This window comes from Eikenella corrodens (genome assembly GCF_900187105.1).
Lineage (GTDB): Bacteria > Pseudomonadota > Gammaproteobacteria > Burkholderiales > Neisseriaceae > Eikenella > Eikenella corrodens.
The window spans coordinates 1,294,943-1,349,744 of sequence record NZ_LT906482.1 but is presented as its reverse complement, the minus strand read 5'-3'; the positions used below and the strand labels follow the sequence as shown (position 1 = coordinate 1,349,744).

Here is a 54,802-nt window from a genome sequence, read left to right as displayed (position 1 = left end):
GGGATGTTCGCGGCGGATGCGCCGCAGGGCGTGCTGAAAGGCGGCAGCACTCACTAAACCGGTGGGCGCGGCCAAGCGCACGCTGCCGGCAATGTCGGTTTTGAGGCCGTCGAGCGCGGTGCGGGTGTCTTGCACGGTGGCAAGCAGACGGCGGCAATGCGCGGCTAGGGCTTGGCCGGCATCGGTGGGGGCCAGGCGGCGGGTGCTGCGGTGCAACAATTTCACGCCGTGTAGCTTTTCCAGCCGGCTGATGTGCTGGCTCACCGCAGACGGGGTCATACCCAAGGCTTGGGCGGCGGCGTTCATGCTGCCGTGTTCGAGCACGGCGGCGAAAGCGAGCAGGGGTTTGAGATCATCCATAACAGTTTATTTAAACAAATTTTTTGTCTTCACCGTATAAGCGCTGCCTTCAAACACGCGTATTTCAAACTCAAGCCGTGTGCAGATGCTTTCCAAGGGGCGGCGTTTTTTGGCGGTGAGCGTGAGGCTGTCTTGCTCTGCGGCGAGCTCGACATTTTTGATGTTTTCCTCCCGCATGATGCGGCGGATGATTTTGGCCAGCTCGTGGCCGCTTGGGGCGCGTTGCGAGGAAAAGCAGCGTTCGTGGCTGCCTAAACCGGCAAACGACAGGCTGAAGCGGTTGCCGGCCTGAACAATTTGATTGTGCATGGTTTATGCGCCCAGCAGTTGGTCAAGCAGCTCATCGCTCAGCAGGCGGTTTGGCTCACGCAGCCAGTCACCGTCGGCCTCGGGGAAAGCATTGCGGCAATAGCCGGCGTGGGCGGTAAAGTCGAACACGGCGTGGATGTAGCCGTTGATATCAAGCGCGGCCAGGCCGAGGTCTTCGCTCCATAGAATACTGATTCCGGATGGGATATGGCGGTCGGCCACGTCTTCCACGTTATAAATATGCAGCGCATCGAGGATACCTTCCTCTTGATGCATGGCATAGAAATAACCGGTGCCGCAATCGTCTTCAAACACCACGCCGTAGGGGCTTTGTTCGAAAAAAGATTCCAACACCAACTCTTGGCCGGGGGTGAATTGCTCGGGTTCGCGGCCCAAATACAGGGTTTTTTGTGTCATGACGGTCTCCATTATTTAGCTGAGCTTCACAGCGTAAACAGTTTACAGCGGATTATCAAGCGGGATTAATGCCCTTAGAATGCGCTCCATCATGATTAATCAACAAAACTTAAGGAGCTAAATATGAAATTCGCTGTAATTGGTGCCACCGGATATGTGGGCAACGCTGTGGTGCGCGAGCTGGCAGAACGCGGGCATGAAGTAAGCGCCTTTGCGCGCAACACGGATAAGGTGTTGGCTGCGCCAAATGTGAAAGCCGTGCAGGCCGATGTACATGCAGCCGATTTTGCCGCGCAACTGGCCGGCTTCGATGCGGTGGTGAGCGCATTCAACTCGGGCTGGACCAATCCGAACATCGGCCGTGATTTCACCGCCGGCTACGCAGCCATCCTAGCGGCAGCCAAAGCGGCGAAAGTGCCCTATCTTTTGGCCGTGGGCGGCGCGGGCAGCCTGTTTGTGGCGCCCGGCGTGCAGCTGATTGATACGCCCGAATTCCCGAAAGAAATTTTCGATGGCGCCAACGCCGCACGCAATCTGCTGCGCGACTTGCAAACCCAACATGCCGATGTGAACTGGGCGATGATTTCCCCGCCCGCCTGCCTCGGTGCCGATGGCGGTTTCAACGAAGAACGCACCGGCCAATACCGCCTGGGCAGCGACGAACTCCTGATGGTGGGCGATGCGCCGGCCGGCATCAGCGTGGCAGATTTGGCCATTGCGATTGCCGATGATGTGGAGAAGAAAGCCCATCTGCACCAACGCTTCACCGCAGCAGCCGTGTAAATAAGGCATACCAAAAGGCTACCTGAAAACCATATAGTTTTTCAGGTAGCCTTTATTTCATTCCACAAAGCGGGCACTCGCTGCCCGCACAAATGCTTTTCAGGTAGCCTTTGTCATAGCCGCCAGCCTCAACGTAGCCACTGCCAAGTGCTGTCCGGCGGCACGTGCGCCTGGTGCAGCATGGTTTTGAAGTCCAGGCCGTATTGCTCGCCCAGCTTGGCGGCTTTTTTCTGCAGTGCCGCCAGCGGCTGGGGCGCTTGGTTTTGGAAGGCGAGCACGGCCACGTTACCGTGGGTTTCGGCGGGCACGCACAACACGCGCTGTTCAAACACCTGCGCGAGCCGTTGCAGGAAAAGCGGATAGCGTTTGTCGCCGCTCCACCAATTGGTGACGAAAATGCCGTTGTCGCTCAGGGCGGTGCGGCAGTCGGCAAAAAACGGCTCGGCCACCAGGGCATCGATAATCTGCACGCCATCGAAGCCGTCCACCAGCAAAATATCCGTGCCGCCGCGCAGGGTTTTGATGTATTCCGCGCCGTCGGCCTCGATGATTTCAAATTTCTCGCCTTCAAACGGCAATTCAAACAGGCCGCGCGCCACGCTGATTACCTGCGGGTTGATTTCCACCGCCGTTTGCGCCACCTCGGGCAGGTGGGCATCGATCCAGCGTACAAACGAGCCGCCGCCCAGCCCGATTTGCGTGATGTGGCGCACGTTTTCGGCAAACAAGAGCCAGGCCATCATGGCGCGGCTGTAGGAAAGCACTAGCTCGGCGGGATAATCCACATTCATCGAGCTTTGCACCGTTTCGCTGCCCAAATGCAGCGAGCGGATGTTGCCATGTTCGGAAATGCCCACTTCAGGCAGGGCGAAACGCGCCGAACGCAGGCGGCGGTAGGGATGACGTGCCATATCAACAAGCCTTTGGCCAAAATGCGGAAGGCGCGCATTCTAGCACGGTTTTCAGGTAGCCTTATACCGCCGCCCGCCGCTATTGGGCAGAATACTGCGCTCCGCCACAGGCTACCTGAAAATATAGTGGATTAGAAATAAGAATGGGACAAGGCGGCAAACCGCAGACAGTACAGGCAATACGGCAAGGCGGGCCAACGCGGTAGCGAAAGTTAAGTTGGCTTGCTATAGCCTTGCTGCCATTTTAAAGCTGCCGGCGAGCTGCCGGTGTTATACTATTGCTTTTAGCCAAAGCCGTTATTCCTTCCTGCAAAGCGAGCCAACGCCATAGGAAGAGAAGCACCCCGGCTATATCGAGCAATCCAGCACAACGGAGGCAATCATGAGCATTTTGGTCACCGGCGCATCAGCCGGTTTCGGGCGGGCCATCTGCCGCACCCTCGCCGCAGCGGGCTACCGCGTGATCGGCGCAGCGCGGCGTGCCGACAAACTGGACGAACTGTGCGCGGAATTGGGCGACAACTTCCTGCCGCTGCAAATGGACGTGGGCGATACCGCCTCGGTGGACGCCGCGCTCAAAGGGCTACCTGAAAACTTTGCCCAGATCGACTGCCTGGTCAACAACGCCGGCCTGGCCTTGGGTTTGGACCCGGCCCATCAAGCCGATTTCGCCGACTGGCAAACCATGATTCAAACCAACATCATCGGCCTCACCTACCTCACCCGCCAAGTGCTGCCCGGCATGGTGGCGCGCGGCAGCGGCTATATCATCAACCTCGGCTCGGTGGCCGGTACCTACCCCTACCCCGGCGGCAATGTGTATGGCGCCACCAAGGCCTATGTGCGCCAATTCAGCCTGAATCTGCGCGCCGATTTGGCCGGCACGGGCGTGCGCGTGAGCAATATCGAGCCCGGCCTGTGCGGCGACACCGAATTTTCCAACGTGCGCTTCAAAGGCGACGACCAACGCGCCGCCGATTTATATAAAAACGTGGACTACATCCGCCCCGAAGACATCGCCGACACCGTGCTGTGGCTCTACCGGCGCCCCGCGCACATGAACGTGAACAGCATCGAAATCATGCCGGTGGCGCAGAGCTTCAACCCGCTCGCCGTTGTGCGCCACCCCAGCCAATAATAATAGGAAGCAGCCATGACCAAGCACTCTGCACCCGACTACAAAACCGCCATCATCGCCCGCGCCCGCGAGCAAGGTCTGCAGATTACCGCCCTGCGCGAGCAGGTGTTGGATATCGTTTTGCGGCAGGAAGGCGTGATTAAGGCCTACACCGTGCTGGCGCAAATGCAGCAGCAGAGCAACGGTGTGGTGGCGCCGCCCACCGCCTACCGCGCGCTCGATTTCTGGGCCGAACACGGCGTGCTGCACAAAGTGGCCGCAGTAAACGGCTATGTTTTATGCAGCCATGCCCGCCACCATTGCGACGACCACTGCCACAGCAGCGACGAGCAGCAACACCACCACAGCGCCTTCATTTTGGTGTGTACCGAGTGCGGCAACACCGATGAGCAAACCCTCTCCCGCGAATGGCAGGCGCTGTGCGCCGGCGTGGCCGCAGGCGGGTTTAAATTAAAAGAAGAACATGTTGTTTTAACAGGAATATGCAAACAATGTCAGAAATAAAGAAAGCAAAAGTACATCTGTTTTCCGGCTTTTTGGGAACAGGCAAAACCACCGCCCTGTGCCACCTGATGGAGCAGAAGAGCCCCGATGAAAAATGGGTGATCGTGGTAAACGAATTCGGCGAAATCGGCATCGACGGCGCCGTGCTGAGCGACAACGGCATCCCCGTGGCCGAAATCGCCGGCGGCTGCCTGTGCTGCGTGGCCGGTGCGCAGATGGGCACCACCATCAACCGCATGGTGAGCGGCAACAAGCCCGACCGCATCATCATCGAAGCCAGCGGCCTGGCACACGCCGCCAGCGTAATCGACGAGTTGCGCGCCAAACCCTTCGACCAAATGCTGGATATCGGCGCCGTATTTACCCTGGTCGACCCGCGCCAATTCACCAACCCCGACTACGCCAACCAGCCGCTCTACCGCGACCAAGTGAGCGTGGCCGACGTGCTGATCGCCAACAAAACCGACATGTGTAGCCCCGAAGAAATGGCCGCCTTCCGCAGCAAAGCCGCCCAGCTCTTCCCACCCAAAGCCGCCGTGCTGGAAACCACCGATGCTTATTTAGACATCGCCCTGCTGGAAACCTCGGTGGTGGAAAAAAGCCGCTACCGCATCAAAGAGCTGCCCGACAACAGCATGGGCCTGCAATCGCAAGGCTACACCTTCCCCGCCGGCAGCAGCTTCGACGGCGAAAAGCTCACCAAATTCTTCAACGACCTGCCCAAACTGTGCGAAGGCCTCATCCGCGCCAAAGGCGTGTTCCAAGTGCTCGGCAGCTGGGTGTGGCTCAACTGGAGCGAAGGCCAATGGGGCGCCAACCAAGTGGCCTGGCGGCGCGACAGCCGCTTTGAAGTGATCGCCAAATCCTTCGACAGCGACGCGCTGGAACAAAGATTGCAAGCCGCACTGGAAAAATAAAACGGAAGGCTACCTGAAAAAGGTTTCGGGTAGCCTTTTATTGTATGCCTAATATAGTGAATTAAATTTAAACCAGTACAGCGTTGGCTCGCCTCGCCGTAACGTGTGTACTGTCTGCGGCTCGCCGCCTTGTCCTGATTGAAATTTAATCCACTATAAAACACAGATGCCCCGTTCCTATTTGCCGGTCAAAAACCGATTTCAGGCAGCCCCAACATTCATTGAGGCTACCTGAAACCCCATTTTTCAGGTAGCCTTTCCACCTTTCTTGCCAGCCGCCAATCCATCATGCTCACCCCGCAAAGCTGCGACCTGTTCCAACGCCCGTTTTTCCAGTTCGCCCAAATCCGCCAATACCAGCCCGAAACCGAAGCACAAACCAAGGCCGACTACAAAGCCGCGTGGCAAGTGTGGCGCACGTTGGTTTTTCAGGTAGCCTCCGAATTGGGCGCAGGCTTTGCCCCGCCGCATATCGAACGCTGGTGCAACGGCTGGCAGGTGCGCGCCCACTTTTTCGCCTATTTCAAATATCAAACCCATGCCGATACGGCGGTGATTCTCTCGCTGCTGCTCAACCGCCGCAGGCTCACCGCCAGCCTCGAATGGCACGAATACCGCGCCGCCCGCTCCACCCTGCCACTGGCCTGCTACCAACAGGCTTTGGCCGATTTCCCGCACGCCGAATTTGCCGACTTCCAAATCTGGCACGGTAGCGACAGCGAATACGCCGACTACCCCGCCATCGCCACCGCCCCGCCAGAAGCCTTCGCCCTGCGCAGCCCGCAGGACTTCCTCTGCCTCGGCCGCCACTTGGAGCGTGACCAACTGGAGCAGGCCGACAGCGCGACTTGGCTAGTCGAAACCCTGCACCGCCTACTGCCGGTGTACGAAGCCTGCCACAACGTGCGGCTGTGAGCGGAAGCAAGTGTTCCCCCCGGCTGCCGTTAAGGCTACCTGAAATCTAAAAGAGACACACAAAACCAAACGGCAGCGTTGCAACGTCGCCCTGCCCCATCATCAACGGAGAAACCCATGGAACTTCCCTTTATCCTGCTGCTCATCACCGGCTTTTTGGCCGGGCTGATGGATGCGGCCGTTGGCGGCGGCGGGCTGTTGCAGCTGCCCGCGCTGTTCGGCGTACTGCCGCCAGCCACGCCCGTGCCCACTGTACTGGGCACCAACAAGGCAGCTTCGTTCGCCGGCACCTTCACCGCCGCCGGCCAATTTGCCCGCCGCCTGCAGCTGCCGTGGAAAATGCTGCTGCCCGCCGGCGTGCTGGCCTTTGCCGCTTCGTTCGCCGGTGCGAAGCTGGTGGCCTATGTGCCGGTGCAATACATGAAACCGGCCATGCTGGTGATTATGGTGGCGATGTTTGTGTACACCTTCTTCCGCAAAGATTTGGGGCAAACCGAGCGCACCCACGCGCTCACGCGGGGCGAAATGCTGCTGGGCACGGCATTTGGCGCGGCCATCGGCTTTTATGACGGCCTATTCGGCCCGGGCACGGGCAGCCTGCTGGCCTTCGTGTTCGTGCGCTTTTTTGCCTACGATTTCCTCACCGCCACCGCCTGCGCCAAGGTAATCAACCTGATGACCAATCTGGCCGCACTGAGCTTTTTCATCCCCAGCCAACATGTGCTGTGGCATTGGGCGCTGCCGCTGGCAGCGGCCAACCTAAGCGGCGGCTTCTGCGGCGCAAAGCTGGCGGTGCTCGGCGGCAGCCGCTGGCTGCGCTACGGCTTTATGGCTTTGCTGTGCCTATTGATTGGCAATTTTGCCCGCCAGCTTTGGTTATCTTAGGCAGCGGGTTTCCGGCGGCAGGCAAAAAGAGTATGCTTAAGGCCGTTTATCGCATTGTTTATTTGCTATCGTGTTTCCAACCGCACGAAAATTGCTTTTCAGGTAGCCTGATCAGGCAGAATTGAGGCTACCTGAAAACCCCATCCTCCCTATTCATTCACTTGGAAAAGACACCATGACCCAACCGCTTCATCCGCAAACCCTCGCCATCCGCGGCGCCAAAGAGCAAACCGACTACAACGAACACAACCAAGCCCTGTTCCTCACCAGCAGCTTCATGTTTGATTCCGCCGCCGACGGCGCCGATTTGTTTGCCCACAGAAAACCCGGCTTCACCTACTCGCGCACCGCCAACCCCACCGTTTCCGCCTTTGCCCGCCGCATCGCCCTGCTCGAAGGCGGCGAAGCCGGTATCGCCACCGGCACCGGCATGGCCGCCATCCAAGCCTCCCTGCTCACTTTCCTCTCCGCCGGCGACCACCTCGTCACCAGCCGCAGCCTGTTCGGCACCACCCTGGGCTTTATCCAAAACCACATCACCCGTTTCGGCATCGAAGTTACCCTCGTGCCGCAAACCGACCCCGCCGCCTGGCGCGCCGCCGTGAAGCCCAACACCAAAATGCTGTTTGTGGAAACCCCGTCCAACCCGCTCAACGAAGTTGCCGACATCGCCGCGCTGGCCGAAATCGCCCACAGCAACGGCGCCCTGCTCACTGTAGACAATTGCTTCTGCTCCCCCGCCCTGCAGCAGCCGCTCAAATTCGGCGCCGACTTGTCCGTGCAATCCGCCACCAAAGCCATCGACGGCCACGGCCGCGTGATGGGCGGCGTGGTGTGCGGCCGCGCAGAGCTGATGGAAAAAGTGGCGATGTACACCAACTCCGCCGGCCTTTTGCTCTCCCCGTTCAACGCCTGGGTGCTGCTCTCCGGCTGCGAAACCCTGCCGCTGCGGGTCGAAAAACAAAGCGCCCAGGCGCAGGCTGTGGCCGAATGGCTGGAAAAACGCAGCGAAGTGGCCAAAGTGTATTACAGCGGCCTGCCCAACCATCCTCAAGCCGCGCTTTCCGCCAAGCAGCAATCCGGCGGCGGCATCGTGGTGGCCTTCGAGCTCAAAGGCGGGCAGAGCGCCGCCTGGCAAGTGATCGACCGCGTTAAAGTCTTCTCCAAAACTGCCAACCTCGGCGACGTACGCTCCACCATCACCCACCCTTGGACTACCACCCACTGCCGCCTCGAGCCCCAAGCCAAACTCGAAGCCGGCATCCGCGAAGGCCTCATCCGCCTATCTATCGGCCTAGAAGACACCGCCGATCTGATTGCCGACTTGCAACAGGCATTGGAAAGCATCCGCTAAGCCCAACGCAGTGCAGCATACAAAAGGCTACCTGAAAACGAATAAAGATTTTCAGGTAGCCTTCAATCTGGCGGCTATCTATAGCCTGAATAATGATTTCTTCATCCCAAGCAGCGCACCGCAGCCAGCACGGCAAGTTAAGCCAACGCGATATGAAAACGAGGCATTTCAGCCATAGCCCGTCCGCTTCCCCGCCCGATCACACCTGTTCATCCCCCGCCATATCAGGCACAATAGCGCAGTTTTTCATCCATCCCGCCTCCTATAGCGGAAACACTTATTTCCATGCCGGGCAACAACCAACGGCGTAGGAAGTAAGCAGCATTTTCGATATAAAGGCTACCTGAAACCCTCCAAACACACATCATGACCACATTCACCCCGCCCCCCTTCGCCGGCCACAGCCCCCTGAGCTGGTATCAGGCCGCGTCCAAGCAGCTCGGCTTCATCCGCGATGCCGCCCAAGAAACCGCCATCCGCCGCCTCGACCAGCTCTGGCACGAGCTCAAGGCCCACCACCAACAGCGCGGCCGCCTGCTGGGCAAACTCTTCGGCAAAAAAGCCCAGCCGCCTAAAGGCCTCTATTTCTACGGCGGCGTCGGGCGCGGCAAAAGCTTCCTGATGGACGCCTTCCACGGCTGCCTGCCGCCCGGCACCGCCCGCCGCGTGCACTTCCACGCCTTCATGGCCGAAGCCCACCGCCGCATGCGCGAACACAAAAACCAAGCCAACCCCCTGCAAGCCGTGGCCCGCGACATCGCCCGCGATGCCCAAATCCTCTGCTTCGACGAATTCCACGTGAGCGACATCGCCGACGCCATGATTCTCGGCCGCCTGCTCGAAGGCCTGCTGGCCGAAGGCGTAGTGCTCGTCGCTACCTCCAACTACGAGCCGGCCGGGCTCTACCCGCAAGGCCAAAACCGCAGCAGCTTCCTGCCCACCATCGCCCTGCTCGAAAAAAGCCTCGACATCCTCAACGTGGACGGCGGCCAAGACTACCGCCAACGCAGCCTCAGCCCCGCCGACATCTTCTTCATCCCCGACGATGCCGCAAGCGAAGCCCAGCTCGCCGCCCTGTTCGAGCGCCACACCGGCCAAGCCCCCCTGCCCGGCAGCCTGCCCCTGCTCGGCCGCGAAATCCCCACCCAAGGCCAGGCCGACGGCGTATTGTGGTTCCATTTCGACGCCCTGTGCCGCGGCCCCCGCTCCCAAGCAGACTACCTCGCCCTGGCCGAAACCAGCCGCATGATTTTCGTCTCACACATCCCGCAGCTCAACGAAACCGAACGCGCCGAAGCCCGCCGCCTCACCTGGCTCATCGACGTACTCTACGACTACCGCGTCAAACTCAGCGCCAGCCTCGCCTTGCCGCCCGAACAAATCTATACCCACGGCGACTTCGCCAACGAATTCGTGCGCAGCGCCAGCCGCCTCACCGAAATGCAGTCCGAAGCCTACCTCGCCCTGCCGCACCTCACACTAGACAAAGAGGCTACCTGAAAGCGCAGCTTCAGCCACGCCAAAACAGCCCACTCTTTTTCAGGTAGCCTGAACCAACAAGGAAAACCCATGCCCATCAAACTCATCGTCGGCCTCGGCAACCCCGGCCCCGAATACGAAGACACCCGCCACAACGCCGGCTTCTGGCTGCTCGACCAACTCGCCCAGCAATGGCACAGCCATTGGCAAGACGACAGGAAATTCTTCGGCCACCTCATCCGCAGCACCCGCCCCAGCGGCGAAATCCGCCTGCTCAAGCCGCAAACCTATATGAACCTCTCCGGCCAATCCGTGCAGGCCGTTGCCTCGTTTTATAAAATCCAGCCGCAAGAAATCCTCGTCATCCACGACGAACTCGACCTCGAACCCGGCCGCATCAAATTCAAACTCGGCGGCGGCAACGGCGGCCACAACGGCCTCAAAGACATCCAAGCCCGCCTCGGCAGCCCCGACTTCTACCGCCTGCGCCTGGGCATCGGCCACCCCGGCGACCGTAACGAAGTCGTGAACTACGTGCTGAAAAAACCCCGCCGCGAAGAAAAGGAACTGATCGAAGACGCCATCGACAAATCCATCGCCACCCTGCCTGACATCCTCGCCGGCAAAATCGAAGCCGCCCAGCGGGTGTTGCACGGGAAATAGGCTATAAAGGCTACCTGAAACGCCATCCACATTTTCAGGTAGCCTTAAATTAGAAAGTAACCCAATGAAATACAAAGACCTACGCGACTTCATCGCCATGCTCGAGCAGCAGGGCAAACTCAAGCGCGTCGTGCATCCCGTTTCCCCGCATTTGGAAATGACCGAAATCGCCGACCGCGTGCTGCGTGCCGAAGGGCCGGCGTTGCTGTTTGAAAATCCGATTAAGCCCGACGGTACGCGCTACGATTATCCCGTGTTGGCGAACCTGTTCGGCACGCCCGAACGTGTGGCGATGGGCATGGGTGCGGACAGCGTGTCCAAGCTGCGCGAAATCGGGCAGACGCTGGCGTATTTGAAAGAACCCGAACCGCCCAAAGGCATTAAAGACGCGTTTTCCAAGCTGCCGCTGCTGAAAGACATTTGGAGCATGGCGCCGAACGTGGTGAAAAACGCGCCGTGTCAGGAAATCGTGTGGGAAGGTGAAAACGTTGATTTATATAAACTTCCTATTCAGCATTGCTGGCCGGAAGACGTTGCTCCGCTGGTAACATGGGGCTTGACCGTCACGCGCGGGCCGCACAAAAAACGCCAGAACCTCGGCATTTACCGCCAGCAACTCATCGGCAGAAACAAGCTGATTATGCGCTGGCTGTCGCATCGTGGCGGCGCGTTGGATTATCAGGAGTTCCGCAAACTCAATCCCGATACGCCGTATCCCGTCGCCGTCGTGCTCGGTTGCGACCCCGCCACCATTTTGGGCACGGTAACGCCCGTTCCCGATACTTTGAGCGAATACCAGTTTGCCGGATTACTGCGCGGTTCACGGACGGAACTGGTGAAATGTATCGGCAACGATTTGCAAGTGCCTGCACGCGCTGAAATCGTGCTGGAAGGTGTCATCCATCCGAACGAAACCGCGTTGGAAGGCCCGTACGGCGACCACACGGGCTATTACAACGAGCAGGACCATTTCCCCATGTTCACGGTCGAACGCATCACCATGCGCGAAAACCCGATTTACCACTCCACCTACACGGGCAAACCGCCCGATGAACCTGCCGTTTTGGGCGTGGCGTTGAATGAAGTGTTCGTACCGCTCTTGCAAAAGCAGTTCCCCGAAATCACCGATTTCTACCTGCCGCCCGAAGGCTGTTCCTACCGCATGGCGGTGGTCAGCATGAAAAAACAGTACACCGGACACGCCAAGCGCGTGATGATGGGCTGCTGGTCGTTCCTGCGACAGTTTATGTACACCAAATTCATCATCGTGGTCGATGATGATGTGAACGTGCGCGACTGGAAAGAAGTCATCTGGGCTGTAACCACGCGCATGGACCCCGTGCGCGACACTGTGTTGGTGGAAAACACGCCCATCGACTATCTCGACTTCGCCAGCCCCGTCAGCGGACTCGGCGGCAAAATGGGCTTGGACGCAACCAACAAATGGCCGGGCGAAACCGACCGAGAATGGGGACGGGTAATCAAAAAAGACCCTGCGGTTACGGCTAAGATTGATGAGATTTGGAGGGAATTGGGGTTGTAAGGGACTGAATCTTGCCGGGCATTTGGGGACTTTTTAGGTAGACTTTGCCATGCTGAAGGATCGGCTTGGGAAATAAAATGAACAATAACGAATTGATTGAACAAATCAAAAATCCACAAACCCCGCTGCGGGACAAAATCCCAATGATTTTAGACCTTGCCGAACAACGCAATCGGGAAATCTACCCTTTGATTTTGGCCGCACTAAACAGCGCGGAATATGCCAAAGTTCGCGGTACGCTGATTTATGCATTGGCAAACTATCCGGCGAAGCCTTTGTTTGAAAAAGCCATCGGCTGGCTGATTGATGGCAATTTCGAAATGGCGCATGAAGCAGCGGGCATTCTCGATAAAATTGAAAAAATAGAAGGTGTACGCGCAGAAAAAGCATATGCCGCCCTCACTGCCGCGCTGAACAATCCCGCCAACGAAACATGGCGCGTCGAACTGTTGGGAGAGGTGCTGGGGATGTTTGAATAGCAAAGAGAAACGCGTAGATAAAGCCTATATCGCCTAATAAAGGCTACCTGAAAACCAGAAAGCAGCCTGCACTTCAAATTCGCAAAGTGCAGGCTGCTTTTCCCACCTCCGCCTTCTCGCCGCCATTCCTTGCCACATCCCAAAAACCCCTATACCATTCAATTCACTAACCATCAACACGGTCAAACCCCATGCCCACATCCCTCCCCTTCTCCCCCGCAGAACTCTGGCAAATGCTGCTCACACATTTATGGCTCTCCGGACTAGCTTTGCTCGCGGCAGTGGCCATTGCCGTGCCTGCCGCCGTGTTGTTTGCGCGCAGACAGCGGGCAGCGGAAGCGGTATTGCAGTTCACCAATATATTGCAAACCATCCCGTCTTTGGCGCTGCTGGGCTTGCTGATTCCATTTGTCGGCATCGGTTCGCCGCCCGTCTTGATTGCGCTCACGCTATACGCGCTGTTGCCGATTTTTCAAAATACCTATTTGGGGCTGACCCAAATCGACCAATCGATTCAAGATGCGTACACCGCATTCGGGCTGTCGCGTTGGCAGTCGCTGTGGCGGATTGAGCTGCCGATGGCTTTGCCTGCCATGATTTCGGGCATTCGCACGGCGGCGGTGCTGATTGTCGGCACAGCAACTCTTGCTGCGTTAATCGGCGCAGGCGGCTTGGGTAACCTGATTCTGCTCGGCATCGACCGAAACAACATGACGATGACGTTTACCGGCGCATTGCTCTCCGCGCTGCTGGCGGTCGGCGTGAGCGGCATCATTGGCCTGTTGCAGAAATCGCGGCGCAAGTTGCCGATGATTCTTGCATTGGCTGTGGGCTTTGGCGCACTCGGCCTGTCGCAGATTTCATTTACACCTGCCACAAAAAACGTAGTGATTGCCGGCAAAATGGGCAGCGAGCCTGATATTCTGATTAATATGTATAAATTATTGATTGAACGTGAAAATCCGAATATCAAGGTTACAGTCAAACCTAATTTCGGCAAAACCACGTTCCTGTTTAACGCACTGAATAGTGGTGAAATCGACATTTACCCTGAATTTACCGGCACGGTGCTGGAAACCTTGGTGCAAGTGCCGCCCGAGCAGAAAAACCGCCATCTGTCGCCAGATGAAACCTATCAACGGGGCAAACAATTATTGGCGGAACAATATCAGTTAGAGTTTCTACCACCAATGTCTTATCAGAACACTTATGCGTTGGCGGTCAAAGAAAGTTACGGCGCGGCGCACCAATTGAATGCCATCAGCGACTTAAAGCAGGCTGCACCCGATATCCGAGCAGGTTTTTCACTGGAGTTTACCGACCGGGCGGACGGCTACAAAGGCATGCAGGCAGCCGGTATCACGCTAAAACATATTGTCAGCTTGGAACCAGCCTTACGTTATATGGCATTGTTGAATGACAAAATCGACTTGGTGGAAGCCTTCTCCACCGACGCCGAATTGAAGCAATACCAGCTGCGCCTGCTGAAAGACGATATCGCCCTGTTCCCCGCCTATCAGGGCGCACCGCTGATGAAAGCGGAATTTGCCACGAAGAATCCGCAAATCGTGGCCGCGCTGAACCGCTTGGCCGGCAAAATCAGCGAAGCGGAAATGAGCGAAATGAACTACCGCGTGAAAGTGCAAGGCGAAAGCGCGGAAAACGTGGCGCGGGATTATTTGGAGAAAAATGGGTTGTTAGGAAAGTGAAACCGGCAGGGAGTGTTTTCAGGTAGCCTGAAAGCCCAAAAGCAGCCTGCACACCCTCTCTCCCGAGTTTTCAGATGGCCTTCGGGCTACCTGAAAACGACGCGGGGCAAGTTTCTGCGAAGCTAACACATCTCTCAGCAATCGCCCTGTAAAAATAATGGGGCTGTACTAGATTAGCCCTAAATTCCACACCAATCCCGCAGGATTTTAAGCTGCCGGGACGGTGTGCCGAAGTTAAATCGAAATTCGCATTCTTTCAAGAACAGCGGGAAAGATTTGCGATCGATTCCGTTGTATTTGCGCAAGACACGTTTCGCCTGATTCCAAAAATTCTCAATGCCGTTGATGTGGTTCTGACGGTCGGCAAATTCCTTGGAATGGTTGATGCGGTAATGGATAAAACCGCTCACGTCCAACTTGTCGTAACTGCTCAGACTATCGGTATAAACAATACTGTCCGGCATGATTTCCTGTTTGATCACAGGCATCAAAGTATCGGACTTGGCATTATCCACCACAACGGTATAGACCCGTCCGTTGCGTTTCAGAATGCCAAAGACAACCACTTTTCCTGCAGCACCGCGACCACGTCTGCCTTTACGCCGTCCGCCGAAATAGCTTTCGTCCAATTCGACAGAGCCATCGAAAACCTCATCGGCAGCCAAGGCCAAATGATGGCTGATGACCATACGGATTTTGCGGTAGAACAGGGCTGCCGAATTGGGATGGATACCCAAAATATCGGCGGCAGAACGGGCGGTAACTTCGAGTACAAAAAAGCGGAGCAGTTCTTTCTGTACTTTCTTCCTTAATTTGCAGTGTGTTATCTTCATATTTCGAGGATAACATATCTGCTAATCTAGTACAGCCCCAAATAATTTCTTAGGAAACTTCATGAAAGTCGTAAAAATCTACCAAGCCGGTGGCCCGGAGCAACTGATTTATCAAGACGTGCCGACGCCCAATGTCAAAGAGGGGTGGTCACTGGTAAGAATCAAAGGCTTCGGCATCAACCATTCCGAGATTTTCACGCGTGAAGGCAAATCGCCGTCTGTCCAATTTCCACGCATTTTGGGCATTGAATGTGTAGGCGAAGTGGCGCAAAGTTCCACACCCGCGCTGGCGGTTGGACAAAAGGTCGTCTCTATTATGGGCGAAATGGGGCGCGCCTTTGACGGCAGCTACGCCGAATATGTGTTGCTGCCCAACGAGCAAATTTACCCCGTTCATACCGACTTGGATTGGACAACCCTTGCCGCAATTCCCGAAACCTACTACACCGCATTCGGCTCATTGCAGCAGCTTCGCATTGCGCCGCAAGATCGCGTGCTGGTGCGTGGTGCAGGCAGCGGCGTGGGCGTAGCCTTTGCACAGCTGCTCAAAGCGCAGTTTCCGCATATCGTACTGCACGGTTCAACGCGTAATCCTGCCAAAGCTACCCGTTTGCAAGCGGTTGGATTTGACGAAGTGATTACTGAAGCGGGCGGCAAACTGCAAACCGACCAACGCTACGACAAAATTCTGGAATTGGTAGGGCCGGCCACTTTGCGTGATTCTTTCTCCCACATCAACGAACACGGCATCGTCTGCAATACAGGGCAGCTTGGTAACATATGGTGCGTGAGCGATTTTGATCCGATTATCGAACTCAAAAACAACAGCTATCTTACCGCCTTTTATTCGGGCAATGTCTCGCAAGCCAAGCTGGATGCGATGTTTGACTATATCCGGCAATTTAATGTGAAAATCTTAATTGAACGCGTGTTTACATTGGAGCAAGTTCCCGAAGCCCACCGCTTTTTGCAAAGCGCGGACGGATTTGGGAAAGTGGTGGTCATGAACGAATAAGGCTACCTGAAACCCCACAGGCAGCCTGCACATGATTTGGTATCAATTTGGAAGCCATAGTTAAGGCACAATATGCAAAATAATCTTGTCCCCTTTATCGAATTTCGCGGCACAGGCAAGCAGTATGATGGCAAATATGCTGTGCGCGATTTGGATTTGACCATTTATCAAGGCGAGTTTTTCGTGTTGGTGGGCGGCTCGGGCAGCGGAAAATCCACCACCCTGCGCATGATTAACGCGCTGATTGAACCGACCGACGGCAACGTTTATCTGCACGGCAAACGGATTAAAGACTACGACATCCGCCAGCTCCGCCATCAAATCGGTTATGTGCTACAACAAATCGCCCTGTTTCCCACCATGACTGTGGCGGAAAACATCGCGCTCATGCCCGACATTTTGGGCTGGCCCAAAGCCGAACGCAAAACGCGCGTGAACGAATTATTGGAACTGGTGGAACTCGACCCCGCACGCTACCGCGACCGCTATCCGCACGAACTTTCCGGCGGCGAACAGCAGCGCATCGGCATTTTGCGCGCCATCGCCGCCAAACCCCAAGTGCTGCTGATGGACGAACCCTTTTCCGCGCTCGACCCGCTGGTGCGCACCGTGCTGCAAGACCAAATCGCCATGATTCACCAGAAATTCGGCACCACCATCGTGTTTGTGACCCACGATATGCAGGAAGCTGCCAAACTCGCCTGCCGCATCGGCGTGATGCACAACGGCCAGCTGGTACAAATCGGCACGCCCGAAGCCATCAAAAAGCAGCCTGCAACCGATTACGTGCAATCGCTGTTTTCCGCCGCCGACGCACCCGATGCCCAACGCATCATCCACCAATTCCTGCGGCTGGACCAACGGGGACAGGAGGCGGTGAGACGGGCGTTGCTTTGATGCGTGTTTGAGGCTACCTGAAAACCTAAAAAGCAGCCTGCACTTTAATGTGCAGGCTGCTTTTTCATGTTCAGACCGTCTAAAACGCTCAAATATCCACAATCTGCCGTTCCATCCCCTTCACGGGCGGCAGCCACGGCGAGTTGGTCAGGCAGCGTTGCCACAGCGCATCGGGCAGGCGGTAGTGGTCGGCGTGGTCGGGGTCGAATTCGGTTTGGATGTCGGCATCACGGCCTTCGCGCACCAAGTCGGCCAAATCAGGGTTAATCATCACGGTTTTACCCAGCGCGATAAACTCCGCCCAACCCGTTTCAAACGCTTGGGCAATGTCGCTGCCGGTGTAAAGGTTGCCCACGCCGATTAAGGGCAGGCGGCCGGCGATGCGTTCGTGCAGCAGTTCCATGCGGGCGCGGTGGGTGTCTGCGCCGCGTCGGGCTTTTTTGTAGAAATCGTGCAGGGAAACATGCAGATATTGCAGCGGTTTTTGCACCAGCGCGTCCGCAAGGGCGAAAGTTTCCGCCATAGTGATACCGTGTTCGCCCGGCTCTTCGGGCGAGAAGCGGTAGCCCAAGATGAAGTCGGGTTTGGCGTGTGCTTTGACGGCGGCGGCGACGGCATCAACCACGGCCAGCGGGAAGCGCAGGCGGTTTTGCAGGCTGCCGCCCCATTCGTCGGTGCGGCGGTTGGTTTGGGCGGACACGAATTGTTGCAGCAAATAGCCGTTTGCACCGTGGATTTCCACGCCATCAAACCCGGCCTGCACCGCGAGGGTGGCGGCATTGGCATAGGCGGCGATGAGCTGCTCGATTTCGGCGGCGGTCAGCTCGCGCGCGCCCGTGGCTTCATCGGCGGACGGGGCGACGATGTCGGCGGAAAGTTCGGCTTTCAGGCCGCCGTGGTGGATTTGCAGGATGGCTTTCGCGCCCTGTGCTTGGGCGATTCGTGCGACTTCGCGCAGGCTGGGCAGGTCGTCCTCGTTGATGGCATACGGTTGGCCGTGGAAAGTTTTGCCATCGGCCTGCACCAGCGTGGCGGCGGCGATAAACAGACCGAAGCCGCGGAATCGGTTTTGCAAAAACGTGCGCTCTTGGTCGGTAATGTGTCCGTTTTCATCGGAAGCGAAGTGGGTCATAGGGGCGACGGCGAGGCGGTTGGGAACGGTGGCGCCGTTGTTGAAGGTGTAGGGCTGGAAGACGGGGTTCATGGGGATTCCTTTGCGGGATGAGGTTTTCAGGTAGACTGAAGCAGCAGGCGCATTCGGTATACACGCAATTACCGCATCAGCAGCACTTTGCTAGTTGGGCGGTTTGGCTTGGTTTTCAAGCAGACAGACTACCTGAAAACAGCACGAAGCAGCCGGCGTCCCCCCTGATATAGCTGCTTTAACTATCCGGATGAGCCACTTTAGAGCTTTCAGGTAGCCTTTCACATCATCTCAAGCTGCTTATTCAGGTGTACAATCTCCTCTGTAAGATTCTCATTTCTATTTAGCCCAACAGGCTACCTGAAAGCAGAGCTGCAACCCAGTTTCTGTACAGCTCAAATCTTCATTTGAGGAAACGCCTGCAGGCAGCCCGGTTCAGGAGAGATGTCATGCTAAAAATCCAAAACGCCGTCAGCGAAACCCTGCTGATTCCGCTCTACATGAAATACCTCGACGCACAGCAAAGCCGGCCGATACTGAACGACCCCGCCGCCCTGCGCCTTGTGCCGCAAATCGACTACGACTTCACCCGATTCCGCTCCGCCCGTAACAGCCGTGTGGGCACAGCCCTGCGCGCCCGCTATTTCGACCAAGTGGCCGCCGATTTTATCCGCCGCCACCCCGAAGGCATCGTTGCCATTCTCGGCTGCGGGCTCGACGGCCGCCGCGAGCGGCTCGGCAGCGCCGCCGACCACACCCCCTTCTACCAGCTCGACCTGCCCGACGTCATCGCCCTGCGCGAAACACTGCTGCCGCCGCAAGCCAACGAAACCCTCGTCCCCGCCTCCGCATTCGACACCGGCTGGATGGAACGGCTGCGCCAAAGCCACCCCGCCACCCCCGTGCTCTTTATCCTCGAAGGCGTGCTGATGTATTTTGCCGAAGTCCAAGTGCGCGAACTGTTCCAACAGCTTGCCCAACGCTTCCGCGGCGAAATCGCCTTCGACGTGGCCGGCACGTTTATGGTGAAACATTCCGACCAACACGACGCCCTCAAACACGCCCGCGCCCGCTTCGATTTCGCCTGCGACGACGACCGCCAAATGGAAAGCTGGGCCGCCAACCTCCATCTTGTGTCCGCCAAACACATGACCGATTTCCCCGAAGCCAAAGACATCGGCCTCAACTACTGGCTCATGCGCCTATTTCCCAAAATCCGCCATGCCTACCGATTACTGCACTACCGGATTGATTAGGGCAAACAGAACAAAGGCTACCTGAAATTTCAGGTAGCCTTTTCAGCCCGACAGGCAATGTCACAAATTCAGGCATCCGGGCATTGGCGTTTGAAAATTGACAGCCCAAACCTAGATGCCCGATAAAACCTTATAATCGAGCTACCAACTTTTCAACCAGTCTTATCCCAACACACCACAGAAAGCCCGCCATGCTCATCCTGCTCGACCAAGACAACGTGCTCGCCGACTTTGAAAGCGGATTCCGCCGCCATTGGCGCAGCCGCTTCGGCGAAGACGCACCAATAAAAGGCAAAGAACACCTTTTCTACATCCGTGACCGCCTGCCCGAGCACCTGCGCCCGCACGCGACCGAACTCTACGGCGCAGTCGGTTTTTTCGAAAGCCTGCCACCGATGCCCGGCGCAGTGGAAGCTGCCCACGCCCTTTTGGCTGCCGGCCACGACGTGCGCATCTGCACCGCGCCGGTCAACCAATACCGCTACTGCGCCGGCGAGAAAATCGCCTGGGTGGAACAACACTTGGGCGCAGAATGGACACGGCGCGTGATTATCGCCAAAGACAAAACCTGGGTGCGCGGCGACATCCTCATCGACGACAAGCCCACTATCGAAGGCAGCCTGCCGCCCCTGTGGCAACACCGCCTCTACGATGCGCCGCACAACCGCCACCTGAACGTACCGCGCATTGTGTGGACACAGCCGGAAACCTGGGCTGATTTGCTGGATAATTGATGCCGTCGGCTTGAGGCTACCTGAAAAATGGATGCGGCCATTTTTCAGGTAGCCTTTCTTATGGCAGATACCGACCCACCCTGTTTCTCGATCGATAAGCATCTTCCTATTCCACCGCACTCAATCCCATAACTCCGCTTATGCAGAAACTATTTCCCTGCTTTTCAGGTAGCCTCCCCTATTCTGCTGAATCGGCGGGGGAATTTATTCACAGCCAATCAATTTGCCTGTTGCCCGCCGCTTTTTCCGTTGTTATACTGATTTCCCGACTAATGAAATAAATCTGCGGCCAATGTCCATCCGGCCACACACAGCTAAAGCGCTTATTTCTCCACCTCGGGCAATCATACGGAGAAATCGGGCTTTGGCTTTTGCTTTTGGCGGATGCGGATCAGGCGCAAGAAAGGAGAAAGTAAAATGAATGCCGTAGTGTTGGCTGTGCTGGTGATGCTGATTTTATCGGCGGCACGGGTACACGTTGTGTTGAGCTTGGTGATTGGCGCATTTGTGGGCGGCCTGGCTGCAGGGTTGCCGCTGGCGGATATTACCGACCCGGCTACCCAAGAAGTGATTACCAAAGGCGTGATTACCCATTTCCAAAGCGGTTTGGCCGGCGGCGCGAAGATTGCGCTCTCCTATGCCATGCTCGGCGCGTTTGCCATGGCGATTGCCCACTCCGGCCTGCCCTATCAGCTGGCCGGCATGGTAGTGCGCAAAATGGGCGGCAATGCCAGCCGCGACCAAATCCCTTCCAGCGTAAATGGCCTGAAATGGGGGCTGATTGGCGCGCTCTTGCTGATGAGCATCATGAGCCAAAACATCATTCCGATCCACATCGCCTTTATCCCGATGGTGGTGCCGCCGCTGTTGCTCGTGTTCAACCGCATGCAGATCGACCGCCGCCTGCTGGCCTGCGTGCTCACTTTCGGCCTGGTAACCACCTATATGTTCCTGCCTTATGGCTTTGGCGCGATTTTCTTAAACCAAATCCTGCTGGCCAATATTCAAAAAGCCGGTATGAACGTGCAGGGCGTCAACGTGATGGAAGCCATGGCGATTCCCGCGGCCGGCATGCTTGTGGGGCTGCTGCTCGCCTTCGTCCACTACCGCAAACCGCGCCACTACACCAATAATCAGGTGGATTTAAGCTCCGAGCAGGCTGCGGCCAATGCGCCGAAAATTTCCACCTACCGCAGCGTGGTGGCCGTGGTGGCGATTGTGGCTTCCTTTGTGGTGCAGTTGGTGTATAGCGATGCGCTACTCTTGGGCGCAATGGTCGGCTTCGGCGTATTCATGGCCACCGGCGTGGTGCGCCGCCGCGAAGTGGATGTCGTGTTCGACAGCGGTCTGCGCATGATGGCGATGATCGGCTTCATCATGATTGCCGCCCAGGGCTTCGCCGAAGTGATGCAGGCCACCGGCCAGATCAAACCCTTGGTCGACACCAGCGCCAACCTGTTTGCCGGCAACAAAAGCATGGCTGCTCTGGTTATGCTTGCCGTCGGCTTGTTGGTAACCATGGGCATCGGCAGCTCCTTCTCCACCCTGCCCATCATTGCCTCCATCTACGTTCCCCTGTGCGCCAGCATGGGCTTCTCGCCGCTGGCCACCGTGGCCATCATCGGCACCGCCGGCGCGCTGGGTGATGCCGGGTCGCCTGCTTCCGATTCCACCCTCGGCCCCACTTCCGGCCTGAACGTAGACGGCCAGCACGACCACATCTACGATTCGGTTATCCCCACATTCATCCACTACAACCTGCCGCTGATGGCCGCAGGCTGGGTGGCCGCCATGGTGCTGTGATGACGCAGAACGACACCGAAGCGCGGCTGGCCGAACTGGAAATTCGGGTAGCCCTGCAAAACGACCTGCTCGACAGCTTGAACGACACCGTCGCCCGCTTGCGGCAAGCCTTAGACTTGCAACAAGCCCAGCTGCGCCTGCTCTACGGCCGCTTGCAAGAAAAAGACGGCGGTGGGGCGAATCAGCCCTTTAATCCCGCCGCCGAAATCCCACCGCATTATTAAAGGCCAAGTGTGTATCAACCAAGAGGCTACCTGAAAACGTTTTATGTTTTTCAGGTAGCCTCTTGCCAATTTGCCTACTCCTTTTTTATCATTCCGCCCCTCATTTCCACCATCAGAAAGCACATCATGCCCTCCCCAATCTCCATCGGCAGCACCGCCCTCCTGGCCGGCCTCGTTTGCCTCACTGCCGGCTGTGCCAGCCTAGACACACGTATGAAACGCTTTGTTGGCAAACCCATCGATGCCGTTATCAAATCCTATGGCGTCGAACCGACAGAAGGTAGAGTCAAATCGGGAAACAATCGCTATGCCTACCTCTGGCGCTATACTTACTACTCCTACGGCGGCCGTGAATACGAAGGCAGCAGTCAAAACGGCCCCATCATTACCAACTACTATAGCGACGTCTGCTACGGCCAAAACCAAGACCGCATCTTCTACACTGATAACCAAGGCATCATCGTGGATTATTATTGGCAAAACAGCAACAAATGGCGCGTGAATTGCCGTACTCACCAAATTGGCCGGTATTTCCGAAGATCTCTGTAATCAACCACATCCTTCAAACTGCATCACGCGTTTGGCATAAAGAAAACGGTTTGGCCGCAGCAAAACCTTATCCAACCGAATAGAGGAAAATGAGGATGGAACAAAGCGGCCAACCGCAGACAATACGACTAGTCGAGCCAACGCAGCAGCATTCTTAGTTTAATTCACTAAAAAAAGGCTACCTGAAACCTTCAGGTAGCCTTTTTAAAACCGCCAAACACTTCTAGTACATAAAAACAGCAGCCCGAAGGCTGCCCAAACAAGTTTTATGAAAGGAAATCTGGTGGCGGAATACGGAACCGAACCCGCGTCCGCAAGGCCATCCGCCGCAAGGCCGAGATCATGGTCGATCACTTCATAGCGCAGGTGGCGGGTAAACAGAAGATCGGTGGCAAGGCGCGGGCGATGATCGTGTGTAACGGCATCGCGCGGGCCATTGACTACTGGCGCGAGGTGTCGGACTACCTCACCCAGATCAAGAGCCCGTACAAGGCGATCGTGGCCTACTCGGGCGACTTCGAGATTGGCGGGCAGAAGAAGACCGAGGCTGATCTCAACGGGTTTCCGAGTAAGGACATTCCGGCCAATCTCAAGCAAGACCCGTATCGATTCCTGATCATTGCCAACAAGTTCGTCACCGGCTTTGATGAACCCTTGCTGCACACGATGTACGTGGACAAGCCGCTGGCGGGCGTGCTGGCGGTGCAGACCCTGTCACGCCTGAACCGGGCGCATCCACAGAAGCACGACACCTTCGTGCTCGACTTCGCCGACAATGCCGAGGCAGTGAAGGCGGCGTTCCAGGATTACTACCGCGCCACCATACAGACCGGCGAAACCGACGCCAACAAGCTGCACGACCTGAAGGCTGAACTCGACGGGCAGCAGGTGTATAGCTGGCAGTAGGTGGAAGACTTGGTGACGCTTTACTTGAGCGGCGCAGACCGGGACAAACTCGATCCGATCCTCGATGCGTGCGTGGTCGAGTACACCGACCAGCTCGGCGAGGACGATCAGGTCAAGTTCAAGGGAAAGGCGAAGGCCTTTGTGCGCAGCTACGGTTTCCTCGCCGCGATCCTGAGTTACGGTCACCCGATGTGGGAGAAGCTGTCGATCTTCCTGAACTTCCTCATCCCGAAATTGCCCGCGCCCAAGGAAAAAGACCTCTCCAAGGGGGTGCTGGAGACCATCGACATGGACAGCTATCGGGTTGAGGCCAAAGCGGCGTTGAAGATGGCGATGGACGATGCCGACGCAACCGTCGAGCCAGTGCCGCCGGGTGGCGGTGGCGGCAAGGGCGAAGCCGACATCGACAGACTCTCCGCGATCATCAAGACCTTCAACGACCTCTTCGGCAACATCGAGTGGAAGGACGAGGACAAGATCCGCAAGGTTATCGCCGAGGAGATCCCGGCACGTGTTGCGCAGGACAAGGCCTACCAGAACGCGCAGGCGAACTCCGACAAGCAGAACGCCAAGTTAGAGCACGACAAGGCGCTCAACCGTGTGGTGTTGGAGCTGCTGTCCGACCACACCGAACTGTTCAAGCAGTTCAGCGACAACCCCAACTTCAAGCGCTGGCTGACGGACACCGTTTTCGATGCGACCTATCAGCAGGGCGCGATTCCGCCGAAGGCTCCGCCACAGACTGGAGCATCAGCATGAGAACGAATTGGTGCGGGAGGACGTGATGACTGGGACATCGCCAGAGGATCAAGCCAAGATTTCTGCGCTTTGCAGAGAGGCTGAGCGACTGGAAGAAGACGCCCTGTATTCGAGCAAGGGGCATTTCAACGCCGAAGATACATGGGTTCGGCGCAACTACTGGCTTGGTGTGCCTGCAACCGCTCTTGGTGCGATTGCAGGTGCCACTCTGGTTAAAAGCCAACCCGAGTGGGCCAGTGCCTTCACCTTGCTGGCGTCGCTGCTGACGGGATTGATGACCTTTCTCAAGCCGAACGAGCGCGCTGCAATGCACCGGGCAGCTGCCGGACAGTTCTTGGCTCTTCGAAATGAAGCCCGCTTTTTTCGTGAGATCGAACTGCTTGAGACAGATCGGCTGGACGAGCTTCCTGAGAGATTGAAGGCGCTTTCGTCTGCACGCAATGAGCTGAACCAGAAGAGCCCGAGTATTCCAAGGCGCGCATTTGTCGCAGCTCGCAAAGGGATCGAAGAAGGCGAAGCCACCCACAAAGTAGATAAGGAGAAATGACAGAATGTCGGTATTGAGTTTTCTGACGGACACGGCCAGTAGTGCCGTGCTCTCCACAGCTGAGCAGTCGTTGATCACGACATCGATCTCCACGTTGCAAACCCGGCTTGGCCAGCATTTCAGCAGTGGCGTAATCAAGCAGCACTTCCGCTTCGGTTCGTCGACTCGAGGCACGATTCTTCCGCGCTCTATGGATGAGCGTTCGGATATTGATTACATGATCGTGTTTAGCGAGAACAACGCCACGCCTCAGACTTATCTGAATCGGCTGAAGGCTTTTGTCGAGAATTACTACAAATCTTCGGATATCCGTCAGTCCAGTCCGACCATTGTCCTGGAGCTGAACCACATCAAGTTCGACCTCGTTCCCGCAACTACGACCTGGCTCGGCGAGCTGCAGATTCCGGATGGCTCTGGCAGTTGGATGACGACCAACCCGAATGATTTCAACGCAACGCTTGAGGCAAAGAACAAAGAGAACAAGTCGCTGATCAAGCCATCCATTCGGTTGTTCAAGTATTGGAATGCGACCGCAGGGTTTCCGTTTCGATCTTCCTTCGAGATGGAGAAATGGGTCTGCAGCCTGAGCTTCTGGTTTCAGGCAAACCAGAAGGACTATTTCTTCACGGTTATCGATAATCTGAATACAAGTTCTTCATACGCTCAATGGGTGAACGACGAGATCACCCGAGCAAAAACCATCGTGGCCAATGTTCGTCAGTATGAGAAAGATGAGATGCCGGTAACGGCAGAGAACGAAATCAAGAAACTTTTCCGGCTCTGAGGGGGGAGACATGACACTCAATCTTGCAAAGGCCGTCATTGGCTACCTGAAGGATCGGCCCGAGCAGAAATTCACTGCACGGCAGATCGCCGAGTGGGTGTTCGCTTCATACCCGGATGAGTGCCAGGAAAAGCGTGCTAACAGCCGTGGCGACTACATAAAGTCCGATGCGGATTTGGTGCAGCAGCTAGTTGCAGAAATCAGCTCGCAGCGCCCGCGTATGCAAACGAAGCATCCGGGACTCAAAACGACAGAAGGACGGCCGCGCCGTTACTACTTTTCGGAACGCTCGGACAGCGCCGAAGTGGCGGCTGCCGAAAGCGAGGGGACATCGACGACTGCAGATGCGAGTATTTTGAAAATTGACGAGCACGCGCTGTACCCGCTGCTGTCGCAATACTTGTGGGAGGAGTTTAGCGTATTCTCCAAGCGCATCGATGAGAAGCGTTCATCGAATAAGCGCGGCCCGAACGGGAACCGCTGGCTTTACCCGGACGTGGTTGGCATGGAAGACTTGGGTGCGGACTGGCATCAGGAGGTGCGGGACTGCGTCAACCAGTATTCCGACAAGCGCACCAAGTTGTGGTCGTTCGAGGCCAAGCTGTTGATCAACCGTTCGAACGTGCGCGAGTGTTTTTTTCAGGCAGTGTCGAATTCTTTGTGGGCCAACTTTGGCTATCTGGTGACGGCGGAAATCGGCGGCACCGATACTCTAAAGGAACTGCGGATGTTGTTCGCCGCCCACGGCATCGGTTTCATCAAGCTGGACGTGGACAACCCTGCCGACAGTCAGGTCCTGATACCGGCCCGCGAGCGTGACGAAATCGATTGGGACATGGCCAATCGACTGGCTACAGAGAACCGGGATTTTCTGGAATACGTGAAGCTGGTGAAGCAGTTCTACCAGACCGGCGAAGCGCGCCCGGCGGACTGGGACGTTCCGAAACTGGACGATTGATCATCTATAGTCAAATTGCTAATAAAGAGTAACGAGAGTAAAGAACCAAAACAGCAGGGCATTCACATCAGCCAACCGCCATTGTTTCCTCAACCGTTTGATCCATGCCCATGTCTTCTCTATCGGGTTGAAATCCGAGCTATAGGGTGGAAGCCACAGCACCCGTATGTCCCTCAGTCTGCAACGCATCCAGCTACCCGGGTGAGCGCGTTGCACCCAGCGCCAGCAACCGCCTGCGGACGGTTTTTTTGTGGCCGCTTGGCACTCGGTCGCCACCGCTACAGGAGTTGCTAACCACAAACGACCGCCTCTAAACCTGCGTCAGCAAAGGAAATAACCTTGGGAACGATCGCGTGGCCACCAGAGAAAACGGAGAACAGAGAGGCGTCGGTGGGGGGCAAAAACGTCGACTTCGCAGGGGCGGCGCTCGCAAGGCAAGGCCCGGAAACCGCGCCAACACTGGGGGAACGGGCAAAAAAATCCCAGCCGATGAGGGTTGGGATTTTGGGTATTGGTGGAGGCGGGGGGAATCGAACCCCCGTCCGGAAGCCCTCTACAAAGCGTTCTACATACTTAGTCTTGCCAACTTAGAATCTCACCCCCATTCCGCCGACAGACAGGCTGTTTGGGAGCCAGTTACCTTAAATCTCATTTCCCGCCAAGTAACCCGACGGGAAACCAGTCAATGTAGAATGACGTTGCGGTAGCTTACGCTACACAGCCCATTGACCAACTGCTGCAACGGCAGGCCTTAGGCGGCCAATGCGAAAGTTTCGTCGTTTGCGACTATTTAAATTCAGTGTTTTACGGGAAATCTGAGACCCCGGTATGCCCGCATCTGCTTCGCAACCCCCGTCGAAACCAAGGTCGCCCCCAGATAAAGGAAGACGGATTATACGCTGCCGATTGGCTTTGGACAATTCGTTTTGCTGGCCGCTGCCCCAAAGGCTACCTGAAAACGGTTTCTTCAACGAGGTCGGCCGACAGCTTGGTGTAGCCAAGGCCAAGTTTCTGCGAAGCTAAAGCCTAAGCACCCTCTACACTTCCAGCACAATAAAAAATCGGCCGGAAGATTCCGGCCGATTTTCCAATTAGGCATTAAGCCAAAGCAGCTTTGGCTTTTTCAACCAGCTGAGCGAAAGCAGCTTTGTCGAATACAGCCAAGTCAGCCAATACTTTGCGGTCCAGCTCGATAGCGGCGCGTTTCAGGCCGTTCATGAATTTGCTGTAAGACAGGCCGTGCTGGCGGGCACCGGCGTTGATACGGGCAATCCACAGTTGGCGGAACTGGCGTTTGCGCTGGCGGCGGTCGCGGTAGGCATATTGGCCTGCCTTCATCACCGCCTGTTTGGCAACGCGGTAGACGTTTTTACGACGGCCGCGATAACCTTTGGCCAGAACTAATACTTTTTTATGACGGGCACGTGCGGTTACACCGCGTTTTACGCGTGGCATATTTCAGACTCCTTTAAGCGTAGGGCAACATTTTGTGAACAGAAGCCACGTCGCGCTCGTTCACCATAGCGGTGCCGCGCAGCTGGCGTTTGTTCTTAGTGGTTTTCTTGGTGAGAATGTGGCGTTTGAACGCATGAGCGCGTTTGATGCCACCGTTGCCCAGCACTTTGAAGCGTTTCTTCGCACTGGATTTGGTTTTCATTTTAGGCATGGGAAAACTCCATTGGTTTATCGGATTAGGCATCGGGAGGCTGCCTGCAACAGGCCGCGCTTAATACCCGAAACCACGGTTTTATGCCGCACATACAACATTGAAGCCGTTTCCCGCGTGCGGCGGAACGGAAAACGGCGAATTATACGGTTACTTCTTCTTGGGTGCAACCATCATCACCATCTGGCGGCCTTCCATTTTCGGAAACTGTTCCACAGCGGCCACTTCGGCCAAATCGGCCTTCACACGCTCCAGAAGCTGCGCGCCCAAGTGCTGGTGCGCCATTTCGCGGCCGCGGAAACGCAGGGTGATTTTCACTTTATCGCCATCGGTCAAGAAGCGGGTAACGTTGCGCATTTTGATTTGATAATCGCCTTCGTCGGTGCCGGGGCGGAATTTGATTTCCTTAATCTGCACCTGCTTCTGCTTTTTCTTGGCTTCGTCGCGTTTTTTCGACTGCTCGTATTTATATTTGCCGTAGTCCATCAGCTTGCAGACAGGCGGTTTGGCGGTGGGGGAAATCTCCACCAAATCCACGTCTTGCTCTTCGGCCATGGCCAGGGCTTCTTTCACGGTTACGACGCCGAGCTGCTCACCCGTGCCGCTGATTAAACGCACTTCTTTGGCGTGAATTTCGCCGTTGATCCGTGCTTCGCGTTCTTGTGCGATGATGAATCTCCTATTAAGGTTAGTTTGGTAGCATGCCAATTTTGGCTGATGAGCCGACGGCATGCCGCTGTGGCCGGCGTATCGAAAGGAGCACCGGCTGCTCCGGAAATTTTCAGGTAACACAAGGCAGGCTATTTGACATCAAATGTATCAAATGCGGCGCCCGGCCATTTAATTTTTTTGCTGCCGGTATTCGTCTAACACGGCAACGGCATCACGCAAAGAGAGGCCAAAACGGGAGCGGATAGCTTTGATATCGGTAATACGCACGCCACTCAGGTTTTCAGCCAGCCATTGACGGGCAGCAGGGTTATTATGGAATGCTTGCAGGGCGGCACGGTGGGCACGGCTTATCATCCAATCGTAGAGGCCATATACCAAGAGTAGGGCAAGGATATAAACCAAGAAGTCTTGGCTACTGCCAGCTTGCCTGGTGAAATGCCACAGCAGGATAGCAAGAATAATCAGATAAACAACTTGCAGCCAGCTCCAAAGTTTGCTGCGCATCATTGATTCCTCTTAGCGGGTAATTCTTAATCTGCCTGCGGCGCTTTTGAGACAGGCCTTTTCTTTCAAGTAAAGGCTACTTGCTCTCTATTCTTTCCAAACCACAAGCTCCAATTACAGGTTTGCCGCCTGCCGACGCAACGCGCCCGCGATTATAGCAAGTTTCGCCATAAATACACCAAAAACCTGCATTTAGCCGCCCAAAACGATACTTCCCGCCAACAATCCAAGCAATCTGTTTTGGCGATGCACCCGATTTTGCCTGCTTAATGCCAAATGTGCACTGCGTATCTGCCCGAATTTTTCAGGCAGCCTCCAGCAATCGCCGGTACAGTGCCGCATCTTGCTGTGAAAAACAACAGAACACCACACGCTGCATCTGCGGGCATTGCGGCAGCGTTTCGCGCACAGCCTGCACTGCAATTTTTGCCGCCTCACGTGCGGGGTAGCCATACACGCCGGTGCTGATACAGGGGAAAGCAATGCTTTGCGCACCCTGTTCCGCAGCCAGGCGCAACGAATTGGCATAGGCTGCGGCCAACAGCGCCGCTTCACCATGCTGCCCGCCGCGCCATACCGGGCCGACGGTGTGCACCACCCAGCGCGCCGGCAACCGATAGCCCCGCGTGATTTTGGCCTCACCGGTGCGGCAGCCGCCCAGCCGGCGGCACTCGGCCAACAGCTCCGGTCCGGCGGCGCGATGTATCGCACCATCCACTCCGCCGCCGCCCAATAGCGAAGAATTGGCGGCATTGACTATCGCGTCCACCGCCAGCGTGGTGATATCGGCTTGGCATACTTCCAAAGTGGCAGTCATATCGGTTTCCTTAGTTTTAAATGAGAGGCTACCTGAAATTGCTTCAGCCTTGCCGTAGTCTATTTTGCTGCGTTGCGGCAAAAGTTTTCAGGTAGCCTGATTCTCCGTTGGTACAATACGCCTAGTTTACTGCCCGCACTATCCAAAGGCTACCTGAAACCATGCTGCCGTTTTCACTGCACTAACGCGTTAGCTCCGTAGAGAAGTGCGCTTTCAGGTAGCCCTTCCTGTTTCAGGTACAATACCCGCCGTCTCCTTATTCATTCACTCCCAACCGCCGTGCCCTACTGCCAAGTTGCCCTCAATGTTCCTCTCGACACGCTGCTTACCTACCGTGCCGACCGTATTCCCGCGCCCGGAGTGCGCGTGGCCGTGCCGTTTCGCGACAAAACCGTGGCCGGTATCGTGTGGGGCGCGTGCGAAGAACCAGAAATCAGCCCGGACAAAATCCGCCCGCTCGCGCAAGTGTTTGAACACGAACCGCTGCTGCCCGCAGCCTGGCGCGAACTGATTGAATTTACTGCCCGTTATTATCACCACCCCATCGGCCAAACCGCCTTCACCGCCCTGCCAGCCGGCCTGCGCGAAGCCAAGCCCTGCCCGTTGCCGCAGCCGGAAACCTATTTTTCGCTCACCGATTTGGGGCGACAACAGTCATCCCCGCCGCCGCACCATCGCCGCAAGGCCGCGCTGTGGCAGGCGCTGCTGGAGAGCACGGTAAGCCAAAGCACCGCCCGCACCATCGCGCCGCAGGCCGCCGCCCAGCTGGCCGATTGGCAAGCGCAAGGCTGGCTGACAGCCGAAACTAGCACTCTGCCCACCCACATGCCGATTCCGCCCTCGCCCGTGCCGCTCAACCCCGAGCAGCAGGCCGCGGCCGATGCGGTGGCACAGGCGCAGGGTTTTGCCCCCTTCCTACTGTATGGCATCACTGGCAGTGGCAAAACCGAAACCTATTTCGAAGCCATGGCTGCCGCGCTCTCGGCGGGCAAACAGGTGTTGTTCCTGCTGCCTGAAATCAGTCTCACGCCGCAGCTTATCGCCCGTTTGCAACAGCGCTTTGCCGATGTGCCGACTGCCGTGTTGCACAGCCAAACCGCCGCCGGCGAACGTACCCAAGGCTACCTGAAAGCCATGTGCGGCCGGGTGCGACTGGTGGTGGGGACCCGGTTGGCAGTGTTCACGCCGCTGCCGGATTTAGGGCTGATTGTGGTGGATGAAGAACACGATTCCTCGTTCAAGCAAGACAGCGAGCTGCGCTACCACGCCCGCGATTTGGCCGTGTGGCGCGCACGCCAAGCCGGCTGCCCGATTGTGCTAGGCAGCGCCACGCCCGCGCTGGAAAGCTGGCACAAGGCGCAAAGCGGCGGCTACCGCCTGCTCAGCCTGCCGCAACGCGCCCGCGCGGCCGCCCGCCTGCCCGAAATCCACCTAATCGACATTCGCCGCGAGCCCTTGGACCAAGGCTTCAGCCCGGCTGCTTTCAAGCTGTTGCAGCAAAATCACGCTGCCGGCGGCATGAGCATGGTGTACCTCAATCGGCGTGGCTTCGCCCCTGCCCTATTCTGCGGCGACTGCGGCCACACCTTCGGCTGCCCGCACTGCTCCGCCAAACTAGTGCTGCACCAGCTTGCGCACCAGTTGCGTTGCCACCATTGCGGCCTGGCGGCGCCGATTCCGAAAAAATGCCCCGACTGCGGCAACCAAGACCTCACCGCCGTGGGCATCGGCACGCAGCGGGTGGAAGAAGCCCTGCGCGCGCAACTGCCCGGGGCCAAAATCGAGCGCGTGGACCGCGACAGCGTCGCCCGCAAAGGCGACTGGCAACGGCTCTACCAACGCATCGCCGCAAACGGCGTGGATATTTTGGTGGGCACGCAGATGCTGGCCAAAGGCCACGATTTCGCCCGCCTGAATTTGGTGCTGGTACTCAACGCCGACGGCAGCCTCTACAGCGCTGATTTCCGCGCCCCCGAGCGGCTGTTTGCCGAACTGATGCAGGTGGCCGGCCGCGCCGGGCGTGCCGAACTGCCCGGCCGCGTGTTCATCCAAACCCGCCTGCCGGAGCATCGCGTGTATCAAACGCTGCTGCGGCAAAACTATGCCGACTTCGCCGCCGGCGAGCTGGCCGAGCGCGAAAGTTTCGATATGCCGCCCTTCGCCCACACCGCCACCATCCGCGCCGATGCCGCCAATATGGCCGATGCGTTGGAAATGTTGCGCCTAGCCGCCGAATGGGTGGCGCAACAAAGGCTACCTGAAAGTGCGGAAAACGAAGCCAAAGAAGTGCTCTGCCTCGGCCCGGTACCCATGCTGCTGGCCAAACTCGCCGGCCGCGAACGCGCCCAGGTGTTTCTGGAAAGCCCAAACCGCAAAGCGCTGCACCGCCAAGTCTCCCTATGGCAGCAAGCCCTCGCCACGCTGGCACGGCAGTTTGCCGCGGCCAGATGGTCGGTGGATATCGATCCCTTGGAGATGTGAGCTGCCTGTATTCGGTGTCAGTACCACGCTTTCACAAAAGGCTACCTGAAAAATACTCCATTGAAAGGGCGGGATATTTTTCAGGTAGCCTTGCTGCAATAAGCTGCCTTTAAGCTAAAACCACCCAAGGCCGATAAGCTTTCTCCCCCCAACGCCGCTATTCAGACCTGCTCCCGCCAAGCGGCCCGCTAACCGTTGGGCAGAAAAAAGGCTACCTGAAAACAGCAAATCCGTTTTCAGGTAGCCTTTTCTACATTTTATGGAGTTACGCCAACACGCGGGCAAACAGAATATTGTCTTCCAAATCGATGTGGTCGCGCAGGTCATCCACCAGCTCTTGAGCCAGGCTGTAGAGTTGCTGCCAGCTGCGGCAGGCATCGGCGGGGGCTTGCAGGTTGTCTGTGATTTCCAACAGGCGTTCGATGGCGGCATCGTGCTCGGTGTGTTCATGCATCATCATGCGCACGGGCATCGCGGCGGCGCGGCCGGCGCCTTGTTTGAGCATGGGGAACAGGATGCGCTCTTCTTTCATCATGTGGCTGAGCAGTTCGCCTTGGATGGTGTGCAACAGGGGAACCATCTCGGCGGGGAACTTACCTGCATGCACGCCGGCCACTTTCTCGGCCAGTGGAATGAGCTCATCGAGCTGGCGGCGGTGGGTGTCGTGGTAGCGCGGCAGGATGTGGTCGATGATGTCGCTGTCGGAGGCGTTTTGCCAGAGTTCGTGATCAATCATGAGCGTGGTGTCCTTTATGGTTCTATAGTGAATGAAAATAAGAATGCTACTGTGTTGGCTCGCCTTGCCGTATTACGCATACTGCACTATGGCTCGCCGCCTTTTCCCATTCTCATTTTACTCCACTATATAAAAATTTCAGGTAGCCTCCTGGAAGGCTACCTGAAAATATTACCTTAGCGGCGGCGTACCAGCTGCCAGGGACGGAATACGTAGAGTGCGCTGGCAAAACCGCTCCACACGTGCACCATACGGGTGAACGGGAAGATGAGGAAGAAGGTCATGCCCATAAACATATGCAGTTTGAAGAGGATGTGCGCATCGGTGATGAAGCTGGCAGCTTCTACGCCACGGAAGGTAACGATGTGCTGTGCCCACTGCATGAGCAGGGTCATTTCGTGGCCGTCCATGTGGCCTGCGCTCACGCAGATGGTGGAGAGGCCGAGCACGAGGGTAATCAAAATCCACACCAGCAGCAGCTTGTCGCGCCAGGTGCTGTTGATATTGATACGGTCGATGGTGAAGCGGCGTTTGATCAGAATCAGCAGACCGACCAGCGCCATGGTGCCGAAGATGCCGCCGGCGGTCATGGCCAAGAGCTGTTTGGCCGCATGGCTCACGCCCAAGGCGTGCCATACCCACAGCGGGGTGAGCAAGCCGACAAAGTGGCCGCCGAACACAGCCAATACGCCAACGTGAAACAGGATATTGCCCAAGCGCAGCTGGCCGTCATACAGCAGCTGGCTGGAGTCGCTCTTCCAGGTGTACTGCTCGCGGTCGAAGCGCACGAGGCTGCCGAAGAAGAAAATTGCCAAACAAATATAGGGATAGATGGCAAAGAAGAAGAAGTGCAGGTTACTCATATCAAAACTCCCAAGCAGGTATGCTTACTTGCTTTTTGGATAAAATTGTACGGTTTGGATGCTCGGCTTGAGCAGGGGCTCGATACCGGATACGTCGGGGCCGAAGGTTTCCATGGCTTCGTCCATATCGCGCACGGGCGGCTCGGTTAGGGGCTGCGGCTCGACAGGGCTGAGCGCCACGATGTTCTCCAGCACGACGGCATAAGGCGAACCGGCGGTGCGCAAGTTTTTGCCGATATGGTTGATCACGTGCACGGCATCGCCGAGCAGTTTTTGCGCATCGGCAGGCGGAATATGGGCGAAAAATTCCAGCAGCGCGGGCAGGAAGTCGGGCAGTTCGTCGTCGCCCAATTCGAAGCCGTATTTGCGGTATTCTTCCAACAGATCCACCATGGCGCTGCCGCGGTCGCGGTCTTCGCCGAAAACGTGCTCGAAAATATACAGTGCATGCAGGCGGTTGCGGTCAAAGGTGGAAACGTATTCCTCCTGGATATGGCGCAGGCTGTTGCCGCCCAGATAATCCAGCAACGCTTGCAAACCCTCGCGGTGTGCGGCTAATTCGGGCATCTGGTCGAGTGCTGCCTGGAATTCAGGCAGCGCCTCTACCAATTCGGCTTCCGGATAGCACAGCAGCGCCGAGAAGAATTTGTATACCGGATTGCCCTGCATCAGCGCACCCCTTTTTCGCGGTTTTCTTCCAAGTCCTTACGACGGTCGAAGAAGATGATGGGCGAAGCTTTTGGCTTGCCGAACAGGCTTTCTTTGGTCATGCCGTCCGAGCCGCCGGAGCAGCCGTTGCCGAAGGAGAAGCCGCAGCTTGCTTTGTCTTCAAAGGTATTCTCCACCTGTTCTTTGTGGCTGGTGGGAATCACGAAGCGGTCTTCGTAGTTGGCGATGGCCATAATCTGATACATGTCTTCCACCATGGCCGGGGTCAGGCCGGTGCCGTCCAAGGTTTGCTCCAGCGTTTCGCCGTGTACCACTTGGCCGCGTTTGTAGCGGCGCATGGCGATCATGCGTTCCAGCGCGTCTTTAATCGGCTCGATTTTACCGGCGGTCAGCAGGTTGGCCAGATAGCGCAGCGGGATGCGCATTTCGTCCACGCTGGGGATGATGCCGTTTTCGCCCACCAAGCCGTTTTCGATGGCGGATTGGATCGGGGAGAGCGGCGGGATGTACCATACCATCGGCAGCGTGCGGTATTCGGGGTGCAGCGGGAAGGCGATTTTCCATTCCATCGCCATTTTGTAGACGGGCGATTTTTTCGCCGCATCGAGCCAGCTCTGGCTGATGCCCTGTTTCAGGGCTTCGCGCTGGATTTCGGGGTCGTGCGGATCGAGGAACACGCCCAGCTGCGCTTCGTATAGGTCTTGCGGGTTTTCTACTGAAGCGGCTTCTTCGATTTTGTCGGCGTCATACAGCAGCACGCCCAGATAGCGGATACGGCCTACGCAGGTTTCGGAGCAAACGGTGGGTTCGCCCGCTTCGATGCGCGGGTAGCAGAAAATACATTTTTCGGCTTTGCCGCTCACCCAGTTGTAGTAGATTTTTTTGTACGGGCAGCCGGATACGCACATACGCCAGCCGCGGCATTTGTCTTGATCGATGAGCACGATGCCATCGTCTTCGCGTTTGTAGATGCTGCCGGACGGGCAGGATGCGACGCAGGTCGGGTTCAGACAGTGTTCGCACAGGCGCGGAAGATACATCATGAAGGTCTGCTCGAACGCGCCCATCATGTCTTTTTGGATGCCTTCGAACAGGGTGTCTTTGGCGCGTTTTTCAAATTCGCCGGCCAAGTCGTCTTCCCAGTTGGGACCCCATTCAACCTTGTCCATTTTCTTGCCGGTGAGCACGGAAATCGGCCGCGCGGTGGGCGGGGTTTTCATGCGCGGGGCATTTTGCAGGTGCTCGTAATCGTAGGTGAACGGCTCGTAGTAGTCGTCGATTTGCGGCAGGTTGGGGTTGGCGAAAATGTTGGACAGGATTTTCAAACGGCCGCCCTGCTTGGGCACGAGTTTGCCGTTGGGTTTGCGTACCCAGCCGCCATTCCATTTTTCCTGGTCTTCCCAGTTTTTCGGGAAGCCGATACCGGGCTTGGTTTCAACGTTGTTGAACCAGGCGTATTCCACACCGTCGCGGCTCGTCCATACGTTTTTGCAGGTAACGGAGCAGGTGTGGCAGCCGATACATTTGTCCAAGTTCAGCACCATGCCGACTTGTGCTCTGATTTTCATGATGTGTTCCTTAAATGATTGGTCTTTTTCAGGTAGCCTTCCTTTTGGCTCTTAAGGCTACCTGAAAAACGGTTATGCCTTTTCGAATCCGGCTTTCGGGCTGATAATCGAAACCAAGATGCAGTCTTCCTGGCCGCTGTTGCGGGCACCGTGGATTTGGTGGTCGCCCACTACTACACTCTCACCTGCGCGGATGGTGCGGCCGCTTTGCGCGTCGTCCACCAGCTCGGCTTCTCCTTGCAGCACAATCCAGATGTCCACACCACACGGGTGGCGGTGGGCTGGCAACATAGTGTGCGGCGGAATCTGCCACAGCACCATATTGTCGTGCTGGTCTTGATGCAGCACGGTACGCACGGCTTCGGAGGGGGTTTCCTTCAAATAATCGGCGAAACGGATAATCTGCGGAAGCTTCATGGTTTCGTTCTTTATCCGGTTTTCAGGTAGCCTTTTGTGTAGCAGGAGGCTACCTGAAAAACCTTATGCCTGATCGGCGGGTTCGTCCATCCAGTCGATGTCCTTCATCTTGCGGACAATTACCCACTCGTCGCGGTTGGAGCCGACCGTACCGTAATAGTTGAAGCTGTACGCCAGCTGCGCATAGCCGCCTATCATGTGGGTCGGGTTCAAAACCGCCTTGGTTACCGAGTTGTGGATGCCGCCGCGTTTCTTGGTGGTTTCCGCCGCAGGCGTGTGCACCAATTTTTCCTGAGCGTGGTACATCAAAATCATGGTTTCAGGAATACGCTGGCTCACAATCACACGGCAGGCAATCGAACCGTTGGTGTTGAACACTTCCACCCAGTCGTTATCTACCAAACCTGCTTTCTTGGCATCGATTTCGGAAATCCACACGTGCGGGCCGCCACGACCGAGCGTGAGCATACGCAGGTTTTCCGAATAGGTGCTGTGGATACCCCATTTCTGGTGCGGCGTGAGGAAGTTGAGCGTGATTTCCGGATTGCCGTTGGGCATTTTGCCCAAGAGTTTCTTGGTGGTTTTGGTGTCCACGGCGGGGCGGTACACGCAGAAGGCCGCACCGAAATCGCGCATCCATTTGTGGTCTTGGTAGAACTGCTGGCGGCCGGTGAGCGTGCGCCACGGAATCAGCTCGTGCACGTTGGTATAGCCTGCGGTGTAGCACACTTCTTCGCTCTCCACGCCCGACCAAATCGGCGAGGTAACAATCTTGCGCGGCTGGGCGACGATGTCGCGGAAGCGGATTTGCGTGTGCTCGCTGGCATTAATCAGATGCGTATGGTCGCGGCCGGTGATTTTGCCCAGCGACTGCCAAGCTTTTTTCGAAACGTGGCCGTTGGTTTCCGGCGCCAAGGTCAAAACCATTTCGGCCGCATCGATGGCGGTTTCGATTCTCGGCTGGCCTTTGCCCGCACCTTCAGGCTGCACGCCGTTGAGTTTGCGCAAGAAGTCCACTTCGTGCTTGGTATCCCACGCCATGCCTTTGCCGTTGTTGTTCACTTTTTCCAGCAAGGGGCCGATAGAAGTGAATTTCTCGTAAACCGCACCGTAGTCGCGTTCCACCACGGTCATCGCGGGCATGGTTTTGCCCGGAATCGGCTCGCACTCGCCCAGTTTCCAGTCTTTCGGGTCAAAGGGCTGGCCGAGTTCCTGCGGGCTATCGTGCATCAGCGGGGTGAGCACGATGTCTTTGCGCACGCCCAGATAGTCTTTGGCCAGCTCGCTGAATTTTTTGGCCAGGCCTTTATAGATTTCCCAGTCGGACTTGCTCTGCCACAAAGGCTGCACCGCTTCGGTAAACGGATGGATGAACGGGTGCATGTCGGACGTGTTCAGATCGTGTTTCTCGTACCAAGTGGCGGTCGGGAAAATCACGTCGGCGTACAGGCAGGTGGTGTTCATGCGGAAATCTAGGAGCGTGAACAAATCCAGCTTGCCTTCCACACCTTCCCGCTGCTTCACTTCGGCCGGCTTCAGGCAATCGTCTTCGTCGCTCATCAGGCCGTTTTGCGTGCCGAGCAGGTATTTCAGGAAATATTCGTGGCCTTTGCCGGAAGAGCCCAAAATGTTGGAGCGCCAAATAAACATATTGCGCGGCCAGTTTTTCGGGTTTTCCGGATCGTCGCAAGACATCTCCAGCGTGCCGTCCTTCAAACCTTTCACAGTGTAATCCACAGGATTCATGCCGGCTTTTTCGGCCGCATCGGTTATATCCAGCGGATTGGTTTCCAACTGCGGCGCGCTCGGCGTCCAACCCATGCGGGCAGCTTTGGCGTTGTAGTCGATCATGGTCAGGCGGCGCATATCGTCGCCAGCGTCGGACGTAAGTAACTCATCGGCGGACACGGTTTCGTGGCGATACTGGCCGGTGTGACCGTAGAAGAATGAAGTACCGGCCATCTGGCGCGCGGGGCGGTGCCAGTCGAGCGCGAAAGTCAGCGGCGCCCAGCCGGACTGCGGACGCAGTTTTTCCTGTCCCACATAATGGCACCAGCCGCCGCCGGACTTGCCGATGGTGCCGCACATCATCAGCATGTTGATCAGGCCGCGATAGTTCATGTCCAGGTAATACCAGTGGTTCAGGCCGGCGCCGACGATAATCATCGAGCGGCCTTTGGTATCGTGCGCGTTTTGGGCGAACTCGCGGGCTACCTGAATCACGCGTTCGGGAGCGACGCCGGTGTGTTTTTCCTGCCATTTCGGCGTGTAGGGCTTGTCGTCAAAATAGTCTTTGGCCACGTTCTCGTCGCCCAAGCCGTTGTCCACGCCGTATTGCGCCACCAAAAGATCGAACACGGTGGCCACCAATTGGCTGCTGCCGTCGGCCAGGGTGATGCGTTTCACCGGCACTTTGCGGAAGGTTTTTTCTTCGTCGAATTCGCCGCCGAAGTAGTCGAAACCGACGCGCACCACGTCATCGGCGCACGTTTTCAGCGACAAGGCCGCTTGAACGTCTTGATCATCCTGCGCCTTGGTTTCCAGATTCCATTTTTGGCTGCCGTCCCAACGGAAGCCGATGGAGCCATTGGGCAGCATCAGGCTGTCGGTTTTCTCGTTCCACGCCAGCACTTTCCAATCGGGATTCTTCTCTTCGCCGAAGTTGTTGCTCAAATGGGAGGCGCGCAGAGTGTATTCCGGGCGGTAGCCTTCGCCATCTTCTTTCAAGCACACCAGCACAGGCATATCAGTCAGGCGACGGCAGTAGTCTTGGAAATAGTCGGACGGATTGTCGATGTGGAACTCTTTGAGGATAACGTGCCCCATCGCCATCGCCAGCGCAGCATCCGTGCCTTGGCGCGGCGCGAGCCAGATGTCGCTGAACTTGGCCATTTCGCCGAAGTCGGACGACACGGCAACAGTTTTGGTGCCTTTGTAGCGCACTTCAGTGTAGAAGTGAGCATCGGGGGTACGGGTCATCGGGATGTTAGAACCCCAGACCAGAAGATAGTTGGAGTTGTACCAGTCGGCAGATTCGGCCACGTCGGTCTGTTCGCCCCAAGTCTGCGGCGAAGCAGGCGGCAGGTCGCAATACCAGTCGTAGAACGACAGCGGCACGCCGCCGATCAAACCAAGATAGCGCGCGCCTGCAGCGTAGCTGATCATTGACATGGCAGGAATCGGCGAGAAGCCGATAACACGGTCGGGGCCGTATTTCTTGATGGTGTAGCAGTTGGCTGCGGCCACCATTTCATAAGCTTCGTCCCAGTTAGAACGCACGAAGCCGCCCAAACCGCGCTGGGATTTGTAGGATTTGGAGCGCTCGGGGTCTTCCACAATCCATTTCCATGCTTCGATCGGGTCTTTGGTTTTGCGTGCTTCGCGCCACAGTTCGGCCAGCGCGCCGCGCATCATCGGATATTTGATACGCTGGGCAGAGTAAACATACCAGCTGTAAGACGCACCGCGCGGGCAGCCGCGGGGTTCGTGATTGGGCAGGTCCGGGCGGGTGCGCGGATAGTCGGTCTGCTGGGTTTCCCAGGTGATGATGCCGTTTTTAACGTAGATTTTCCACGAGCATGAACCGGTACAGTTCACGCCGTGGGTAGAACGGGCGATTTTGTCGTGCGACCAGCGGCTACGGTAGGCATTTTCCCACTTGCGGTCTTCGTTGGTTAAAACGCCGTGACCATTAGAAAACGGCTCGCGCTTTTGCCTGAAGAAGGTCAGGCGGTCTAAGAAATGGCTCATGTGCGATCCCTATGTGTATGCTTTGCCAGCAAAAACCGTGCAAAGGCCTTCCTGTGCAAAGCTATTCTCAAAACCGAAATACTTTTATACTCAGTGGATTGAACTATAAAACAAGCAAGCAGCAAAAAACATGCTTCCAACAGGTTTAACAGCCATTCATTAGACTAAGCCTTGTCTAGTTCGAAAGGATTAGATAGCTCAGCCTTTTGGATGGTTTTTGCAGCAGCCCAATTTAAACTCAGTACAAATCAGTTAGAATGCACACTTTATCTACCCGCTACAAAAGGAAAATCCACCATGAAAACCAGCGCACGCAACCAATTCAGTGGCAAAATCAAATCTATCAAACACGGCCCGGTAACCAGTGAAATCACGCTTGTACTTGAAAATGGCGCCGAGCTGGTAGCCACCGTAACCGAAGAAAGCTGCCGCGAGCTCGGCCTGGCCGAAGGCGGTATCGCCACCGCCCTCATCAAAGCCGGCAACATCATCGTGGCTACCGACTTGCACCCGATGAAACTCTCCGCCCGCAACCAGCTCAGCGGCCAAATTACCCATGTTGAACGCGGCGCGGTGAACTCCATTGTGTCCGTCGACATCGGCGGCGGCCTCATCCTCACTGCCGGCATCACCATGCAAAGCACCGAAACCCTCGATTTGCACCCCGGCCAAAGTGTTACCGCCATTTTCAAAGCCGGCAGCGTGATTTTGGGCGTAGTCGCTTAACAATCATCCAAACAAGAGCCACCATAAGGCTACCTGAAAATATGGTTTCAACCGAATCATGTTTTCAGGTAGCCTTTGCCCCGCCCGAATGTTCTCTCTATAAAGCACTTCGGCTATAGACAACTCCCCCGCCAAACGGCACAATGCGGCTTCGTTCCTCATTCATCATATTTCAAAAGGAAATCACAAATGAAAAAATATCTGTTTGCCGCAGCCGTATTGGCCGCCGTTGCCGCTCCTGCCGCCCAGGCCAAAACCCTGCAGCAAATGCGCAACGAATTCGTGAGCGCCTGTACACAATCCGCCACTTCCGGAGGCAGCTCCCTGAACCAGCAAATGGCCCGCACCCTCTGCTCCTGCACCTTCGACGAAACCGGCAAACAATACGGCACCCGCTGGAAAGCCACGCTGGATGCCTACGACCGCACCGGCAACGACCCGCAGTTTGAAAGCCGTATGCGCCGCAACACCGAAGCGTGCATCAATCGCCACCTCAACCACCGCTAAACGGCACACAGGCAGCCCGCTGTTTTGCAGGCTGCCTAATTTTTATTCTTCACTCATCCACATCAAAATATTATGTTTAAAAAACTCCTCCCCGCCCTATTCCTGCTCGCCCTCATCCCTAGCGCCGCCGCCAATGGCCCCACCTACAGCACGCGCGATTTGTTTATCAGCCGCTGCACTGGCGAAACCGCAACCACCGGCATTTCCCGCCAATCTGCAGCCAATATCTGCGCCTGCACTTTCGACCAAATCAGCAGCCGCTACGGCAGCAACTGGCCGCAAGCCCTCGACAGCCAAGACATCGGTAACAAACCCGAACTCACCCGCTTCATCGACACCGCCACCCGGCAATGCGTCTCCCGCCATATGTCCCGATAAATGCGGCATGATTCAAACCCAATTTTCAGGTAGCCTTTCCGTCATCATAAAGGCTACCTGAAAACACAAACCCCACTGCTTAAGGAAACTCATCATGCTTATTCGCCGACTGTTCCCCGCAGTACTTGTCCTCACCGCCCTCGCCGCCTGCCAAACCACCGGCAGCAATACTGCCAACCAAGCTCCCACCACCCCGCGCAGCAGCTTCGTCAACGCCTGCGCCGACAACGCCGCCGAATGGCGGATGACCCCCAACCAAGCCGCCGACGTTTGCGCTTGCGCCTACGACAAAGTCAGCAGCCGCTACGGCCACAACTGGATTCGCCAGCCCGCCAACCCCAACACCCCGCTGGGCCGCTATTTCATCAGCAGCGTGCGCCAATGTGCCGCCCGCCCCAACGCCAATGCCAACCCCAACCGCCGCAGCATTGCCAGCCACCGCAGCGCCTTCCTCGATCTCTGCACTTCCCGCAACATCGGCACCCCCGCCCAAACTCGCCGCATCTGCGCCTGCACCTACGACACCCTGCGCAGCCGCTACACCACCGCCCAATGGCAGCAACATATCAACAACGACACCAACCCCGACCGCGATCCCGTGCTCAACCGCCGCATGAATGAAGCCGCCAATACCTGCGTGCGCCGCCACCTCTCCCGCTGAGTTTCAGCCCCAACCCTTTTTCAGGTAGCCTCAAGCCGGCAGAGGCTACCTGAAAACCACAGCTACCAAGGAAACCCGCTATGAAACCCATCCTCTTTCTATCCGTTCTACTCGCCCTTACCGCCTGCGCCTCCAATTCCGCGGTCGGCACTTCCCGCAGTGGCTTCATCGCCCAATGCACCTCGCGGTTCAACAGTCGTACCAACACCGCCCAGCTGCGCCGCCTATGCGCCTGCACCTACGACACACTGCGCAGCCGCTACAGCGCCCGCGAATGGCAACGCGTTACCACCGCCTACGACCGAGGCCAAAGCAATCCCGTCCTCGAACGCCAGATGAGCGCTGCCGCAAACAGCTGCGTCCGCCGTTATCCCGTGCGCTGAGTTGGTAGTCCCGCAACAATCCACCCCCTCCAGCCTGACACCACTTTCAGGTAGTCTCATGCCCCACCACCGCCCCCTGCCCATCGACTTCGCCGCCGTCTACTGCGATCGCATGGCCGAACTCGGCTTCAGCGAAAAGCCCGCCGCCGAATGGGACGACAAAGCCCCCAGCTTCAGCGCCAAAATCCTCCAGCCCAGCCCCTACGCCGATGCCTTTATCGCCCGAATGCACCTCCGCCCCGGCGACACCCTGCTCGACGTCGGCTGCGGCCCCGGCACCCTCGCCCTGCGCCTCGCCCCCAAAGTGCAGCGCCTCTACGGCCTCGACTACAGCAGCGGCATGCTCCGTTGTTTGGAAAGCAACGCCCAAGCCGCCGGCCTCGTCAACATCACCCCCATCCACCTGAGCAAAGAAGACAGCTGGCACAACGTGCCCGTGTGCGACATCGTCGTTTCCTCCCGCAGCGGGCTTGACCGCGACCTCGCCGCCCTCTTTGCCAAACTCAGCGCCCACGCCCGCCGCAGCGTGTATTTCACCATCCTCGCCGACGGCCATTTCAACCCGCCCCAAATCAGCCGCCTGCTCGGCCAAGAGCGCAGCCCCTACCCCAGCTACATCTACGCCCTCAACATCCTCTATCAAATGGGCTACGACCCCATCCTCAGCTACATCACCACCCCCGGCCGCCTCGCCGACTGCACCCAACTGCCCGACTTCCTGCAGCGCATGGCCGCCGCCTACGGCACGCTCACCCCCGAACACACCCAACTCCTCACCCAATTCTTCCAGCGCCACCACAGCCAATTCGCCGAAGCCCCCTTCGCCATGAAATGGGCACTCCTGAGCTGGGATACCGAAGCCGCCGCATAACAAGCGGAAACAGAAAGGCTACCTGAAAACCTCCGCTGCAACGCCGTGCAAATCAACACAAGGCGTCCCGCCAGGCCGAAAGTTTCAGGTAGCCTTATCGCCACTCATACCGCACCGGGTGCTTTAATCCGCCCTTCCCGCTACAATAGCCCCTTTTTCCCACCCCGCCCGCCATGAACATCCGCTTCGGCAACACCGTATTCCGCCCGCACCCGCACGGCAGCGCCGTTACCATCGGCAATTTCGACGGCGTCCACCTCGGCCACCGCCATATCCTCGAACGCCTGCGCCATGAAGCCGACGAGCGCGGCCTCGCCGCCGTGGCCATCGTATTCGAGCCCCAGCCGCAAGAATTTTTCAGCCGGCAGCGCAGCGTGGAAAAACCCTTCCGCCTCAGCCCCCTGCGCGAAAAACTGCGCCTGCTGCGCGACACCGGCTGCCTCGATGCCGTATGGGTGCTGCGTTTCAACGCCGGCCTCGCAGCCGTATCCGCCGCCGACTTCATCCAACACCTGCTCATCGAACAGCTGCACACCCGCCACCTGCTCATCGGCGACGACTTCCGCTTCGGCGCCGGCCGCCAAGGCGATTTCAGCCTCCTCAGCCGCTGCCCCGAATTCACCACCGAGCGCACCCCCTCCGTGATGGTGCAAGACGTGCGTGCCAGCAGCACCCTCGTGCGCCAAGCCCTCAGCGAAGGCCGCCTCGGCTACGCCGAAAGCCTGCTCGGCCACCCCTATTCCCTCAGCGGCCGCGTGAAACACGGCGCCAAGCTCGGCCGCACCATCGGCTGCCCCACCGCCAACCTCCACCTCCCCCCGCACCGCTACCCCCTCTGCGGCGTATTCGTCATCGCCGCCCACGGCACATTCGGCACACGCTACGGCGTGGCCAGCTTCGGCCGAAACCCCACCGTATCCAGCCTGCCCACACAAAAACTGGAAGCCCACCTGTTCGACTTTGCCGACCAACTCTACGGCCAACGCCTGTGCATCGACTTCCTGCACAAACTGCGCGACGAAGCCAAATTCCCCGGCCTGCCCGAGCTGCAGGCGCAAATCGCCGCCGACATCGCCCAAGCCAGCGATTGGCTGGTGCAACACCAGCGATAGCCCCGCCATCGGCTTGCCAGCCGCCGCCCCCGCAGGCTACCATGCCGTACCGATACGACCCAATCCGGAGCCCAAATGGATTCCCCCGCGAACACGCCGTACCGCCGTACCACACAACAACACCGCTGCCGCCAGCATGCCCTTCATGCTGCGCACAGCGGTGTTTTTGTTTGACGGGTATTGGGCTACCTGAAAACAAGCGGTGAAGATTGGTAAAGAGCAAAGGAAAGGTTTTCAGGTAGCCTCTAAGATTCCGGATATGCTGCTGCCGGGCAAAACAAAAGGGGCTGTCCTAGATAACTAGGTTAGACTATCTTTTACCATTTGTTTTAACATGGCAATTTGAGATTTCATTTCATTGTTGTTAAATCGCCATTCGCACTCTTTCAAATACAGTTCGAAATGCTTTTTCGGAATGCCGTTGAATTTACGCAAATGGCGTTTGGCCTGACTCCAGAAGTTCTCAATCCCGTTAATGTGGTTTTGCCTGTCTGCAAAACAGGTGCGGTGATTGATGCGCAAGTGGTTAAACTCGCTAACATCCAATACATTGTAGGCACTGTGGCAATCAGTATAGACCACACTGTCCGGCCTTACCTTCTCCCGGATAATCGGCAGCAGGGTAGCCGACTGAGTATTGGCCACGGTAACGGTGTAAACCTTACCGTTACGCTTCAACAGTCCGAATACCACCACTTTTCCGGCTGCTCCGCGACCGCGTTTGCCTTTGCGGCAGCCGCCAAAATAGCTTTCATCTGCTTCTACTTCGCCATCAAACATTTCCAAGTGTTCGCAACGATTAAAGATAAGCAAGCGTAAACGGTGAAAGTAGTAGGCAGCGGTGTTTTTATTGACTCCGGCCAATTCGGCGGCAGTACGGGCGGTTGCTCCTGCAACGAACAATTCGATCAGTTTGTTTTGAACGGGCTGGCTGAGGCGACTTTTTCTCATAGGAATATTTTAATCAATTTTGAATATTCCTGGTTATCTAGGACAGCCCCAAACAAAATTAACTAGGAAAAACATGATCACGTTAAGAGACATCACCCAATTAATCGCCATGCTGTATTGGGGCACGATGCTGGTATGTGCGCTAGGCTCGATCTTTCTATGCTACAAAGCCCAGCCCAAGTTTTTGAAGAAATACCCATGGCTGTTGCCAGCTCCCGGGCTTGTTGTGGCAGCGCTGTTTTTTCTGTTTCCTAAAGCGCTCGTCTGGCAGGAAGAGCGGGAGAATGCCGAAAAAGTGGCCGAATGGCGCAAACGCTACGATCCCGCCAAAGCCCGTTTCGACCAGCTGTGCCAAAACGCCGGCGAGAAGATCTACCGCACGGCGGACAATGTGGACGGCATCCTGCTGCTGAAAGTGCGGGGGGATGACGAGAAGTATCAGAGCAACCGCTACAACCCGCGGAAAGACCAGATGAGACCTTTGCAAAATACCTCTCTTCACCTTTTCGCTGACAGCCAGAACCCAAACACAGGTTTTCGGCTATTTCCCTCCCCCAATACCTCCTGTTTTACCCAAATACCTCCTTAATCCTCCCCGGATACCCGATAATCAGGCATCCGGGCCGCCTTTTAGGCGGCAACAGGCACACTTAGCCTGTTAGCCGCTTTCAACAGGTTTAAACACATCGCCTTCAGATGGCTTTGCGCACTCACTTTAATCAGTCCGAAATAGGCTGCCCGCGCGTAGCGGAATTTACGGTGCAACGTACCGAAGCTTTGTTCGACCACATAACGGGTCTTCGACAAATATCGGTTGCGTTTGGTTTGCGCTTCCGTCAGCGGGCGGTTGCGGTGGGCTTTGCGCATAATGCCATCCTGCAGTCGACGCTCTTCCAGATGTTGCCGGTTTTCCGCACTGTCGTAGCCTTTATCGGCATAGACGGTTGTGTCTTTGGCTATTCCTTCCAGCAAAGGCAACAGGTGGTTGCACTCATGGGTATTGGCGGGGGTAATGTGCAGTTTCTCGATATAGCCTTCCTCATCGGTACGGGTATGTTGTTTGTAACCGAGTTTGTAGAGGCCGTTTTTCTTTGTCCAACGGGCATCTTTATCTTTACTCGGTGTGGTTTGGCCGCTGACTTGTCCTTCTTCATCGACTTCTATGGCCTGACGCTGTTTGCTGCCGGCGGTCTGAATAATGGTGGCGTCAATGACGGCGGCGGATGCTTTCTCTACTTTTAGGTTTTTTTCGGTCAGTTGGCGGTTAATCAGTTCCAGCAATTCGGACAGGGTGTCGTCTTGCGCCAGCCAGTTGCGGTAGCGGCATAAGGTGCTGTAATCGGGGATGCTCAACTCGTCAAAACGGCAAAATAGGTTGAAATCGATGCGGGTGATGAGGCTGTGTTCGAGTTCGGGATCGGAGAGGCTGTGCCATTGTCCGAGCAGGACGGCTTTGAACATGGATAACAGGGAATAGGCGGGACGGCCGCGGTGGTCTCGAAGGTAACGGGTTCTTTGACGATTCAGGTACTGTTCGATCGGTTGCCAATCAATCACTTGATCCAACTTCAATAGTGGGAAGCGGTCGATGTGTTTGGCAATCATGGCTTGTGCGGTTTGCTGGAAGAAGGTGCTCATGAGAAATCCCCTAAATGTCTTGGGTGGAAATTTAGGGGATTTTGGGGGATTTTGCAAAGGTCTCCAGATGTGGGAGGATGCGGCGGTAGAGAGTGAATCAAAGCGGGAAGAATATGTTGCCAGTTTTTTGCCATATTTTTCCCATGTGCACTATGATTATGTTGATGTTTTGCAAAAAGATGGCTCGATTATTCGTTATAGTGGTAATTGGCATATATATGACAAGCCGTTTAATCAAGAGACTAATCCAGCACATCCTGCCCGCTACGCAGTCACCTATGAGAATGATGTTTCTTGGGAAAACCGCAAGCATTGGATAGCCGGAACAACAATAAAGATAATTGACACAAAGACAAATGAGTTGATGGCTGAAAAAACGATGTATGTTTTTGTGCCGGCACTAGGTTATTCTAAGTTTGAACAAAATCCAAATCCTTGGGGTAGGGGAGATAGATGCCCAGAGGAAGATTCATACCAGTTACAAGCTGTTTCTTTTGCAAGGAAAGTTTTACTTTCACCTTCATTTAAACCGGAGGCCAGCAAGTAAGTTTGATTGATAAACCCAATATTCTTCAGGTAGCCCTTTCCCTTTCAGGCTACCTGAAAAGCCGTAGGTCAGGTTCTTGAATCTAATACCCTGCTAAAGGCTACCTGAAAAAAGGCTACCTGAAATTTCAGGTAGCCTTTGTTTACTTACATCAAACTTATCAGCCGCGTGTCCAGCTGGTGCCGTCCGCGCCGTCGCGCAGGGTGATGCCTTGCTCGGCGAGCAGGTCGCGGATGCGGTCGGATTCGGCCCAGTTTTTGTCGGCGCGGGCTTGCTTGCGCCGGGCGATGAGGGCTTCGATTTCTTCGTTGCTCAAACCGTTTGCGGTCGCGCCGCCTTGCAGGAATTCGGTGGGGTTACGTTGCAGCAGCCCAATGGTGCCGGCAAGGGCTTTGAGGCAGCCGGAAAGCTCGGCAGATTGGGTTTTATTGGCTTCGCCTGCCAACTCAAACAATACGGCCACGGCCTGCACGGTGTCGAAATCGTCGTTCATGGCGGCAAAGAAACGGCGGGTATAGTCGTTGGCTTCGGAGGCTACCTGAAACTCTACAGGCGGCACATTGGCCAGGGTGTTGTAGAGGCGGGTGAGGGCGTTTTTGGCGTCGTCGAGGTGCGCATCCGAATAATTCAGCGGGCTGCGGTAGTGGGCGCGCAGGATGAAGAAGCGCACAATTTCGGGATCGTATTGCTTCAGCACGTCGCGGATGGTGAAGAAGTTGCCCAGGGATTTGGACATTTTTTCGCCGTCCACGCGGATAAAGCCGTTGTGCAGCCAGTATTTAACGTGGCTGGCGATGCTTTGGCCGTGGTGGGTGTGCGCGTGTTCGTGTCCGCAAACATGGCCGCTGGCGCCAACGCTTTGGGCGATTTCGTTTTCATGGTGCGGGAACTGCAAATCTGCGCCGCCGCCGTGGATGTCGAAGGTGTCGCCGAACAGCTTGTCGCTCATGGCGGAGCATTCGATGTGCCAGCCCGGGCGGCCGTTGCCCCACGGGCTTTCCCATGCCGGTTCGCCTGCTTTGGCGGCTTTCCACAGCACGAAATCAAGCGGGTCGCGTTTGAAACCGTCCACTTCCACGCGCTCGCCCGCGCGCAGGTCGTCCAGCGATTTGCCGGATAATTGGCCGTAAGCGGCAAACTCGCGCACGGCATAATAAACGTCGCCGTTGGCGGCGGGATAAGCCTTGCCGTTGCGAATCAGGGCTTCAATCATGGCAATCATCTGCGGAATGTTTTCCGTGGCCTTCGGTTCAACGTCGGGCCGCAGTACGCCCAAGGCGTCGGCATCTTCGTGCATGGCTTGGATGAAGCGGGCGGTGAGCTCGCCGATGGTTTCGCCGTTTTCAGCCGCTCGGGCGATGATTTTGTCGTCGATATCGGTGATGTTGCGCACATAAGTGAGCGGATAGCCGCATTCGCGCAGCCAACGGGCAATCATGTCGAACACCACCATCACGCGGGCGTGGCCGAGGTGGCAGTAGTCGTACACGGTCATGCCGCAAACGTACATGCGCACATTTTTCGGATCGATGGGGGCGAAGGGCTCTTTTTGGCGGGTGAGGGTGTTGTAGATGCTTGGCATAGTGGCAATGGATGTGGTTAGTTAAAAATTAGAGGCTACCTGAAAATAAAACTACTGCGAAGTTTCTGTGCAGCTGAAATTTATTTGCTATCGGCTTCGACGGGACAGCTTGGGCCTTGGTAGGTGTAGTGCTGGTTAACTTGGGTGTTGTGGACGGAATTGCGTTCGGTATCGGTGGAGTTGATGGAGAAGGCAACAACAGGGCGCCCTTGCGGGTCTTCTTTCAGCACCATGCTCACGGTATAAGCATCCAAACCGGGCTTGGCTTGGGCGGGATTGAGCAGGGTGTAAACCCGGCCGTGGTCGGTTTGGCGTTCTTCAAACCGGCCCTGGGGATAGAGGCCGGTGGTGCGCCGACTTATTTGCTCTTGCAGCCAGGCTTGGCTGTCGGCAGGGATACAAACTTTCCGCTCGGCATGGATGGAGGGTGAACGCGGGAACGGAATAGCATCTGGCTCGTCGGCGGGGCGGTAGTTGCCACCATCGTTGCCCTGGTATAGATAGAGGCCGGCCGGGAGCTCGGCGTGGGCAAAAGCAACAGCACACAAGGCGAGCGCAGGCAGGAGGAGGCGGGAGAGGCACAACATATTTTCAGGTAGCCTGTTGGGTTGTCGGGAAGGGCATTGTAGCCGAAAGCCTTGTTTGCAGCCACATGGCGGGCAAATGTAAACAAACTTTTGGAAAGTTTTGAAAACGGTAAATGTTGCCGCAGCGGCTTTTGTTTATACGGCAGCTCGCCTATAGTGGCTACTGTAGGCAGCGTGTTTTATATTAACTTTTTGTTTTCACCAAACTCTTCCACAAAAGGAAATCAATTATGATGAAACGTCTAACAGTATTAACCCTAGCCGCCACCTTTGCCCTGAACGGCTGCGTTACCGATCCGGTTACCGGCCAGCAAACTATTTCTAAAACTGCGCTGTTCGGCCTCGGCGGCGCGGCAGCCTGCGGCGCGGTGGGCGCGCTGACCCACGGCAGCAAAGGCGCGCGCAATGCGGCGCTGGGCTGCGGCGTGGTAGGCGCGGGTGTCGGTGCCTATATGGACGTGCAAGAAAACCGTCTGCGCCAAGAGCTGGCCAACACGCCGGTGGAAGTGCAACGCCAAGGTGACCAAATCAAGCTGACCATGCCCAGCGGCGTAACCTTCGCCACCAACAGCTCCAGCCTGAGCCCGGACGCAGTAAATTCGCTCAACACCGTGGCCAATGTGCTGACGCAGTATCCGGAAACCACCATTACTGTAGCCGGCCACACCGACAACACCGGCAACGACCGCATCAACAACCCCTTGTCTAAAAACCGCGCCCGTTCGGTAGCCGGCTACCTCACCGGCCGCGGCGTGGCTGCCAGCCGCATCAGCACCGTGGGCTACGGCTCACGCTCGCCGGTGGCCGATAACTCCACCGAAAGCGGCCGCGCGCAAAACCGCCGTGTGGAAATCTTAATCAACCCCACCACCCAAGCAGGTCGGCAGTAAGCTATAGTTAAAGCCAAGGCACGGCGGAAGCAATTCCGGCGTGCCTTTAGTTTTGCGCGACAACTGCCTTCATCAGCATCAAATGCCGCTTTATTTAAATCTTCATCTTGCCCGCCGCAAAGGCTACCTGAAAATGTCGGCACAGCAACACATTTAGTTTTGACTGTGCCGCGCTTCGTTTTCAGGTAGTCTTTACGCCGAACCTCGGCCGTTTCCACGTTTTTCTAATTTTGTCTACTCTAAAAATAGTATCCGAGCAGATTTTGCCAGACGAAATCCGCAACACAGCAGGGAAAAATATTTCCCTCGATAAATCAAGCATACTATTGCGAAATACATTCATAAATCCCAGGCGGTAAGTGTTGCGTTACTACAACTTATGTTGCATTTCTGCTAAAATCACGCCCGTGTTCCACTCTTATTTTTGATTATGCTGCTCGACCTAAACCGTTATTCCCCCGCCGTTTTCCGCAAAGAAGCCTCCAAATTGGGCGCTTTGGCGGTGCCCATGCTATTGGCGCAGATTGCGCAAGTGGGGCTGGGGTTCGTGGATACGGTAATGGCCGGTGGCGCAGGCAAAACTGATTTGGCTGCCGTGGCACTGGGCAGCAGCGCATTCGTTACTGTTTACATAACCTTCCTCGGCATCATGACCGCGCTTAATCCGATGATTGCCCAAGAGCACGGCGCAGGCGAAGTCGAGAAGGTGGCCGAACTGGGCCGGCAGGGCATATTGTATGGCCTGATGCTGGGCATTATCGGCATGATTCTGCTGTGGCTGATGATTCAGCCCTTCAATAGCTTTCTCGACTTGGATGCCGAAGTAAAACGGCAATTTGCCTTGTATGTGGGTCTGATTGCCCTTTCCATGCCGGCAGCCATGATCCACCGTGCGTTGCATGCTTTCGCTTCCAGCTTGGGCAAACCCAAACCCATTATGTGGATGAGCTGGATCAGCCTGTTTTTAAACATCCCGCTCAACCACATCTTCGTTTACGGCGATTTGGGTATGCCGGCCTTGGGCGGTGCGGGCTGCGGCCTGGCCAGCACCCTAGTATTCTGGTTTAACGCCGCCGCGCTGTGGGCTTATATTGCCAAACAGAAATATTTCCAACGCTTCGGCCTGTTCGCCCGCTTCTCCAAACCCAGCGCCAAGATTTTCCGCCAAATCACCAAGCTGGGCGTGCCGATTGGCTTGTCTTTCTTCCTCGAAGTTAGCTTATTTACCGTGATGATGATGCTGATTGCCCAACTGCCGGGCAATGCCGAAGACCACGTGGCTGCTCAGCAAGTAGTAAACAGCATCACCAGCCTGATTTATGTGATTCCGCAAGGCATCGGCGCAGCAGTTACCGTGCGCGTGGGCTATGCCATCGGTGCCGACCGCTATTTCCAAGCGCGTTATGCCTCCGGCGTGGCCTTGGCCTGCGGCTCAACCCTGGCTATCGTTACCGCCGTGCTCACCCTGCTGTTCCGCTATCCGATTATGCGCGTTTACACCGACGACCAAGCCGTAATCGGCCTCGGCGCCACCATCCTGCTGTTTGCCGCCGCCTTCCAATTGGCCGACGCCATCCAATGTATCGCTTCCTACGCCTTGCGCGGCTATAAGGTAACCAAACTGCCGATGGTGATTCACGGCATCGCTTTCTGGGTGGTTGGCCTCGGGCTGGGCTGCCTGCTGGCCTTCGGCACGAGCATGGGGATTTACGGCTTCTGGGCGGCATTGGTGCTGTCGCTGGGTTGTGCCGCCGTTGCCCTCTTGTGGTGTTTGGCAACAGTAAGCCAAGAAATGCTGGAACATGAAGACGATGAATAAACTGCAATACGATGCCGATTTAACCGCGCTGAACACCTTCGGCCTACCCGCCCGTGCTGCCGCGCTCTACACATTAGACGCAGCCGAAAGGCTACCTGAAATTTTCCAACTGCCCGAATACCGCCGCGAGCGCACCCTGTGGCTGGGCGGCGGCAGCAATATCCTGCTGATGAAGGACTACGACGGACTGGTGGTGCGCATGGCCAATAAAGGCATTTCCGTGCCAGAGCCGGCCGGCGGCGGCAAAATGCGCATCACCGCACAGGCCGGCGAAAACTGGCACGATTTCGTACAGCACACCATCGCGCAAGGCTTGAGCGGGCTGGAAAACCTCAGCCTGATTCCCGGCACAGTGGGCGCTGCACCGGTGCAGAATATCGGTGCCTACGGCGTGGAAGCCGAAAGCTGTATCGAAACCGTGCACGCTTGGGATTTAGACAGCGGCAAACCAGTATCGTTCAGCCATGCCGACTGCCGTTTTGCCTACCGCGACAGCGTGTTCAAACAATCTGGCGGCCGCTTCGTGATTACGGCGGTAACGTTCGCACTGGATAGCGAATTCAAGCCCAAGCTGCACTACGGCGACGTGCAGGCCGAAGCCGAAACCCTGGCCCAAGGCGCGCCGCTCACCGCTGCCATCGTGGCCGAAGCCGTGTGCCGCATCCGCCGCCGCAAGCTGCCCAACCCCGCCGAAACCGGCAGCTGCGGCAGCTTCTATAAAAATCCCATCGTTTCCGCCGAACAGGCCGCCGCACTGAAACAGCAGCACCCTGCCCTGCCGGTATATCCCCAGCCGGGCGGTCAGGCCAAACTCGCCGCCGGATGGCTTATCGACCAATGCGGGCTCAAAGGCCACCGCGAAGGCCATGCCGCCGTACACCAAAAACAAGCGCTGGTGCTGATTAACCTCGGCGGAGCCTGCGCCGAAGACGTACGCTGTTTGTCCGAACACGTGCAAAACAGCGTTTACCAACGCTTCGGCGTGCGGCTGGAGCCCGAACCGGTGTGGTTGGGATAAGGAAGCTACGGCACTTATTTTTCCTGCTCAGGCGGCAAAGCAATGCCGCATGAAAAATAGGTGCTTTAGCTATAAGGCAAGATAATTGATAATGTATTAAAATTCCGCTATCTCATTTTCAGGTAGCCTCTCGCATAGGCAGAATTCACGTTGCAGCCAAGGAGACAACCCATGCCCAGGAAGCCCGGCAAACCCAACACCTACAACCGAATCA

61 protein-coding genes, 1 other RNA gene and 1 pseudogene (2 of these 63 cut by a window edge) are annotated in these 54,802 nt (G+C 56.6%); 39 read left to right on the top strand and 24 right to left on the bottom strand.

What is annotated here, in order from left to right; genetic code table 11:
* The 3 genes in view from CKV94_RS06790 to CKV94_RS06780 are tightly spaced (at most 6 nt apart) and all read right to left on the bottom strand, a layout consistent with a single transcriptional unit that may run on beyond the window.
* A protein-coding gene (locus CKV94_RS06790) for a LysR family transcriptional regulator (protein ID WP_003824002.1) crosses the window boundary here: on the bottom strand, positions 1–360 show its 5' end (the start). 534 nt of this gene lie to the left of the window's left edge; 360 of the gene's 894 nt are visible here — the first part of the coding sequence; the start codon lies at positions 358–360; its stop codon lies beyond the left edge, outside the window.
* 6 nt (positions 361–366) lie between these two features.
* A complete protein-coding gene (locus tag CKV94_RS06785) occupies positions 367–669 on the bottom strand; it encodes a hypothetical protein (RefSeq protein ID WP_003824001.1) in 303 nt (100 codons plus the stop codon).
* Between the two features lie 3 nt (positions 670–672).
* A complete protein-coding gene (locus CKV94_RS06780) occupies positions 673–1,086 on the bottom strand; it encodes a DUF2251 domain-containing protein (protein WP_035580733.1) in 414 nt (137 codons plus the stop codon).
* Positions 1,087–1,209: 123 nt separating this feature from the next.
* On the opposite strand from CKV94_RS06780, the gene CKV94_RS06775 reads away from it, so the two are divergent.
* Positions 1,210–1,869, top strand: a complete 660-nt coding sequence (locus CKV94_RS06775) for an NAD(P)-dependent oxidoreductase (RefSeq protein ID WP_003823999.1) — start codon at positions 1,210–1,212, stop codon at positions 1,867–1,869.
* A gap of 128 nt (positions 1,870–1,997) precedes the next feature.
* Here the strand turns inward: CKV94_RS06775 and CKV94_RS06770 are convergent, their stop codons facing one another.
* Entirely contained in the window at positions 1,998–2,780 is a 783-nt protein-coding gene (locus CKV94_RS06770; protein ID WP_035580730.1) for a polyamine aminopropyltransferase, read from the bottom strand.
* A 382-nt stretch (positions 2,781–3,162) separates the two neighbouring features.
* Here CKV94_RS06770 and CKV94_RS06765 point away from each other — a divergent pair, with 382 nt between their 5' ends.
* From CKV94_RS06765 to CKV94_RS06755, 3 genes are read left to right on the top strand one after another with little or no spacing between them, the layout of a single operon-like run.
* Positions 3,163–3,918 (top strand): SDR family oxidoreductase, encoded by a 756-nt coding sequence (locus tag CKV94_RS06765; RefSeq protein ID WP_003823994.1) that lies wholly within the window; start codon positions 3,163–3,165, stop codon positions 3,916–3,918.
* A gap of 15 nt (positions 3,919–3,933) precedes the next feature.
* Positions 3,934–4,422 (top strand): Fur family transcriptional regulator, encoded by a 489-nt coding sequence (locus CKV94_RS06760; protein ID WP_003823993.1) that lies wholly within the window; start codon positions 3,934–3,936, stop codon positions 4,420–4,422.
* On the top strand, positions 4,410–5,339 hold the full coding sequence (locus CKV94_RS06755) for a CobW family GTP-binding protein (RefSeq protein WP_003823992.1): 930 nt from the start codon (positions 4,410–4,412) through the stop codon (positions 5,337–5,339). Before CKV94_RS06760 ends, CKV94_RS06755 begins: the two co-directional genes overlap by 13 nt.
* A 51-nt stretch (positions 5,340–5,390) precedes the next feature.
* On the opposite strand, the pseudogene CKV94_RS11595 reads toward CKV94_RS06755, so the two are convergent.
* A pseudogene (locus CKV94_RS11595) lies at positions 5,391–5,500 on the bottom strand (IS5/IS1182 family transposase); the annotation flags it as partial.
* A 127-nt stretch (positions 5,501–5,627) separates the two neighbouring features.
* Between CKV94_RS11595 and CKV94_RS06750 the strand changes: the two are divergent.
* From CKV94_RS06750 to CKV94_RS06715, 8 genes are all read left to right on the top strand, one after another.
* The gene (locus CKV94_RS06750) at positions 5,628–6,254 is read left to right on the top strand and encodes an HI_0552 family protein (RefSeq protein ID WP_003823991.1); all 627 of its coding nucleotides are present in this window, start codon (positions 5,628–5,630) and stop codon (positions 6,252–6,254) included.
* Between the two features lie 117 nt (positions 6,255–6,371).
* Positions 6,372–7,139, top strand: coding sequence for a sulfite exporter TauE/SafE family protein (locus CKV94_RS06745; protein WP_003823990.1), 768 nt, complete (start codon positions 6,372–6,374; stop codon positions 7,137–7,139).
* Positions 7,140–7,314: 175 nt separating this feature from the next.
* A complete protein-coding gene (metZ, locus tag CKV94_RS06740; protein WP_003823988.1) occupies positions 7,315–8,493 on the top strand; it encodes an O-succinylhomoserine sulfhydrylase in 1,179 nt (392 codons plus the stop codon).
* A gap of 366 nt (positions 8,494–8,859) precedes the next feature.
* Positions 8,860–9,993, top strand: a complete 1,134-nt coding sequence (gene zapE, locus CKV94_RS06735) for a cell division protein ZapE (RefSeq protein WP_035580726.1) — start codon at positions 8,860–8,862, stop codon at positions 9,991–9,993.
* Positions 9,994–10,062: 69 nt separating this feature from the next.
* On the top strand, positions 10,063–10,635 hold the full coding sequence (pth, locus tag CKV94_RS06730) for an aminoacyl-tRNA hydrolase (protein WP_003823982.1): 573 nt from the start codon (positions 10,063–10,065) through the stop codon (positions 10,633–10,635).
* A gap of 64 nt (positions 10,636–10,699) precedes the next feature.
* Complete coding sequence (gene ubiD / locus CKV94_RS06725; RefSeq protein ID WP_003823981.1) at positions 10,700–12,178, top strand: 4-hydroxy-3-polyprenylbenzoate decarboxylase; 1,479 nt, start codon at positions 10,700–10,702, stop codon at positions 12,176–12,178.
* A 77-nt stretch (positions 12,179–12,255) separates the two neighbouring features.
* On the top strand, positions 12,256–12,657 hold the full coding sequence (locus CKV94_RS06720) for a hypothetical protein (protein ID WP_003823980.1): 402 nt from the start codon (positions 12,256–12,258) through the stop codon (positions 12,655–12,657).
* 191 nt (positions 12,658–12,848) lie between these two features.
* Complete coding sequence (locus CKV94_RS06715; protein ID WP_003823978.1) at positions 12,849–14,366, top strand: ABC transporter permease/substrate-binding protein; 1,518 nt, start codon at positions 12,849–12,851, stop codon at positions 14,364–14,366.
* 179 nt (positions 14,367–14,545) lie between these two features.
* Here the strand turns inward: CKV94_RS06715 and CKV94_RS06710 are convergent, their stop codons facing one another.
* Positions 14,546–15,199 (bottom strand): IS1595 family transposase, encoded by a 654-nt coding sequence (locus CKV94_RS06710; protein ID WP_157727254.1) that lies wholly within the window; start codon positions 15,197–15,199, stop codon positions 14,546–14,548.
* A gap of 61 nt (positions 15,200–15,260) precedes the next feature.
* Between CKV94_RS06710 and CKV94_RS06705 the strand changes: the two genes are divergently transcribed.
* Both CKV94_RS06705 and CKV94_RS06700 read left to right on the top strand, forming a co-directional pair.
* The gene (locus CKV94_RS06705) at positions 15,261–16,214 is read left to right on the top strand and encodes a zinc-binding alcohol dehydrogenase family protein (RefSeq protein WP_035580723.1); all 954 of its coding nucleotides are present in this window, start codon (positions 15,261–15,263) and stop codon (positions 16,212–16,214) included.
* Between the two features lie 72 nt (positions 16,215–16,286).
* Positions 16,287–17,111, top strand: coding sequence for an ABC transporter ATP-binding protein (locus CKV94_RS06700; protein WP_003823975.1), 825 nt, complete (start codon positions 16,287–16,289; stop codon positions 17,109–17,111).
* Between the two features lie 88 nt (positions 17,112–17,199).
* On the opposite strand, the gene CKV94_RS06695 is transcribed toward CKV94_RS06700, so the two are convergent.
* Positions 17,200–18,315, bottom strand: coding sequence for an NADH-dependent flavin oxidoreductase (locus tag CKV94_RS06695; protein ID WP_003823974.1), 1,116 nt, complete (start codon positions 18,313–18,315; stop codon positions 17,200–17,202).
* Positions 18,316–18,704: 389 nt separating this feature from the next.
* Here CKV94_RS06695 and CKV94_RS06690 point away from each other — a divergent pair, with 389 nt between their 5' ends.
* The 10 genes from CKV94_RS06690 (at position 18,705) to CKV94_RS06650 (ending at position 26,775) form a co-directional block, all read left to right on the top strand.
* Complete coding sequence (locus tag CKV94_RS06690) at positions 18,705–19,511, top strand: class I SAM-dependent methyltransferase (protein WP_003823972.1); 807 nt, start codon at positions 18,705–18,707, stop codon at positions 19,509–19,511.
* A gap of 191 nt (positions 19,512–19,702) precedes the next feature.
* Positions 19,703–20,245, top strand: a complete 543-nt coding sequence (locus CKV94_RS06685; protein ID WP_003823971.1) for a 5' nucleotidase, NT5C type — start codon at positions 19,703–19,705, stop codon at positions 20,243–20,245.
* A 417-nt stretch (positions 20,246–20,662) separates the two neighbouring features.
* Positions 20,663–22,048 (top strand): Na+/H+ antiporter family protein, encoded by a 1,386-nt coding sequence (locus tag CKV94_RS06680; RefSeq protein WP_035580719.1) that lies wholly within the window; start codon positions 20,663–20,665, stop codon positions 22,046–22,048.
* Positions 22,048–22,272 (top strand): SlyX family protein, encoded by a 225-nt coding sequence (locus CKV94_RS06675; protein WP_003823966.1) that lies wholly within the window; start codon positions 22,048–22,050, stop codon positions 22,270–22,272. Before CKV94_RS06680 ends, CKV94_RS06675 begins: the two co-directional genes overlap by 1 nt.
* 126 nt (positions 22,273–22,398) lie before the next feature.
* Positions 22,399–22,821, top strand: coding sequence for a hypothetical protein (locus CKV94_RS06670; RefSeq protein WP_035580716.1), 423 nt, complete (start codon positions 22,399–22,401; stop codon positions 22,819–22,821).
* 342 nt (positions 22,822–23,163) lie between these two features.
* The gene (locus CKV94_RS11380) at positions 23,164–23,727 is read left to right on the top strand and encodes a type I restriction enzyme subunit R domain-containing protein (protein WP_003823962.1); all 564 of its coding nucleotides are present in this window, start codon (positions 23,164–23,166) and stop codon (positions 23,725–23,727) included.
* 12 nt (positions 23,728–23,739) lie between these two features.
* Positions 23,740–24,486, top strand: a complete 747-nt coding sequence (locus CKV94_RS11375) for an HsdR family type I site-specific deoxyribonuclease (protein WP_197696254.1) — start codon at positions 23,740–23,742, stop codon at positions 24,484–24,486.
* Positions 24,487–24,511: 25 nt separating this feature from the next.
* Positions 24,512–25,033: an SLATT domain-containing protein gene (locus CKV94_RS06660; protein WP_003823960.1), complete on the top strand. Its 522-nt coding sequence runs from the start codon at positions 24,512–24,514 to the stop codon at positions 25,031–25,033.
* Positions 25,034–25,037: 4 nt separating this feature from the next.
* Positions 25,038–25,817, top strand: a complete 780-nt coding sequence (locus CKV94_RS06655) for an SMODS domain-containing nucleotidyltransferase (RefSeq protein WP_003823959.1) — start codon at positions 25,038–25,040, stop codon at positions 25,815–25,817.
* Positions 25,818–25,827: 10 nt separating this feature from the next.
* On the top strand, positions 25,828–26,775 hold the full coding sequence (locus CKV94_RS06650) for a COG2958 family protein (RefSeq protein WP_003823956.1): 948 nt from the start codon (positions 25,828–25,830) through the stop codon (positions 26,773–26,775).
* Between the two features lie 18 nt (positions 26,776–26,793).
* Here CKV94_RS06650 and CKV94_RS11590 read toward each other — a convergent pair whose 3' ends face one another.
* The 7 genes from CKV94_RS11590 to CKV94_RS06615 form a co-directional block, all read right to left on the bottom strand.
* Entirely contained in the window at positions 26,794–26,964 is a 171-nt protein-coding gene (locus CKV94_RS11590; RefSeq protein WP_080543247.1) for a transposase, read from the bottom strand.
* A gap of 323 nt (positions 26,965–27,287) precedes the next feature.
* Positions 27,288–27,650, bottom strand: a transfer-messenger RNA (tmRNA) gene (ssrA, locus tag CKV94_RS06640).
* Positions 27,651–27,873: 223 nt separating this feature from the next.
* Positions 27,874–28,230, bottom strand: a complete 357-nt coding sequence (gene rplT / locus CKV94_RS06635; RefSeq protein ID WP_023888029.1) for a 50S ribosomal protein L20 — start codon at positions 28,228–28,230, stop codon at positions 27,874–27,876.
* A 13-nt stretch (positions 28,231–28,243) separates the two neighbouring features.
* Positions 28,244–28,441 carry a 50S ribosomal protein L35 gene (gene rpmI, locus CKV94_RS06630; protein WP_003823953.1) on the bottom strand — a complete coding sequence of 66 codons (198 nt, stop codon included), beginning with the start codon at positions 28,439–28,441 and terminating at the stop codon, positions 28,244–28,246.
* Positions 28,442–28,591: 150 nt separating this feature from the next.
* Complete coding sequence (infC, locus tag CKV94_RS06625) at positions 28,592–29,113, bottom strand: translation initiation factor IF-3 (protein WP_088383949.1); 522 nt, start codon at positions 29,111–29,113, stop codon at positions 28,592–28,594.
* A gap of 168 nt (positions 29,114–29,281) precedes the next feature.
* A complete protein-coding gene (locus CKV94_RS06620; RefSeq protein ID WP_050754447.1) occupies positions 29,282–29,617 on the bottom strand; it encodes a hypothetical protein in 336 nt (111 codons plus the stop codon).
* Positions 29,618–29,921: 304 nt separating this feature from the next.
* Entirely contained in the window at positions 29,922–30,434 is a 513-nt protein-coding gene (locus CKV94_RS06615) for an O-acetyl-ADP-ribose deacetylase (protein WP_035580710.1), read from the bottom strand.
* A gap of 279 nt (positions 30,435–30,713) precedes the next feature.
* Between CKV94_RS06615 and CKV94_RS06610 the strand changes: the two genes are divergently transcribed.
* Positions 30,714–32,915, top strand: coding sequence for a primosomal protein N' (locus tag CKV94_RS06610; protein ID WP_003823946.1), 2,202 nt, complete (start codon positions 30,714–30,716; stop codon positions 32,913–32,915).
* A gap of 265 nt (positions 32,916–33,180) precedes the next feature.
* Here the strand turns inward: CKV94_RS06610 and CKV94_RS06605 are convergent, their stop codons facing one another.
* From CKV94_RS06605 to CKV94_RS06580, 6 genes are all read right to left on the bottom strand, one after another.
* The gene (locus CKV94_RS06605; RefSeq protein ID WP_003823944.1) at positions 33,181–33,651 is read right to left on the bottom strand and encodes a hemerythrin domain-containing protein; all 471 of its coding nucleotides are present in this window, start codon (positions 33,649–33,651) and stop codon (positions 33,181–33,183) included.
* Positions 33,652–33,827: 176 nt separating this feature from the next.
* Complete coding sequence (narI, locus tag CKV94_RS06600; RefSeq protein WP_003823943.1) at positions 33,828–34,514, bottom strand: respiratory nitrate reductase subunit gamma; 687 nt, start codon at positions 34,512–34,514, stop codon at positions 33,828–33,830.
* Between the two features lie 24 nt (positions 34,515–34,538).
* Entirely contained in the window at positions 34,539–35,183 is a 645-nt protein-coding gene (narJ, locus tag CKV94_RS06595) for a nitrate reductase molybdenum cofactor assembly chaperone (protein WP_003823941.1), read from the bottom strand.
* The gene (narH, locus tag CKV94_RS06590; protein WP_003823940.1) at positions 35,183–36,751 is read right to left on the bottom strand and encodes a nitrate reductase subunit beta; all 1,569 of its coding nucleotides are present in this window, start codon (positions 36,749–36,751) and stop codon (positions 35,183–35,185) included. Before narH ends, narJ begins: the two co-directional genes overlap by 1 nt.
* Before the next feature lie 72 nt (positions 36,752–36,823).
* Positions 36,824–37,168 (bottom strand): cupin domain-containing protein, encoded by a 345-nt coding sequence (locus tag CKV94_RS06585; RefSeq protein ID WP_003823939.1) that lies wholly within the window; start codon positions 37,166–37,168, stop codon positions 36,824–36,826.
* A 63-nt stretch (positions 37,169–37,231) separates the two neighbouring features.
* Positions 37,232–40,918: a nitrate reductase subunit alpha gene (locus CKV94_RS06580; protein WP_003823938.1), complete on the bottom strand. Its 3,687-nt coding sequence runs from the start codon at positions 40,916–40,918 to the stop codon at positions 37,232–37,234.
* A gap of 297 nt (positions 40,919–41,215) precedes the next feature.
* Between CKV94_RS06580 and CKV94_RS06575 the strand changes: the two genes are divergently transcribed.
* From CKV94_RS06575 to CKV94_RS11185, 8 genes are all read left to right on the top strand, one after another.
* Positions 41,216–41,644 (top strand): TOBE domain-containing protein, encoded by a 429-nt coding sequence (locus CKV94_RS06575; RefSeq protein ID WP_035580707.1) that lies wholly within the window; start codon positions 41,216–41,218, stop codon positions 41,642–41,644.
* Between the two features lie 189 nt (positions 41,645–41,833).
* Entirely contained in the window at positions 41,834–42,151 is a 318-nt protein-coding gene (locus CKV94_RS06570) for a hypothetical protein (protein WP_003823933.1), read from the top strand.
* Positions 42,152–42,223: 72 nt separating this feature from the next.
* On the top strand, positions 42,224–42,529 hold the full coding sequence (locus tag CKV94_RS06565; RefSeq protein WP_003823932.1) for a hypothetical protein: 306 nt from the start codon (positions 42,224–42,226) through the stop codon (positions 42,527–42,529).
* A 94-nt stretch (positions 42,530–42,623) separates the two neighbouring features.
* A complete protein-coding gene (locus CKV94_RS06560; RefSeq protein WP_035580704.1) occupies positions 42,624–43,190 on the top strand; it encodes a hypothetical protein in 567 nt (188 codons plus the stop codon).
* A gap of 80 nt (positions 43,191–43,270) precedes the next feature.
* Positions 43,271–43,573 (top strand): hypothetical protein, encoded by a 303-nt coding sequence (locus CKV94_RS06555; protein ID WP_003823929.1) that lies wholly within the window; start codon positions 43,271–43,273, stop codon positions 43,571–43,573.
* A 58-nt stretch (positions 43,574–43,631) separates the two neighbouring features.
* A complete protein-coding gene (locus CKV94_RS06550) occupies positions 43,632–44,444 on the top strand; it encodes a class I SAM-dependent methyltransferase (protein WP_035580702.1) in 813 nt (270 codons plus the stop codon).
* Between the two features lie 173 nt (positions 44,445–44,617).
* On the top strand, positions 44,618–45,556 hold the full coding sequence (gene ribF, locus CKV94_RS06545; RefSeq protein ID WP_003823926.1) for a bifunctional riboflavin kinase/FAD synthetase: 939 nt from the start codon (positions 44,618–44,620) through the stop codon (positions 45,554–45,556).
* Positions 45,557–45,569: 13 nt separating this feature from the next.
* Positions 45,570–45,749: a hypothetical protein gene (locus CKV94_RS11185; protein ID WP_003823925.1), complete on the top strand. Its 180-nt coding sequence runs from the start codon at positions 45,570–45,572 to the stop codon at positions 45,747–45,749.
* 107 nt (positions 45,750–45,856) lie between these two features.
* On the opposite strand, the gene CKV94_RS06540 is transcribed toward CKV94_RS11185, so the two are convergent.
* Positions 45,857–46,507 (bottom strand): IS1595-like element ISEco1 family transposase, encoded by a 651-nt coding sequence (locus CKV94_RS06540; protein WP_064103257.1) that lies wholly within the window; start codon positions 46,505–46,507, stop codon positions 45,857–45,859.
* A 73-nt stretch (positions 46,508–46,580) separates the two neighbouring features.
* Here CKV94_RS06540 and CKV94_RS11180 point away from each other — a divergent pair, with 73 nt between their 5' ends.
* Positions 46,581–47,096, top strand: a complete 516-nt coding sequence (locus CKV94_RS11180; RefSeq protein ID WP_157727253.1) for a hypothetical protein — start codon at positions 46,581–46,583, stop codon at positions 47,094–47,096.
* 41 nt (positions 47,097–47,137) lie between these two features.
* On the opposite strand, the gene CKV94_RS06530 is transcribed toward CKV94_RS11180, so the two are convergent.
* Complete coding sequence (locus tag CKV94_RS06530) at positions 47,138–48,145, bottom strand: IS5 family transposase (RefSeq protein ID WP_003825078.1); 1,008 nt, start codon at positions 48,143–48,145, stop codon at positions 47,138–47,140.
* Between CKV94_RS06530 and CKV94_RS11370 the strand changes: the two genes are divergently transcribed.
* The gene (locus CKV94_RS11370; RefSeq protein WP_197696253.1) at positions 48,144–48,692 is read left to right on the top strand and encodes a hypothetical protein; all 549 of its coding nucleotides are present in this window, start codon (positions 48,144–48,146) and stop codon (positions 48,690–48,692) included. The genes CKV94_RS06530 and CKV94_RS11370 overlap by 2 nt on opposite strands.
* 160 nt (positions 48,693–48,852) lie before the next feature.
* Here CKV94_RS11370 and cysS read toward each other — a convergent pair whose 3' ends face one another.
* Both cysS and CKV94_RS06515 read right to left on the bottom strand, forming a co-directional pair.
* Complete coding sequence (gene cysS / locus CKV94_RS06520) at positions 48,853–50,274, bottom strand: cysteine--tRNA ligase (RefSeq protein WP_003823921.1); 1,422 nt, start codon at positions 50,272–50,274, stop codon at positions 48,853–48,855.
* Between the two features lie 80 nt (positions 50,275–50,354).
* Positions 50,355–50,861 (bottom strand): hypothetical protein, encoded by a 507-nt coding sequence (locus CKV94_RS06515; RefSeq protein ID WP_003823920.1) that lies wholly within the window; start codon positions 50,859–50,861, stop codon positions 50,355–50,357.
* 230 nt (positions 50,862–51,091) lie between these two features.
* Between CKV94_RS06515 and CKV94_RS06510 the strand changes: the two genes are divergently transcribed.
* The 4 genes from CKV94_RS06510 to CKV94_RS06495 all read left to right on the top strand — a co-directional run.
* Complete coding sequence (locus CKV94_RS06510) at positions 51,092–51,751, top strand: OmpA family protein (RefSeq protein WP_003823918.1); 660 nt, start codon at positions 51,092–51,094, stop codon at positions 51,749–51,751.
* A gap of 430 nt (positions 51,752–52,181) precedes the next feature.
* Positions 52,182–53,570 (top strand): MATE family efflux transporter, encoded by a 1,389-nt coding sequence (locus CKV94_RS06505; protein WP_003823917.1) that lies wholly within the window; start codon positions 52,182–52,184, stop codon positions 53,568–53,570.
* Positions 53,563–54,588 (top strand): UDP-N-acetylmuramate dehydrogenase, encoded by a 1,026-nt coding sequence (gene murB / locus CKV94_RS06500; protein WP_035580695.1) that lies wholly within the window; start codon positions 53,563–53,565, stop codon positions 54,586–54,588. Before CKV94_RS06505 ends, murB begins: the two co-directional genes overlap by 8 nt.
* A gap of 171 nt (positions 54,589–54,759) precedes the next feature.
* Positions 54,760–54,802: the 5' portion of a TetR/AcrR family transcriptional regulator gene (locus CKV94_RS06495; protein WP_003823915.1), read on the top strand. 602 nt of this gene lie beyond the right edge of the window; 43 of the gene's 645 nt are visible here — the first part of the coding sequence; its start codon is at positions 54,760–54,762; its stop codon lies off the right edge, out of view.

Excerpts from the sequence above, each read along its gene's own strand:
- CKV94_RS06580 (WP_003823938.1), bottom strand. The coding sequence starts at position 40,918 with ATGAGCCATTTCTTAGACCGCCTGACCTTCTTCAGGCAAAAGCGCGAG.
- narH (WP_003823940.1), bottom strand. The coding sequence starts at position 36,751 with ATGAAAATCAGAGCACAAGTCGGCATGGTGCTGAACTTGGACAAATGT.
- CKV94_RS11380 (WP_003823962.1), top strand. The coding sequence starts at position 23,164 with ATGGTCGATCACTTCATAGCGCAGGTGGCGGGTAAACAGAAGATCGGT.
- CKV94_RS06710 (WP_157727254.1), bottom strand. The coding sequence starts at position 15,199 with ATGAAGATAACACACTGCAAATTAAGGAAGAAAGTACAGAAAGAACTG.
- CKV94_RS06695 (WP_003823974.1), bottom strand. The coding sequence starts at position 18,315 with ATGAACCCCGTCTTCCAGCCCTACACCTTCAACAACGGCGCCACCGTT.
- CKV94_RS06585 (WP_003823939.1), bottom strand. The coding sequence starts at position 37,168 with ATGAAGCTTCCGCAGATTATCCGTTTCGCCGATTATTTGAAGGAAACC.
- cysS (WP_003823921.1), bottom strand. The coding sequence starts at position 50,274 with ATGCCAAGCATCTACAACACCCTCACCCGCCAAAAAGAGCCCTTCGCC.
- CKV94_RS06785 (WP_003824001.1), bottom strand. The coding sequence starts at position 669 with ATGCACAATCAAATTGTTCAGGCCGGCAACCGCTTCAGCCTGTCGTTT.
- CKV94_RS06700 (WP_003823975.1), top strand. The coding sequence starts at position 16,287 with ATGCAAAATAATCTTGTCCCCTTTATCGAATTTCGCGGCACAGGCAAG.
- CKV94_RS11370 (WP_197696253.1), top strand. The coding sequence starts at position 48,144 with ATGAGAAATCCCCTAAATGTCTTGGGTGGAAATTTAGGGGATTTTGGG.
- CKV94_RS06555 (WP_003823929.1), top strand. The coding sequence starts at position 43,271 with ATGAAACCCATCCTCTTTCTATCCGTTCTACTCGCCCTTACCGCCTGC.
- CKV94_RS06605 (WP_003823944.1), bottom strand. The coding sequence starts at position 33,651 with ATGATTGATCACGAACTCTGGCAAAACGCCTCCGACAGCGACATCATC.
- CKV94_RS06620 (WP_050754447.1), bottom strand. The coding sequence starts at position 29,617 with ATGCGCAGCAAACTTTGGAGCTGGCTGCAAGTTGTTTATCTGATTATT.
- CKV94_RS06745 (WP_003823990.1), top strand. The coding sequence starts at position 6,372 with ATGGAACTTCCCTTTATCCTGCTGCTCATCACCGGCTTTTTGGCCGGG.
- zapE (WP_035580726.1), top strand. The coding sequence starts at position 8,860 with ATGACCACATTCACCCCGCCCCCCTTCGCCGGCCACAGCCCCCTGAGC.
- CKV94_RS06510 (WP_003823918.1), top strand. The coding sequence starts at position 51,092 with ATGATGAAACGTCTAACAGTATTAACCCTAGCCGCCACCTTTGCCCTG.
- CKV94_RS06550 (WP_035580702.1), top strand. The coding sequence starts at position 43,632 with ATGCCCCACCACCGCCCCCTGCCCATCGACTTCGCCGCCGTCTACTGC.
- narJ (WP_003823941.1), bottom strand. The coding sequence starts at position 35,183 with ATGCAGGGCAATCCGGTATACAAATTCTTCTCGGCGCTGCTGTGCTAT.
- CKV94_RS06765 (WP_003823994.1), top strand. The coding sequence starts at position 3,163 with ATGAGCATTTTGGTCACCGGCGCATCAGCCGGTTTCGGGCGGGCCATC.
- CKV94_RS06575 (WP_035580707.1), top strand. The coding sequence starts at position 41,216 with ATGAAAACCAGCGCACGCAACCAATTCAGTGGCAAAATCAAATCTATC.
- CKV94_RS06565 (WP_003823932.1), top strand. The coding sequence starts at position 42,224 with ATGTTTAAAAAACTCCTCCCCGCCCTATTCCTGCTCGCCCTCATCCCT.
- CKV94_RS06685 (WP_003823971.1), top strand. The coding sequence starts at position 19,703 with ATGCTCATCCTGCTCGACCAAGACAACGTGCTCGCCGACTTTGAAAGC.
- pth (WP_003823982.1), top strand. The coding sequence starts at position 10,063 with ATGCCCATCAAACTCATCGTCGGCCTCGGCAACCCCGGCCCCGAATAC.
- CKV94_RS11180 (WP_157727253.1), top strand. The coding sequence starts at position 46,581 with ATGATCACGTTAAGAGACATCACCCAATTAATCGCCATGCTGTATTGG.
- CKV94_RS06750 (WP_003823991.1), top strand. The coding sequence starts at position 5,628 with ATGCTCACCCCGCAAAGCTGCGACCTGTTCCAACGCCCGTTTTTCCAG.
- CKV94_RS06690 (WP_003823972.1), top strand. The coding sequence starts at position 18,705 with ATGCTAAAAATCCAAAACGCCGTCAGCGAAACCCTGCTGATTCCGCTC.
- CKV94_RS06760 (WP_003823993.1), top strand. The coding sequence starts at position 3,934 with ATGACCAAGCACTCTGCACCCGACTACAAAACCGCCATCATCGCCCGC.
- CKV94_RS06705 (WP_035580723.1), top strand. The coding sequence starts at position 15,261 with ATGAAAGTCGTAAAAATCTACCAAGCCGGTGGCCCGGAGCAACTGATT.
- CKV94_RS06655 (WP_003823959.1), top strand. The coding sequence starts at position 25,038 with ATGTCGGTATTGAGTTTTCTGACGGACACGGCCAGTAGTGCCGTGCTC.
- CKV94_RS06675 (WP_003823966.1), top strand. The coding sequence starts at position 22,048 with ATGACGCAGAACGACACCGAAGCGCGGCTGGCCGAACTGGAAATTCGG.
- CKV94_RS06615 (WP_035580710.1), bottom strand. The coding sequence starts at position 30,434 with ATGACTGCCACTTTGGAAGTATGCCAAGCCGATATCACCACGCTGGCG.
- CKV94_RS06715 (WP_003823978.1), top strand. The coding sequence starts at position 12,849 with ATGCCCACATCCCTCCCCTTCTCCCCCGCAGAACTCTGGCAAATGCTG.
- narI (WP_003823943.1), bottom strand. The coding sequence starts at position 34,514 with ATGAGTAACCTGCACTTCTTCTTCTTTGCCATCTATCCCTATATTTGT.
- CKV94_RS06560 (WP_035580704.1), top strand. The coding sequence starts at position 42,624 with ATGCTTATTCGCCGACTGTTCCCCGCAGTACTTGTCCTCACCGCCCTC.
- CKV94_RS06650 (WP_003823956.1), top strand. The coding sequence starts at position 25,828 with ATGACACTCAATCTTGCAAAGGCCGTCATTGGCTACCTGAAGGATCGG.
- CKV94_RS06775 (WP_003823999.1), top strand. The coding sequence starts at position 1,210 with ATGAAATTCGCTGTAATTGGTGCCACCGGATATGTGGGCAACGCTGTG.
- CKV94_RS06670 (WP_035580716.1), top strand. The coding sequence starts at position 22,399 with ATGCCCTCCCCAATCTCCATCGGCAGCACCGCCCTCCTGGCCGGCCTC.
- murB (WP_035580695.1), top strand. The coding sequence starts at position 53,563 with ATGAATAAACTGCAATACGATGCCGATTTAACCGCGCTGAACACCTTC.
- CKV94_RS06515 (WP_003823920.1), bottom strand. The coding sequence starts at position 50,861 with ATGTTGTGCCTCTCCCGCCTCCTCCTGCCTGCGCTCGCCTTGTGTGCT.
- CKV94_RS06755 (WP_003823992.1), top strand. The coding sequence starts at position 4,410 with ATGTCAGAAATAAAGAAAGCAAAAGTACATCTGTTTTCCGGCTTTTTG.
- rpmI (WP_003823953.1), bottom strand. The coding sequence starts at position 28,441 with ATGCCTAAAATGAAAACCAAATCCAGTGCGAAGAAACGCTTCAAAGTG.
- CKV94_RS06540 (WP_064103257.1), bottom strand. The coding sequence starts at position 46,507 with ATGAGAAAAAGTCGCCTCAGCCAGCCCGTTCAAAACAAACTGATCGAA.
- CKV94_RS11590 (WP_080543247.1), bottom strand. The coding sequence starts at position 26,964 with ATGCGTTGCAGACTGAGGGACATACGGGTGCTGTGGCTTCCACCCTAT.
- CKV94_RS06530 (WP_003825078.1), bottom strand. The coding sequence starts at position 48,145 with ATGAGCACCTTCTTCCAGCAAACCGCACAAGCCATGATTGCCAAACAC.
- ribF (WP_003823926.1), top strand. The coding sequence starts at position 44,618 with ATGAACATCCGCTTCGGCAACACCGTATTCCGCCCGCACCCGCACGGC.
- CKV94_RS06570 (WP_003823933.1), top strand. The coding sequence starts at position 41,834 with ATGAAAAAATATCTGTTTGCCGCAGCCGTATTGGCCGCCGTTGCCGCT.
- CKV94_RS06505 (WP_003823917.1), top strand. The coding sequence starts at position 52,182 with ATGCTGCTCGACCTAAACCGTTATTCCCCCGCCGTTTTCCGCAAAGAA.
- CKV94_RS06720 (WP_003823980.1), top strand. The coding sequence starts at position 12,256 with ATGAACAATAACGAATTGATTGAACAAATCAAAAATCCACAAACCCCG.
- CKV94_RS06770 (WP_035580730.1), bottom strand. The coding sequence starts at position 2,780 with ATGGCACGTCATCCCTACCGCCGCCTGCGTTCGGCGCGTTTCGCCCTG.
- CKV94_RS06680 (WP_035580719.1), top strand. The coding sequence starts at position 20,663 with ATGAATGCCGTAGTGTTGGCTGTGCTGGTGATGCTGATTTTATCGGCG.
- CKV94_RS06660 (WP_003823960.1), top strand. The coding sequence starts at position 24,512 with ATGACTGGGACATCGCCAGAGGATCAAGCCAAGATTTCTGCGCTTTGC.
- ubiD (WP_003823981.1), top strand. The coding sequence starts at position 10,700 with ATGAAATACAAAGACCTACGCGACTTCATCGCCATGCTCGAGCAGCAG.
- rplT (WP_023888029.1), bottom strand. The coding sequence starts at position 28,230 with ATGCCACGCGTAAAACGCGGTGTAACCGCACGTGCCCGTCATAAAAAA.
- metZ (WP_003823988.1), top strand. The coding sequence starts at position 7,315 with ATGACCCAACCGCTTCATCCGCAAACCCTCGCCATCCGCGGCGCCAAA.
- CKV94_RS06780 (WP_035580733.1), bottom strand. The coding sequence starts at position 1,086 with ATGACACAAAAAACCCTGTATTTGGGCCGCGAACCCGAGCAATTCACC.